This window comes from Sphingomonas sp. A2-49, assembly GCF_025548555.1.
Taxonomy (GTDB): Bacteria; Pseudomonadota; Alphaproteobacteria; order Sphingomonadales; family Sphingomonadaceae; genus Sphingomonas.
Genome location: NZ_JAJLPA010000007.1, coordinates 1 through 57051, shown reverse-complemented (window position 1 = coordinate 57051; position 57051 = coordinate 1). Strand labels below are relative to the sequence as shown.

The following is a 57051-nucleotide window of genomic DNA, read 5'->3' as shown; positions in this document are numbered from 1 at the left end:
GACGATGTCGAGGATGCTGCGCAGCGCCGCCTTCGCCTGTACCGGATAGGCGGTGTCGTGGATCTCGTTGCCCGCGCTCCACAGCACGATGGCGGGATGGTTGCGATCGCGGCGTACCATGTCGAGCGTGTCGCGCTGGTGCCAGTCACCGAAGAACAGGTGATAGTCCTCGGGCGTCTTGCCGACGTTCCACTGGTCGAACAGTTCGTCCATCACCAGCAGGCCGAGCTGGTCCGCGAGATCGAGGAATTCTGGGCTGGGGACATTGTGCGCGGTGCGGATCGCATTGACCCCCTGCGCCTTCAGCGTCGTCAGCCGCTGGCGCCAGATGTCGAGCGGTACCGCCGCCCCGACCGCGCCGCCGTCATGGTGCAGGGCGACGCCCTTCAGCTTGAAATTGCGACCGTTGAGCCAGAAGCCGGTGGCCGGATCGAACCGCGCCTCGCGGATGCCGAAGGGGACGACATCGTCGTCCAGCACTGCGCCGTCGCCGCCCAGGATACGGATCGTCGCCCGGTACAATGCGGGATCGGCGATGTCCCAGCGGCGGGGATGCGGCAGCGCGATCTCGCCCTGCACGGTCATGGTCCGGTCCGCGGCCACCGTCGCGACCGGCAGCATGGTCTGCGCCACCTGTCGGCCGTCGGGGGCGGTCAGCACCACCTCGACCGTCACCTGCCCCGCCGCCGGCCCGGCATTGCGGACGTCGGTGGCGATCGCGAGCGTGGCGCGGTCGGCATCGAGCCGTGCGGTGCGGACATAGGCGCCGCCCTGCGGGATGTGGATATCGCCCGTTTCGATCAACCGGGCGCGGCGATAGATGCCCGCACCCGTATACCAGCGCGACGACGGCGCGGCGGAGGGGTCGCTGCGCACCGCGATCACGTTGCGGCCGCCCGCGACGAGATAGCGCGTGACGTCGTAGCGCTGGCCGACATAGCCCATCGGCCGGTACCCGACGTGGTGGCCGTTCACCCAGACGCCGCTGCGTTCCATGATGCCGTCGAACTCGACGAAATAGCGTCGGCCCGGGCGCGGCGTCACGTCGAGCGTCCGCCGATACCAGGCGACGCCGCTCGGCAGGAAGCCGTTCTCGCCGCCTGCCTTCGCATCGGCGGCGAAGGGTCCGGCGATCGCCCAGTCGTGCGGCACCGACACGATGCGCCACGCGCCGTCGTCGAGCGCGGCGGTCTCGGCGCCCGCGGGGTCGCCCTTGACGAAGCGCCAGCCGTCCGCCAGCGCGGTGACGGATCGCGGCGCCGCCCATACCCCGCCCGCCGGGCACAGGACGAGCAGCGCCGCCGTCGCGGCGGCGCCCGGCCGGCACCGCCATCGCCGCACGCTCCTGACGGCCTGGTCGTCGCGATGGCGCATGCGAACCCCTTTCGATCGATCGGCGGGCAATCAGAAGCGCAGATTGGCGCCGAAGGTCACGGTGCGCCCGATCCGCGTCTGGAACAGCGTGTCCTGACGGACGCTGTCGACGTACAGCCGGTTCTGCTCGTCGGTCAGGTTGGTCGCCTCGACGATCAGCTTCACCGCGTCGGTCACGTTGATCGATGCGGAGGCGTCGACGAACAGCGTGCTGTCGTTGCCCTGAAGGTCGCTGCCCGGCGACGCCGGGATACCGCGGATGAACCGGCTGCGATAATTGGCGGTGCCGCGCAGGCTGAACGTCTTGTCCTCGTAATAGAGCGTCCCCGACGCGGTATTCGGCGACAGGCCGACCAGATCGGCGGTCGTCGTGACGGTCGGCACGCCGTTGACGCTCGCCAGCACGTAATTGATCCGCGAGGTGACGTGCGTGTAGTTCGCCAGCGCGCCGAAATTGGCGAGGAAACCGGGCAGGAAGGTGAACGGCACCTGCGCGTTGACCTCGATCCCCTTCAGCGGTCCGCCCGGCGTGTTGATCGGCTGCGCGATGGTGAACAGCTCGCCCGGCTGCGTGTTGGACCCGATCAGCAGTTCGTTCGGCAGGCCCAGGCTGTCGAACGGCAGCAGGCTGTTGACGTTCTGCACGTAGGACTTGATGTCCTTGTAGAAGAACGCCGCCGACAGCAGTGCGCCGGGACGGAAATACCATTCGATCGCCGCGTCGAACGTATTGGCGCGGATCGGATCGAGCTGCGGGTTCTGGATGCTGCCCGAGCGGGTGACCGGATTGACGCCGCTGGTCGGCGTCAGCACGCCGAGTTCGGGCCGCGCGAGCACCTTGGCGCCCGAGAAGCGGAACAGCAGGTTTTCGATCGGCTCGACCACCACGTTGGCGGACGGCAGCCAGTCGTCGTAGGATTTGTACGCGGTCGCATAGCGCCCGGTCAGCCCGGTCGGCGATCCCGCCTGCGACACCGAAATGAACCCGGACGAGAACTGGTCTGTCTTGACGTAGCGCACGCCCGCGTCGCCGCGCACGCCGACGCCGCCCAGGCGATCGCCAAGGTCGAACGCGGCCATCGCATAGCCCGACGACACCTCCTCCAGCACGCGGCTCGACTGCGCGCCGCACTCGACGCCGCAATAGCGGGTCGCATCGAGGCCGAACGTCTGGATCAGCTTGGCGGGATCGAGCGACGCCCAGCTCGCCGGGGCGCCGTTGCCCCACAATTGGTCGACACCGGCGATCTGGCGCGTGATGCTGGCGAGGCTGGTGCCCGCGGGAAGCGCCCGCACGACGAGGTCGGCGCTGTAGGGGATCAGGTTGCGGATCGTGAAGTCGCTGCGCCGGTACTGGCCGCCCGCCTTCAGGGTCAGGATGTCCGCGGCCTTCCAGCTGAAGTTCAGCTCGCCGGTCAGCCCCCGGTTGGTGTTGGTCGAGGGTCGCGCCTGGAAGCTGTAACCGCCGAGCACGGTGCCGTCGGACCGGCCGGGCGCATAGTTGAACTTGGTCGGATCGGACACGTCGAAGCCGAAACCGAGGATCGGGGTGTCCCCGCCCTTGCGATAGTCGACCGAGAAATTGGACGTGTCGATCGCGTCCATGAAATACTGGAAGCGCTGCTTGCCGAACGACTTGGCCTCGTTGAGCCCGATCAGCGCGCTGAAGCTCAGCCGGTCGTCGAAGTCGTGCTTGATGTTCAGATTGGCCTGTTTGAAGGTCGAGGTGAAATCGTCGACCAGCCCTTCGGACCGCACGTCGACGCCATCGAACAGGCCGTACACCAGACTGCCTTGCGGCGAGAGCTGGATGTCCTTCACAGACGTGACCGGCTGGCCGTTGTTCGCCGCCGACCGGGCGAACGATACCGCCGCGATGTAATTGTCCCGGCGGACGACGTGGAAGCGCGAATAGAGCAGGTCGAGCGAGATGTCGGTGGCGTCGTCGGGCTTGTATTGCAGCGTCAGCGTGCCGCCGAGGCGCTTCTGGTCCTGCTGCGAATTGAGGTAGCGCGGCAGTCGCGGGAAGAACGCGCCGCTGCCCGGCGTGTTGGGCAGGTCCGTCCGCCGCGCGTTGTAGATCGTGTTGAACGCGGCCGCGGTGCTGGTCCGCGGCACGCCGGGATAGCAATTGGCCGCGTCGGCGCCCTTGCTGCCCACCGCCGGCGTCGCCGGGGTGAAGCCGATCGGCGAACAGAACAGGCCGTTGGTGTTGGCGGACAGGATGTCCACCGCGGAATAGCCGACCTCGCGGATGTCGCGCTGCTGGTAGGCGACGGAGGCGAGGATGCCGAAATCGCCGAACTTCGTCGAAACCAGCGCGGACAGGCGCGGGTTCACCTTTTTCGACAGCTCGTTGTAGACGCCGCGCGCGGTCGCGGTGAGCGTGAAGTCCTTGCGGCTGTCGAACGGCTTGGGGGCGTTGAGGTCGACCGTCGCGCCGAGCGAGCCGTCCTCGACATCGGCGGACGGCGTCTTGCGCACCGCGAGCGCGGAAAAGATCTCGGTCGGGAAGACGTTGAAATCGAAGCTGCGGCCGTTGTTGCCGCCGCCGTAGATGTCCGAGCTGCCGGTCTGGGCCGTGCCCTCCATCCCGTTGATGCGCACGCGCGTGAACGCGGCACCGAGCCCGCGGACGGAGATGTTGCGTCCTTCGCCGCCGTCGCCGCGCGCCAGCGCGACGCCGGGCACGCGCTGCATCGATTCGGCGAGGTTGCTGTCGGGAAACTTGCCGATGTCCTCTGCGACGATGCTGTCGATCGCAGCGGTTTCGCGGCGCTTGGCGTTGATCGCGCTGCTCAGCGACGCCCGGAAGCCGGTGACGACGATGTCCGGCGCGGCCTGTTCGTCCGCGGCGACATTGGTCGCGGAACTGTCGGCCGGCACCTGGGGCGCTTCCGCGGTCGCGGGCACAGGTGGGCCCGGCCGGGTCTGTGCGCCGGCGACGCCGCCCGCCGCGATCGACGTCGCGATCGCCAGCGCCATGACGCTGGAACACGAGAAAAACGCGTGACCTTTCATAATCATCCCCTCTTCGCCCCTGGAGCGGTTCGCCCGTCGCCTTTGGCTGACGAACGCACCTTGGCGACTAGGTTCCGGGGTGACAAGCGAAATGTTGCAACGCGATTCCACATATTGGAATATGCCGGACGATGTCTTGCCGATCGTGCGCGCGGGCGTCCATTACCCGCGCATCCACCGCAGGGCGTCAGCCGGGCGCGTGGAACCCGGTCACGTTTTCGGTGGTGAACGGCGTGCCCGTCACCGTCGCGACCCTGACGCGGTCGAGACGAACGTCGCGGACGGGCATGTCCCGCTCGGCGGCGATCCGACAGACGAACTTCGCCCTGTCGACCGTGACGTCGCTGACGCGCAGGCCCTCGATCGCGGTCAGCCGGCGGACGTAGGTCGGCAGCAGCGTCCGCCACTGGTACAGTACGTCGGTTTCCACCGCGAGCACCCCGCCGGCGATCGTCGTCGCGGTGACGTTGGTCATGTGGATGTTGCGGACGTATCCGCCGCGGCGTTCGTTCGTCTTGACGAACAACAGGTTGTTGATCGGCACGGCGTGATCGTCGGCGCCCTTGCCGTCGCCCACGAAATGGCAATCGTCGACCCATATGTTCTCGATGCCGGCGGACAGTTCGCTGCCCACCGCCATCAGCTGATGGCCGTTGACTATCCGGCAGTTGCGCACGACGACGTTCCGGCACGGCCGCGCGAGCCGCCACCCGTCCATGTCGCGGCCCGACTTGACCGATATCGCATCGTCGCCCTGATCGAACCGGCAATCCTCGATCAACACGTTCTCGCACATTTCCGGATCGACGCCGTCGTTGTTGTGACCATGCGCGCGCACCTTGACCCGGCGGATCGTGACGTCCCGGCACAGCAGCGGATGGATCGTCCAGAACGGGCTGCCCTCGATCGCGATGTCCTCGATCAGCACGTTGCGGCAGCGGTTGAACTGGATCAGCTGCGGGCGCAGATTGTTTGCGCCGACCGCCATCTGTCGCCGCGCGACCGGCATGCCGCGATACGCCATCATGTACAGGGCGATCAGCGCATCCATGTGCGGTTTGGGCCGTGCGGACCAGATCGCCCAGCGGTCGAGCACCGGCTCCAGCCGCCCTTCGCCGGTGATCGCGACGTTCTCGCAATCGAACGCATAGATCAGCGGCGAATAGTTGAAGCATTCCACGCCTTCCCACGACGTCTGCACCGCCGGCAGATAGTCCTGCGGATCGTCGGAGAATCGCAGCGTCGCTCCCTTGTCGAGGTGCAGCGCGACGTTGCTGCGCAGATGGATGCTGCCCGTCGGCCAGACGCCCGCCGGAACTATCACGATGCCCGAACCCGCCGCATTGGCCGCGGCGATCGCCCGCGCGATGGCGGCGCCCGTCCGGGCCTTGTCGTCCTGCGCCGCGCCGAAGTCGGTGATGAGGAAACGGCGGCTCGCGCGAAAATCCGGAACACCGATCTCCGGCATGGCGAACGGCGCGGCCACCGCGATCCGCCGCAGCGGCATGGCGGGCGCGCGGGCCATGGCGCCCCGCGCCAGCAGCGGCAGCACGCAGGCACCGTGGACGAACGCACGACGATCGACCGTCATATCCTGCACTCCGTGTTCTGAATCATGGCTCTATCCGCGCGCCATGTCGGATGGGTCGCGACGCTCACCGGCCGCAGCCTCGCCGCTGCAACCGGATCATGGCCTCCGCGATCCGCGCGCCCAGCCTGCGCTGCGCGCCGGTGTCGAGGTGCAGGTCGTCGGGATTGCGTGTCAGCCCGCCGGCCGACACCATGGCGACGCAGGGCAGGGCTACGGACGCCTGCCGGTCCTGAACCATCGTCCAATAGGGATAGCGATCCGCGTTGATCGTCGGCCGGTCCGCGATCCGGACGAAGACCACCGGCAGGCGCGGCGCGGCGAGATCCTGGCGGAGCGCCGCAACCAGCGCGGCGAAACGGTCGGACCAGAGGTCGGCGGTCGGCGCCTGCGCATCGCTTTCGCCCTGATACCAGAGCAGCCCGGCAAGCCGCCCCCGCGCTTCGCGCGTCCGCCGGAGGCAGGATCCGTAGAGCGTGTCCGGCGCCGCGTCGGCGTGCCATGCCGCGATCGCGCTGCCGCCCTTCGCGCACGGCACCAGCGCGACCGGACGCCCCCGCCCCCGCAGCATCCGCCTGGCGAAGGGCAGCCCGGGTCCGACCGCGGCCTGCCGGTCGGCCGACACGGCATCGATCTGGTCGGCGGCATCGTCGAGGGGGTCGAGCGCGTCGCGCCAGCGCGCGTCGTTGCCATACAGGCGGATGCGCGGATCTGCGACCCGCTCCGCCGGCGTCAGCGCCGCCAGCGCGCCGCGACCCGACATGTTCGATTGTCCGGCAAGCACGTAGACGTCGAACGGTGCGGCCCGCTCGGGTCGCACGGCCGCGGCCGAGCCCGCGAGCGCGAATGCGGCGAGGACCGCGGCCGCGCCCTTCACCTTGGCCCCTCCGGCACGGGGCCGTGAAAGTCCGCTTCGACGATCGCCAGCCGCCAGCCCGCGGGAACCGCGTCCGCACCGGTGTCGCCGGCCTGCCGGGCGTTGCCGACCTCGACGATCTTGCCGAACGCGTCGCGATCCACGGTCGGCGCGGTCTGCGCGATCCGTACGGTGCGGCCCCGGGCGGCGGGGAAGTCGACGACGGCATAGCCGAGCTGGCGGTCCGTCTCGCCCTTCCACACCTCGCGACCGTCCATGGTGATCCGGATCGGATAGGCGCGCGAACGCCAGCCGACCAGTTTCAGTTCGATCGCGGTCAGCGTCACCGGCGCGTCGAAACGATATTCGATCCATGCGGTGCCGGGCCTGCCGTCGCTCGACCAGCGCGACAGTTCGTCGTCGTCGATCGTCTTGGCCGCATCCTGCGGGTTCGCGCCCGCGGTCACGCCGCTCGGCACGACGGTGGTGCGGGTGACGCGATAGGAGGGGCCGGACGGCGTCGGGCCGCGCGTGAGCAGGCCCGACTGCGCGGCATCGGCGAAGGCGCGCGACAGGCCGCCCTGCACATCGGGTGCCGCGCGCGTCGGAATCGTCAGCGTCGCCGGCCGCAATCCCGCCGCGGTCGCGGTGATGCGCACGGTGCCCGGTGCCGTCCCGGCGCGCAGCAGGACGCGGTTGATCCCCGCCTCGACCGGCAAAACCTTCGACAGGATGTAATTGTCCTCGCCGCGCGCGGTACCGGCGGTGGGCGTCGTGCCGGGGATCGCCTCCGCCTGCACGGGTACCGCCGCACGCGGCCTGCCCGAGCTGTCGCCCTGCGCGATGCCGCCGCGCCATTCGGCGGGGCCGGCGAGCGTGAAGGCCACCGTGTCGTTCGCGGTCGGCACCCGCCGCCCCTCGGCATCGACGACCTCGACGTCGACCAGCGCCAGGTCGGCACCGTCCATCACGAACCCGCGCGGTCCCGTGTGCGGCACCAGCCGCAGCGCAGCCGGCGCGCCGGTCGTCGCGACGGCATGGTCGGATCGGCGGCCGTCCGCGCCGGTCGCGACGGCGCGCAGCGTGCCGGGCTGCCAGCGCACGCCCGGCCAGGTGAACAGGAAGCCGCTCGACCTCCTCCCCTGCCCCAGCGAGCGGCCGTTGAGGAACAGCTCGACCCGCTCGCCGTTCGAGACGACGCCGATGTCCTTGCTTGCGCCGGCGCGGTAGTTCCAGTGGCCGATGATGTGAGTCGCGGGCGTTTCCGCATCGACCCAGCCGGTCCACATCACCCGATGCGCGTAGAAGCCTTCCTTCGGCAGCCGCACCGCATCGACCTCGCCGGAACGGCGATAGTTGTTGTCGCCGCGATAATGGGTGTTGCTGTCGGACCAGATGATGTTGACGCCGCCCGCGCTCACCCTCCTCCCGGTGCCGGGACGGATGCGGTAAAAGTCCCACCAGCGGCGCACGTCCTCCTGCGCCTGGCTGTCCTGGTTGCGGTTATAGTCGGGCGCATCCGCGTGGAACGGCGGGGTCAGCGCGTCCTGATACAGGCGCGCCGCCTCGTCGCGACTGTATTCCATCGCCCACATCGGGATGCGCGCGCTCTTGTTGATGTACAGCATCTCGCCGCCATATTCGGCGGTCCGGCTGTCGAGCATCTCGCGCGATCCGATCGCCCGCCCGCCGTGGGGATCGCAGGCGTCGCGGATCGCCTTCATCTCCGCCATATGGGCTTCGCTGATGCTTTCGTTGCCGCTTTCGTAGAACAGGATCGAGGGGTTGTTGCGGTTGTAGACGATCGCGTCGCGCATCTGCTCCTTGCGCTGGTCCCACCGGCGCCCCTCGACATCGTGTTCCGCGTCGCCGGCGGGCATCGCCTGCGGCAGGCCGACCCGGTCGGCGGATTCGATGTCCTGCTTCGACGGGGTGATATGCATCCAGCGGACCAGGTTGGCGCCGCTCTCCACCATCAGCGCGTTCGAGAAATCGCTGATCCACGGCGGGATCGACACGCCGACCGCGGGCCATTCGTTCGAGGTCCGCTGGGCGTAGCCGTGCACCTGCATCACCCGTCCGTTGAGCCGGATCATGCCGTCGCCGAACTGCGTGGCGCGAAAGCCGGTGCGCGTGTCGACGGCATCGATCACCTGCCCCCGTTCGACCAGGCTGGTCGTCACGCGGTACAGATAGCCGTAGCCCCAGCTCCAGAAATGAAGGTCGCCGATCCGCCCCGCCGCCGCGAGCGTCCGCGTTCCGCCCGGGGCCAGCGTGACGACGCCGCCGTCCAGCCGGCCGACGACGCGATCGTCGCGGTCGCGCACGTCGACCCGATACGACAGCGTGCGCGGGCGCGCCTCCTCGTTGCGGACCTGGGTCTCGGCGTGGATCGTCGCCGATCGGCCGGCAAGGTCGAAGGCATCCGCCCAGACATATTGCCCGGTCGTCCCCAGATCGGACATCAGCGGCAGCGTCTGATACGTCCGCGGCGCCAGGTGCAGCTTCACGTTGCGCGTGATGCCGCCGTAATTGACGTTGAAGTTGCGGTCGTTCCACTGGAAGCCGCTGCCGGAGCGGCGTTCCTTGTAGCGCCAGTCGTTGTCGACCCGCACCGCGATCGTGTTCTCGCCCGGCCGCAGCGCGCGCGATATGTCCGCGCCGAACGCCATCGCGCCGCGTTCCGACAGCACGACGGACCGGCCGTTGACCCACACCTCGGCCGCCTGGCGCACGCCCTCGAATTCCAGGAAGGCCTTGCCCCCCTGCGCGCCGCGGGGCAGCGCGACGCGCTTGCGGTACCAGGTGATCCCGGTCGACAGGTCCTTGATATCGCGGGCGAAGGCCTCTTTCTCGTTGAACGCGTTGGGCAAGGTGACGACGCGCCACGCGCGGTCGTCGAAGCCCGGCCGTTCCGCCCCCTGCACGTCCCCGGTCGCCATCCGCCATGCCGGATTAAGGTTGAAGGTCGCGCGCGCCGACGCGACCACGGTGGAGGCATCATGCGCGCCCACCGGGGCGCTCGGCAGGATGCCGGCGACGGCTGCCACCACGACGGCAACCCATCGGTTGCAGGCCGGCATTCTCCATCGCGAGGCGAGGATGCGACGCGGATCGCCGGCCCGGATATATCCCTCCATCACCCGTCCCATATATTATTTCGTTGCCCCACAATGTGCTGACGACACGATTGTGGCAAGCCGAAATGCGCCATGGCCCATAGGCGGGGATGACGCAGGGCTGGCATGACGGATGCCGTTCCGGCACGCCCCGTTGCCCGACCACGCCGTCGAGGGGAGCGCGTCGGCTGCGGCCGGTTGCGTCGCAGCAGCATCGCGCTATGAGATGTTGCAACGTGTCATACACCGGATGTCTTTCCGCGCTTCGGAGCCGCAATGCCCTCACCAACCGTCCTCCCGTGCCGGCGCATCGCCGGATTGGCATGGCCGATCGTCCTCGGCCTGACACCCGCCAGCGCCGGGGCGCAGGCGTCACCCGATCGCGAGGACGGGGGCGACATCGTGGTGCTCGGCACGCGCGACACGGTCGATAGAACGCTGTCGTCGGATCGCGTGACGGAGCGCATGTCGCAATCGAGCCGGTCGCTGGAGCGGACGATCCTGGACGCGGCGGGTGCCCATCGGCTGAGCGATGTGCTGGAACTGGTCAGCGGCTTCAGCCAGCAGAACAATCGCGGCGGCGTGATCGACAATTTCGCGGTGCGCGGCTTTCTCGGCACGCCGGACGGGGGCGCGGAATATTATGTGAACGGGTTCATGGCCAATCGCGGCATGGCGCCGCCGCGCGATCCCGCCACGACGGAACGGATCGAGGTGCTGAAAGGACCGGCGGGGGCGCTATTCGGCGAGATCGATCCGGGCGGGCGGGTCAATATCGTCACCAAGGCGCCGCGCTTCGCGCCGGCGGCGAACGCCACGATCGGCTATGGGACGTTCGGCACGCGGCGCGTGGACCTGGATGCGACCGGACCGCTGGCCCGGACGCTGGCGGCGCGGATCGTCGTCGCGGGCGAGGACAGCGACGGATGGCGGGACACCGTGAGCGTGCGGCGGCGGATCGTAGCGCCGTCGCTGAGCTGGCGGCCGGGCGACGGGTTCGCGATCACCTACAGCGCGGAATTCAGCCGGTTCGACACGCCGTTCGACCGCGGCGTGCCCGCGATCGACGGGAATGCCAACGCCCTGCCGCGCTCGAACTATTACGGCGAACCGTCGAACGGGGTGACCCGATCGCGGAACGACCAGCATCAGGTCACCGGCTTCGCGCGCCTCGGCCGCGGCTGGACGCTGAACGGGGGCGTCGTCTGGCGGACGGGAACGCTGAAGGGCCTGTCCGCCGATTCGGCGCGGATCGTCGGCCGGACGCTGTGGCGGCAGCGGCGAGCGCGGGATTTCGGTGTCGACGGCCTCGCCGCGCGATTGGAGCTTTCGGGACGCATCGGCCGGCACTGCGTCAGCGCCGGTTTGAAGGGCTATCGCTTCCTGTATGGCGAACGCTGGCAGCGCATCAATCCGTCGGAGGCGCGGCCCTATGCCATCGACCTGTACGATCCGGTGCACGGGGCCGTCGCCGCGCCGCTCCGGCCGTTCACCAATAACGACGAGCGGCGTCGGGCGGGCATGCTCTACGTCCAGGACATGTGGGCGCCGACCGACCGGCTGACGCTGGTCGGCGGCGCCCGGATCGCGCCCTATCGCCAGCGGATCGTCAACAACACCACGGGCCGCGCCGGTCGCAACGCGGGCGCACCGGCCGATGTCCGCATGGGCGCGACCTACCGGGCGACGGACGCGATCGCGGTGCACGCCAATTGGGGCGAGACGTTCGCCCTCAACACCGGGACGGATCGCAATGGCGCCGGCTTCGGCCCCGAAACGGGCCACGGCCACGAGGTCGGCATCGCCGTCCGCTCGTCCGGCATCGACGTCGCCGCGACGTGGTTCGCCATCGGCAAGCGAAACATCCTCACGACGGATCCGGTCGATCCGAACTATCTGGCACCGGTCGGCAGCCTCGTCAGCCGCGGGATCGAGCTCGACGCCTCGGCCCGGCTCGATGGCCGGTGGCAGATCGTCGCGAACTATGCGCGGATCCACGCCCGCGCCGACGACGCCGCCTTCCCGACCGCCGCCGTGCTCAACGTGCCGAAGCATGCGGGCACGGCGTTGCTGGTCCACCGCATTCCGACGCGGCACGGCGACTGGCAGGTGAGCGGCGGGGTGGCCCATGTCGGCGACCGCGCCGGATCGCTCACCGCCCGCCCGGTCCTGTTGCCCGCCTATACGAAGGTGAAGGCCGCGCTCGAGGCACCGTTGGCGAACGGCCTGCGCTTCCGCCTCGAGGCCGACAATCTGTTCGATCGACGCTATGCCGCGAGTTCCTACAGCGCGCTGTGGATCTATCCCGGCGCGCCGCGGCTGGTCCGCGCGTCCATCAGGCTGGAGCGTTAGGAGGCATAGCCTGCACTATTGTCCGCCAGCACGATCTCCGGCCGCGCCGATCGCCTGCCCCATCGCGCGCGATGGCCCGCTTCACCTGCGCCGAAGGACGCAACCCTCGTCGCGAGACCGGCGGGTCAGGATATCTGCATGGTAAGCGACTGGGCGACGACCGCCGCCTGCGTCCGGTTGCGCACGTTGAGCTTGCGCATCAGCGCGGTCATGTGGACCTTCACGGTGGCTTCGGCGATCCCGAGGTCGAACGCGATCTGCTTGTTGAGCAGGCCCGAATGCACGCCGCGGAGCACCTTGATCTGGGTCGGCGTCAGATGGGGGCCGCCCTCGCCGTCGGATCCCGCCGCGGTCGCGTCGCGAGACGGCCGACAGGCGTCATGTCCGGTACCATTCACGATCATCCTCCCTTGCTTCTGACGTCGCGAGCGTGGCGGCAATCATCCGCCGCATCCCGACCGGAACAGCGCGTCCACGTGCCGCTTGTGCGGATCCGGTTGGACAGGTTTGGATATGGGCCGCGATTTTGCGGACAGGCAAGTCAATTCGGTTGTCAGATCGAAAAAATCTGTCGTACAGATATGGTCGATTACCGACAGGCGAAGCCGCCGCCGGATCGATGGAGGGGGCGGATGGAAACGCGGACGGAGCGTCGCGACCGGAGCGGGCGATCCGCGCGATGATCGGACCCGACGCCCGGCTGGTCATCGCGGCGCTGACCGGCATTCTTCTTGCCGTCGTCATGATCGTGCGCGGCCGGCTCCACCCCTTCATCGGCCTGTTGTGCGGGGCGTTCACCGTCGGCCTGCTCGCCGGGCTGCCGCTGCCCGAGGTCGCCAAGGCGGTCCAGAAGGGTGTCGGCGACATCGTCGGCGGCACGGGACTGGTCGTCGCGCTCGGCCTGTCGCTGGGCGCCATGCTGCACCTGTCGGGCGGGGCGGTGTCGCTCGCCAGGAGCGCATTGCGGCTGACCGGTGCGCGCGCCGCCCCCTGGGCGACGCTGGGCATCGCGATCGTCGTCGGATTGCCGCTGTTCTTCGAAACGGGCCTCGTGCTGCTGTTGCCGATCGTCGTCGCGGCGGCGGACGAACTGGCCGGCCGGGACGGCGTCGATCGCGACGCGGCGAAGCTGCGCCTCATCATGCCCGCGCTGGCGGGGCTGGGCGTCGTGCACGCGCTGGTGCCGCCGCATCCCGGCCCGCTGCTGGCGGTCGAGGCGCTCGGCGCCAACCTCGGCCTGACCATGGTCTACGGCATCGCGATCGCCATCCCCACCGCGATCGTCGCCGGGCCGCTGCTGGCGATGGTCGTGGCGAGGGGGGTCCGGCTGGAGCCGCCGGTGGCGAGCGGGCCCGCGATCGACGTCGCGCCGCCGCCGCGCCTCCTGTCGCTGCTGATCGTGCTGATGCCCGTGCTGCTGATCGCCACCGGCGAAATCGGCCAGATGGTCCCGGGACAGAAGGGCGCCGGGTGGCTCGTCGCCGCGGCGAACCCCGTCGTCGCGCTGCTGCTGACCAACCTCCTCGCGCTCCCCATGCTGTTCGGGCGCCGGCTGCGCGACGTCGCGATCCAGGATGCGGTGTGGCGCGAGACGATGGGCGCGGCCGGCGCGATCCTGCTGGCGATCGGCGCGGGCGGCGCGCTGAAGCAGGTGCTCGTCACCGCGGGCCTGTCGGACCTGCTCGCGCGGACTGTGCTGATGTATGCGATCTCGCCGTTGCTGCTCGGCTGGCTCGTCGCGGTTGCGATCCGCCTTGCCGCCGGATCGGCGACGGTCGCCACGATCACTGCGGTCGGGATCATGCCCGGCGTGGTCGCCGGCTCGGGCGCATCGCCCGAACTCGTCGTGCTGGCGATCGGCGCGGGGTCGGTGTTCTTCAGCCACGTCAACGATCCCGGCTTCTGGCTGGTCAAGAGCTATGTCGGCACCAGTACCGCGGACACGTTCCGGACCTGGTCGATGCTCGAAACGACGATATCGGTGGTCGGCCTCGCGCTGGTGATGGTGGCGAGCCATGTCGTCTGATCCCGCCGGCGGCCATCCGCCCCTGCCCGAGATCCGGCTCGCGGACCGCGCCTATACCGCGATCGTCCAGATCATCACGAAGGACGGGCTGGCGGTCGGCGACCGGCTGCCCGCCGAGGCGCACCTCGCCGCGACCTTCGGCATGTCGCGCACGATCGTGCGCGAGGCGCTGGCGCGGCTGGCGTCCGACGGCATCACCCAGGCGCGTCGCGGCGCGGGGTCCTACGTCAAGCGACGCCCGTCCGAACGGCTGGGCACGCACATGCCGATGGACGCGCTCGCGACGACGCTCGGCACGTACGAGGTCCGCTTCGTGCTGGAGGCGCAGGCGGCGCGCCTCGCCGCGCAACGCCGCTCGCACCTCCAGCTCGACGGGATCGAGCGCGCGCTCGAGGCGCTGCGCACCGCGCTGCTGTCCAGCGCCGCCGCGCACGAAGAGGACTGGTTGCTCCATCGCGCGATCGCCGACGCGACCGGCAACGCGGCCTTCCTGTCCGTGTTCGATCACCTGGAGGACGAGGTGATGCGCATCCTGCGCGCCGGCGTCGACATCTCGCGCTCGCGCCCGCCGGAAGCGATCAAGGCGATGATGGACGAACACGACGCCATCGTCGATGCGATCCGTGCGCAGGATGCCGACGGCGCGGCGCTGGCGATGCACTGGCACCTGTCGCAGGGGCGCAGGCGGTTGATGCCGTGACCGACGACCGGTTACGCGCCCGCCGGCGCCGCCATCCAGGCGAGCACGTCGGCACACAGCGCCTCGGGCGTTCGGGCGGCATCGAGGACCAGCGCGCATTCGTCCGCGCCCGGCCGTTAGAGCGTCGCCATCTGGCTGCCGAGCAGGCTCACCGGCATGTAATGGCCGGTGCGGCCGGCGAGGCGCCGGGCGAGCTCGTCGCGACCGGTGTCGAGCAGCACGAACGCCAGCGGGCAAAACGATGCGGCCCGCAGCCTCCGGCGGTAGCTGCGCTTGAGCGCGGAACAGGCGGCGACCGCCATGCCGTCCGCCGCCGCGGCGGCCCCGATCGCGTGTCCGAGCCGGTCGAGCCAGGGCCAGCGATCCGCATCGTCGAGCGGCCGCCCCGCCTGCATCTTGGCGACGTTGGCGGCGCCGTGGAACGCGTCGCCTTCCAGCATCGGGCAGCCGAGGTGCGTTGCGAGACGGGCGGCGAGCGTCGACTTGCCGCTGCCGCTGACACCCATGACGACGATGGCACGGGGCACGCGACCCCGTCGATCTGCCTGCACCGTCCGTCCCCGCCCCGTCCGCCGGCCCCATCGCCGCGGCATGTCGCGCCGCCATCGCCGATTCCCGCGCCTTTTGCCATTACGACCTTTGTCGCGGTCGCAGGCGCCGGCGCCGGCGCCTATCCCCCCTCGTGGAACGCCGCTCGGGCCCCATCGGCAAAGGACCACCCGTCATGACCGTCACGCCCGCGGCACCGTCGCACAGCGGCGCCCGCCCCGCCGACCCGCTGCTCGACCCGGGCGGCAGGCATGACGCGCAGGGAAGGTTCGTCGAACTGGTCCGCATGGTCGTCGAGGTCGACACGGTGATCGATCGCGACCCCACGCTGTCGCCGCGGACCAACACCATGCTGGACGGGAACCCGGCGCTGTACGCCACGCCGGGACGCCGCTACCGCGCGGGGATCCGTGCCCGCTTTCAGGACCATCGCCCCGGTCGGATGGCGTTTCGCAAGGGAAGGACGTCGTCATGGACATCGATCGCCGGGATCTGATCCTCTCCGCCGCGGCCCTGACATTGGGGTCGGGCGCGCGCGCGGCGGGCGGGCCCGACCGGCGGCTGGGCTATGCGATCGTGGGGCTCGGCACCTACGGCCTCGACGTCATCATCCCCCAGTTCGCCAATTGCCGGCACAGTCGCCTCGCGGCGGTCGTCAGCGGCAGCCCCGACAAGGCGCAGCGGGTCGCGGCGGCGCACGGCCTGCCCGCGCGTTCGATCTATTCCTACGCCGATTTCGACCGCATCCGCGACAATCCCGACGTCGACATCGTCTATGTCTGCCTGCCCAATTCGATGCACGCCGACTACACGATCCGGGCCGCCAGGGCCGGCAAGCACGTGATGTGCGAAAAGCCGATGGCGGTGTCGGTCGCCGAGTGCGAGGCGATGATCGCCGCCTGCAAGAAGGCCGGGCGCAAGCTGATGATCGGCTATCGCTGCCATTTCGAACCGTTCAACCTGGAAGCGATGCGCCTCGCCCGATCGGGCGCCGCCGGGACGATCCGCTACGTGCGCACCGAGCATGGCTTCGTCCAGCGCGATCCGGCGAAATGGCGGCTCAAGCGTGCGCTGGCGGGCGGTGGCTCGCTGATGGACATGGGCGTCTACAGCTTGCAGGCCGCGCGCTACATGACCGGGGAGGAACCGGTCGCGGTCACCGCGCGCGAATCCACCGACCGCCGCGATCCCCGCTTCGCGGAGGTCGAGGACATGATCGAATGGACGCTCGAATTCCCCTCGGGCGCGATCGCGGGCTGCCAGTCGATGTACAGCGCGAACCAGAACCACGTCCTGCTGATGGGCGACAAGGGCCGGATCGAGCTCGAGCCGGCGACCCGCTACGACGGCAACCGGATGTGGCTCGGCCGCGACGGCCGCGAAACCGTGGTGACGCCGCCGCCGGGCCCCGGCAGCACGCAGTTCGCCGGGCAGCTCGACCATCTGGCCGAGTGCGTGCGCACCGGCCGCGAACCGATCGTGTCGGGCGAGGAGGGCCTGCGTGACATGCGGATCGTCGCGGCGATCTATCGCTCCGCCCGCGAAGGCCGCACCATCCGCCTCGACGGCCGCGCATGAGCCGCCTTCGCGCGATGCTGGGCCTCGCCATCGTGGCACTGGCGGCGGCGCCGGCGGCGGGCCGGCCGGCCGACCCCACCGGCTTCGCGTCCGCCGCCGACGTGCGCGCGGCCGTCGCGGCGATGGCGAAGGCGATGAAGCCCGGTCAGGGCTTCGCCTGGCAATCATTGGTCCGCGACGGCGCGCGGGTCGCGGCGCTCGAATATTGGAAGGCCCCGGGGCGCCCCGCCGTCCATCCGGACCAGGCCGAATATGTCGTCGTCATTGCCGGCGCCGGCACGCTGGTGTCCGGGGGCACGCTCGACGCCCCGGCCGTCGTCAACCCCGACCTGACCGAGGGCGACCGCATCGTCGGCGGCACGACGCGCCCGCTCGCGCCGGGCGACGTCGTCCTGATCCCCGCGGGCGTCCCGCACTGGTTCGGCATCACCGCCGACCGCCTCGTCCTGCTGGGTACCAAGCTGCCGGGCGGGCGGGACTGATGGTGACGGCCACGATCGCCGTGCCGATGCAGGTCCCGGGCGACCGATTGCGGCGGGCCGGGTGACCGCCGCGATGCCCGCTGCGATCGGCGTCGGCCTGATCGGCTACGGTCTCGGCGGGCGGGCGTTCCACGCGCCCTACGTCGCGGCGACGCCGGGCCTGTCGCTGCGCGCCGTCGTCTCGCGCGACCCGGCCAAGGTCCATGCCGACCATCCCGGGATGCGGGTGGTGCCGACCGTCGAGGCGCTGCTCGCCGATCCGGACATCGATCTCGTGATCGTCTCCAGCCCCGACGCGCTCCATGCCGCGCATGCCCATGCGGCGATGGCGGCGGGCAAGCACGTCCTCGTCGACAAGCCGTTCGCGACCTCGCTCGACGACGCGCGCGCGCTCGTAGCGGCGAGCGAACGCAGCGGGCGGCTGCTCACCGTCTTCCACAACCGCCGCTGGGACGCCGACTTCCGCACGCTCCGGGCGCTGCTCGCCGACGGGCGGCTGGGCGATGTCGTCACCTGCGAAAGCCGCTTCGACCGGTGGCGACCGGTCGCCGCCGCGACGTGGAAAGAGGCGCGGCCGGGCGGCGTGTGGCTCGACCTCGGCCCGCATCTCGTCGACCAGGCGCTGCTGCTGTTCGGTAACCCGCTCGCGATCCATGCCGACATCGCGACGCTGCGGCAGGGCGCGCCGGCGCCCGATTACGTCCGGGCGACGCTGCGTTACCCGGACAAGCGGGTGACGCTTCACGCGAGCAAGCTCGTCGCGGACCACGGGCTGCGGTTCGCCGTCCACGGCACGCGCGGCAGCTGGATCAAGCACGGCATCGACCCGCAGGAGGCGGCGACGGTGGCCGGGCATCCGCCCGGTGGGGACGACTGGGGCGAGGATCGGCTGGACGGCCTGTTCACCCCCGGCGACGACGCCGCGGCGGCGATCCGCGTGCCCAACCGACGGGGCGATTACCGGCTGTTCTGGTCCGCCCTCGTCGCCGCGATCCGCGGAACGGGTGCCAATCCCGTGCCGCCGGACGAGGCGCTGGCGGTGATGCAGGTGCTCGACGCCGGATTGCGCAGCGCCGCGAGCCGGTGCGAGGTTCCGCTGTGACGAGGGCGGGGCGGCGGGCGCATGGATGACGGCGTGCGCCCGCGGCCGTTCGCGCTGTCCGCGGCGATGGTGGCGGGCACCGTGACCGCGGGACTCGCGCTGCGCCTGGTCCCGATCGGGCTTCCCGGCCCGGTCGTGAAGCATGGCGGATCGATCCTGTGGGCGCTGATGGTCTATGCGATCGCCTCGATGATCCGTCCGCGATGGCCCCCGCGCGGCAGCGCCATGCTCGCACTCGTCATCGCCTGGAGCATCGAATGCGCGCAGCTGTATCATGACCCCGTCCTCGACGCGGTGCGCCGGTCGCAGATCGGCGCGCTGTTGCTGGGCAGGGTGTTTTCCGGCTGGGACCTCCTCGCCTATGCCGCCGCCATCATGGGGGGCGCCGCCATCGATGCGCGCATCCGGCCGGCATAACGACACGGGCGCGGCGTCGCATGCCCGGTTAAGGGTCGACCGGACGCCGCCTGATCCTGCAAGGGGGTGTATGGCCCGTTGCGAGATATCCGATGTCCGATGACCTGAAGGTCCTGTTCCAGCACCTGCTCCCCAAGCAGCGGCTGACCACGTTCGCCGGCCGGATCGCCCGCGCGCGGGGCGGCGCCGTCACGACGCGGCTGATCCGCTGGTTCGTCGGACGATATGGCGTCGACATGAGCGAGGCCGCGGATCCCGACATCGCGCATTATGCAAGCTTCAACGATTTCTTCACCCGTCCGCTCAGGGCCGGCGTGCGCCCGCTGGCGACCGCGGATTTCGTCTGCCCGGTCGACGGCGCGATCAGCCAGCTCGGGGCGATCGACGACCATCACATCGTGCAGGCGAAGGGGCATCGCTTCACCACGACCGATCTGCTCGGCGGCGATGCGGCGCTGGCGGCCCGGTTCCGCCACGGCAGCTTCGCCAACCTGTACCTGTCGCCCAGGGACTATCACCGCCTGCACATGCCCTGCGACGGCACGCTGACCCGCATGATCCACGTGCCGGGCCAGCTGTTCTCCGTGAACCCCGTCACCGCGCGCGGCGTGCCGAACCTGTTCGCGCGGAACGAGCGTGTGGTGTGCGTCTTCGAATCCGCCACGCACGGCGTGTTCGTCATGGTGCTCGTCGGCGCCACCATCGTGGGCAGCATGGCGACCGTATGGCACGGCGTGGTCAATGCGCGGCGCACCGGCACGCCGTTCGAATGGACCTATGCCGATGGCCACGTCGCCATCGCGAAGGGCGAGGAAATGGGCCGGTTCCTGCTCGGATCGACCGTCGTCATGCTGTTCGAACCGCATAGAATCGCGTTCGACCCGGACTGGGCGCCCGGCCGCACCGTGCGGCTGGGGGAGCGGATGGGCGATCGCGCGGCGTAAAGCGACGATGCCGCCGGCGCGGCCGGCAGGAGGGCGAGGCGCGCGATCACAGCGCGCGGAACCGGAAGTCGCGGAAGCGCGCCGCGCCCGCACCCGCCGAATAGAGGCCGGGGCGCAGCATCAGGAAGCCGCCACGGACATTGTGGTGATAGCCCGACACCTCCATGCCGCGGTCGAAGCGCTGCCAAGTCCGGCCGCCATCGCCCGAGGTGTGGATCGCGACGATATGGCGCGTGTTGGCGATGCGGATCGTCATCCGCCGGCCGTGCGGGTTGGCGGGACGGCCACGCTCGATGCCATATTGGTGCGTGACGAAGCGCTGCTCGTCGAAGCCGAGGCCGCAATACAGCTTGTCGTCGTAGAACAGGACGAGGCCCGCGGTGCCGCCCGGCGCGATCTCGATATCGCACTGGAACGCATAGGCCTGGTCGCCGGCGATCAGCAGCAGCGGCGATGAATCGACCGGCGCGGTACCGCTCGCGCGCAGCACCAGCGCGCCGCGATCGATGCGGATGCGGTCGCGTTCGGCGGGGCCGGGGCGGAAGAAATTCCACTTCGCGCCGAGCGCCAGCGGACGAGCGAAATCGTCGGACAGCGGCTGGCCGTGCGCCCCGCCCTGCCCGCCGCGCGGCTTGGGCAGCGGCTTCGACAGGTCGCCGCCGGTCATCCGGAACCAGCCGTCCGCGGTCCAGCGGACCGGATCGAGCAGCACCTGTCGCCCCAGCGTCCAGAAACCGTTCTCATAGCCGTGGTAGACCGACCACCAGCTGCCGTCCGGCGCCTCGACCAGGCTGGCGTGGCCGCGCGACCACCATTTCTCGTCGGTGGACACGGTGCGGACGATCGGGTTGCCGGGATCGTTGACCCACGGCCCGTGGATCGACCGCGACCGCGCGACGATCACCATATGCCCGGTCGGCGGGCCGGCGGTGCCGCCGACCGCGGTCATCATGTAGAACCATCCACCGTGGCGATGGATCTTGGGGCCTTCGGGGCTGAACCCCTCGACGTCCCAGTCGTCGGGGTAGCGCCACGGATCGTAGACATGCTCCACCTTGCCGACCGTCGACAGGCCGTCGTCGGACAGGCGGACGCGATCGCCGCCCGACAGGAACAGCCAGCGCGACCCGTCCTCGCCGACCGCGTGGCAGGGATCGATATGGCTGTGCAGGCCAAGGCTGACCGGGTCGGACCACGGCCCGTCGATGGAGTCGGCATGGATGACGTAGATGTCGTTGCGGGGGCTCGCCTTCACCGGGATGTACAGGAAATAGCGGCCACCGTGCCTTTCGAGGCTGACCGCCCAGACCGATCCGATGTTGCGGGTGAGCGCCGCCGTCCGCGGCCGCCAGTTGACGAGGTCGCGGCTGTGCCAGATCGTCAGCCCCGGATAGCTGTCGAAGCTGGAAAAGGTCATGTAATAATCCTGCCCGTCCTTCAGGATGGCGGGATCGGGCCGGTCGCCGCCGATCAGCGGGTTGAGGAACCGCCCGTCGCCGAGGTCGGCGATCCGCTGTCCCTCGAACCCGCGCCGCCAGCCCGGGGGGTTGGTCCCGGCGGCGCGCGTCGCGGCAGGGGCCGGGCCGGCGACGGCGGTGACGCCGCCGGCCAGCGCAGCGAGGGAAAGGGCATCGCGCCTGTTGAAATCGGTCACGCGGACTCCTGGATCGGGGACGGGCTGGGCACGGTGTACGACGACATGGTCGCGCGTGTCGAAGCCGTTGCAGACCATGGCGGAATTTTCGGCGGGCGTGACCGGCGCGCCATGCCCCCCGCCCATGGATCGGGCGCAAGATGGTTCAAAGCCCGTATTGAGGACATCGTCCGACGATGCGACCTGCGCCGTGTGGAAGGACGCGATCCCCCCCCCTGGGGCGACCCTTTCATTTCAGGCTGTCGCGGAACGTCCGTTCCGCCCTGAACGCCGTCGACATCAAGGAACAGACATGACCGATACGACACATGACATCGTCGATACCGCCGTCGCCGCAGGCTCGTTCACGACGCTGGTCGCCGCCGTCACCGCAGCGGGCCTAGTCGATACGCTGAAGAGCGACGGACCGTTTACCGTCTTCGCGCCGTCCGACGATGCCTTCGCCGCGCTGCCCGCCGGCACGGTCGAGGATCTGGTGAAGCCCGAGAACAAGGAAAAGCTGACCGCGATCCTGCTGCTGCACGTCGTGCCGGGCAAGGTGATGGCAGCCGATGTCGCCGGCCAGCAGCTCGACCCGGCCACCGCCGGCGGCGAGACGGTGCATGTCGATGGCACCGACGGCGTCAAGGTCGATGGCGCCACGGTCGTCACCGCGGACATCGCGTGCACGAACGGTGTGATCCACGTCATCGATACCGTGCTGCTGCCCAAGGGCTGATCCCCGGCGCCGGCGATCCCGGGCGGCGACGCCCCGGATCGCCGGCGCCGCCATGCGCGGTCCGACCCGGAGCTTGCAGAAAGGCCCCCGTCACCATGAGGATCGGCATCGTCGGGGCGGGGATCGCCGGACTGTCCTGCGCCGACCGCCTGCACGCGGCCGGGCACACGGTCCGCGTGTTCGACAAGGGGCGCGGCCTCGGCGGGCGCATGGCGACACGTCGCATCGCCTCGTCCGCCGGCGCCGTCGCATTCGATCATGGCGCACAATATTTCACGGCGCGCGATCCGCGCTTCGCCGCCGTCGTCGCCGGCTGGCACGCGGCCGGGTTCGTCGCTCCCTGGCCGGCGGCAGGGCCGGACGCCTGGACGGGCACGCCGGGCATGAGCGCGGTGGTGAAGGCCCTGTCCGCACAGCTCGACGTGCAATTTGACCGTCGGATCGACGCGCTTCGTGGCGGCGACGGGTCATGGCGACTCGATCCCGTGTGCGAGGACGCGTTCGATGCGGTGATCGTCGCCACTCCGGCCGAGCAGGCGGCGCCGTTGCTGATGGCGCACGACGCCGCGATGGCCACTATCGCGCAGCGCTGTCCGTCCGCACCCTGCTGGACCGCCATGGCGGCGTTCGGCGAACGGATCGCCATCGCCGACGACATCCTGCGCGATACCGGAATCATCGGCTGGGCGGCGCGCGACAGCGCCAAGCCGGATCGTGGCGGCATCGAGGCGTGGGTCATACAGGCCGACGCGGACTGGTCGCGCGACCATCTGGAGGACGACGAGGCCGCCGTGGTGGATGCGCTGCTCGCGGCGCTGGCCATGGCGGCGAAGCGACCGCTGCCGACGCCGGTCGTGCGGATCGGCCACCGCTGGCGCTATGCGCGCGTCAGGGCGTCGGGCGACGGCGCGCTCTGGAACGATGCCGCGGGGATCGGCGCGGCCGGCGACTGGTTGCTGGCGCCGAGGGTCGAAAGCGCGTGGCTGTCCGGCCAATTGCTGGCCGAGCGGATCGGCCCGCCCGGCCGCTAGCGCCGATCGACGGCGCTAGGCGGGCATCCCCGCCACGATGCGCGGATCGATGGCATAGTCGCGCGCGATTTCGCGCGCGGTCATCTTCGCCGACATCATCACCGATGGCGTGCCGCCGCCCGGCTGCGTGCCCTGGCCGACCAGATACAGGTTGGTGATATCCTCGCTGCGGTTGTGCGGCCGGAAGAACGCGGTCTGCGTCAGCCGCGGCTCGACGCCGAAGCCGTTGCCGGCATAGGCGCCCAGCGTCCCCTCGAAATAATCCGGCGTGACGAAGCTGCGATAGACCAGTCGCTCGCGCAGGTCCGGGATGTAGCCGCGCTCGTCGAGGAAGCCGAGCACCGTCTGCGCGAACCCCTCGCCCACCGCGTCCCAGTCGATATCGCCCAACGTGTTGGGCACCGGGATCAGCGTATAGGCGGCGTGATGGCCGGGCGGCGCGAGGCTCGGGTCGGTCAGCGTCGGAATGTGCAGATATTGCGAGAAGTCCTCGGCAAGGATCTTGCGTTCGAAGATGTCGGTCAGCAGCGCTTCGTATCGCGGCCCGAGAATGATGTTGTGATGCCGCAGATCGGGATCGCCATCGCGCGCCGTATAGCCGAAATAGATGACCATCAGCGACATGCTCTGCTTGCGGAATTTGACGACGGCGTCGCGGTTGATCCGGCGGTGCGCCCGGTCGATCAGCTTGAGATAGGTGGTCGCGTAATCGGCGTTGGACACGACGAGATCGGCCTTCAGCGCCTCGCCCGACGCCAGCGTCACGCCGGTGGCGACGCGCTTGCGGCCGCGCTTTTCGACATCGATCCGCGCGACCGGCGCGCGCAGTCGCACCGTGCCGCCCAGTTCCTCGAACTTGACGGCCAGCGCGCGCACCAGCGCGCCGGTACCGCCCATCGCATAATGCACGCCCCAGGTCTTTTCGACGAAGTGGATCATCGCATAGATCGCCGGCACCTTCAGCGGATTGCCGCCGATCAGCAGCGGCTCGAAGCTGAACACCTGCCGCATCTTGTCGCTCTTGAAGAATGTGCCGACCAGCGAGAACAGCGGCTGGACCGCACCCAGCTTCAAAAGGTCGGGCACGACCTTCAGCATCGCGCCAAGGCTGCCGAAATAGGTATAGCCGAGTTCGAGGAAGCCGCGCTGGAAGATCGCACGCGCCGCCTCGTGGAAGCGGTCGTAGCCATCGAGGTCCTCGGGCGCGAGCCGCGCGATCTGAGCGCGGACGTTCACCGGATCGGCGTCATAGTCGAAGAAGCTGCCATCGTCGAAATAGATGCGGTAGAAGGGCAGCACCGGCACGATGTCGACGTACCGGCTGGTATTGGGTCCGCCGCTGATCCCGGATCGGACCGGCCCTCCGCCGGCGAGCACGTCGGGCGGGAAATCGGGCGCGGTCAGCATCGCCGCATCGCGCTCGAGCGCGAACAGCTCCTCGATGAAATGCGGCACGGTCAGCACCGTCGGTCCCATGTCGAAGGTGAACCCCTGCGCGCGCCGGACATAGGCGCGGCCGCCGACGTCATCGAGCTGTTCGACGATGCGCGTGTCGAAGCCGAGGCTCTGGAGGCGGATCGCGCAGGCGATGCCGCCGATGCCGGAGCCGATCACGATGGCGCTGGGACGGGTCATGGGGTGGGCATGCTCTTTCGAAAGGACGGGTCGGGACTCAATCGCCGTTCCAGACCGCGCGACAGCAACAGATGCGGCACCGCGACGGAGGCGAGCAGCTGGAACGCCTGGGCCGTGGCGGACGGTCCGAGGCCGGAGGGTACAATCGTGCGAACGACCCACCAGCCGAATATGGCGAGGCCCGACAGCATCGCGCCGGTGCCGAGCCACCGCGCCGCCGTCATGTCGCGCAACGCGGCACGGGTCCGGGCGAGGTGCCGCGGCGAATGCAGGAAGACGAAGAACAGCGCGAAGCCCGCCACCGGCGGCAGGATCAGCAGCAACGCGAAGCACAGGGTCATCGCGCTCGCCCAGCTGCGCCCGCCGTCGCGCCAGGCGGCGGCGATTCCGACCGCCGTCACCAGCAGCGCGACGGGCGCGACCGCGGTGACCACCTGCGCGATCACCGCAGCGCGCGAATCGCTCATCGCGACGAACAGCGCCGCCACCTCCGCAGGGTGGCCGATCGTCGCCGCCGCGATCACCGCCGTGCCGGCCGCGACGCGCAGCAGCGGCTCGTCCAGCATCTGCCAGTCCTCGCCGAAATGCACCGCGGCGACCACCAGGAACAGCGCCAGCGCCACCAGCGGCAGGGTCAGCCAGAGCGTCACCATCAGCAGCGCCACCGCGACATAGCCGCCCACCGCGAGCCGGACGCCGAATCGCCCGAGCGCGCCGGACCGCCGCAACAGCGCGATGTCATAGGCGCCGTGCGGCAGCCCGCCACCGATGAAGACGAGCGTCGCGGCGGCCACCGCCGCCGGCTGCCCGAGCGGCACGCCGGCGAGGGTCGCCACGACCAGCGCCGCCGCCGCGATCCAATAGGCCACACCGACGCGATCGCCGCGCCCCGGGGGGGCACGGCGACGCGCTGTCGTCCGGTGGCGGGCCAGCGCCGTCATCGGGTCAGGCGGCGTAGCCCGTGCGTCCGTCCGATTCCGCCTCCGACTTGCGGACCGCGATCAGGAAGATAAGGATGCCGAGGCCGGCCTTGGCGACGATGTCCGCGATCGTGTAGCCGACCTGGATCGTCGTGGTCGCCGTGCCGCCGGTAAGGCCGGCATAGGGCGCCATGTAGACGATCGGGTAGAACCCCCAGGAGGCGAAGGTCAGCAGGCGCGCCTTGCGCACCAGGTCCTGCGCACCCGCGGGCTGCTGCTTGATCGACGCACCGAGGCCGCTGAACAGCTCCCACACGATGTACAGGAACGGGATCGACGACAGCGTGCCCCAGATCGCCCGCGTCGGCATGTCGGCCGCGATCTCGCCGGGATAGCCGAGCACGATCATCAGCGCCGCGGCCGTGCCGAGGCGGATGGCCTTGGACGACGTTTCCTCGCGCGACAGCCGCATCACCAGCACCAGTTCGATCAGCAGCAGCGGCACCGTCAGCAGCCAGTCGACGTAGCGATACGCGTCGTTGAAGGCGTAACCCGTCGCGGTGACGATGCCGTCCTTGAAGGAATAGGCCGCGTTCCAGCTCTCGAAGATGCGGAAATAGTGATAGGCGGCGATGCCGGTGACCAGCCCCGAGACGACGAGCGCGGTCCGATAGGCGGGCGCGACCTGCGCCCGGCTGAGCCAGAGAAAGGCGGTGGCGGCGGCCATCGCCGCGAACGTGAAGGAAAACGCGTTGTAGACCAGCGAGAATTGAAAGGGGGTGACGATGTCCATGGCAGTCTCCGTCGCATTGGACCACGGCACGGATGCGCCGGGCAGTGTCGATCCGGGATGCCGGCCAACCCGATGTGACGGACCTGTCGCTCCCGACGATGTCGCCACGAAAGCACCAGATGGGCGAAACTGGCCTGACCGCACGCCGAATGGCTAGAGGCGTACGGTGTTGCCTCCGTGACGACGACGCCTGCCTAGACCCGGCCGTGCGGTCCGCCGATACGGACTTTGTGCCGTATCCCTACAGGCCGGCCTCGACGGCGAGACGGATGAGGTCCGCCGTGGTGTGCAGGTCGAGCCGGGTCATCAGGATGGCGCGGTGCATCTTGACCGTCTTTTCCGCCAGATCGAGTTCCGCCGCGATCTGTTTGTTGAGCAGGCCGTTCGCGACGAGCTTGAGCACCTGCCCCTGCCGCGGCGACAGCGCCTTCACCATTTCCGCCGCACGGATGCGGCGCATGCTCGACGGCGTCGCGGCAGTGGCGTCGATCTCGATCTGCGATCCCAGGAAATAGAGCAACGCGTCGTTTTCGTCGTAGATCGGCGCGACCAGCACGGCGTTCCGGAACGGCTGGCCGTTGCGCTTGTAGTTCAGGATCTCGACCAGCACCGGACGATGTTCGCGCACGCCGCGCCGGATCTCCTCGGTCAGCCACGGTTCGGTCGCCGGGCCGGACAGGAAGCGGCAGTTGCGTCCCACGACGTCGGCGACCGGATAGCCGGTCAGCTCGCAGAACGCCGCGTTGCAGGCGACGATGGGATTGTCGGGCAGCCGCGGGTCGCTGATGACGGAGGGGATCGGACTGTCGGCGACCAGCCGCAGGTGGCGGTCCCGCGTCGCAAGGGATTCGGCCTGTTGCGCCATGTCAGCTGAGCGTCCGATGCATGGCGTCCTGCATACCGGTGGCGGGACGATGTGGCACCCGAATTGTTCGCGCGGCACCGCGCTCGCAGACGGTGCGGAGGCCCCCGGCGTCAGGCGGGCCGGTTGGCGAGCACGGCGGCGAGCAGGCCGGGAAAACGGCGATCGAAATCATCGCGTCGCAGCGTGTTTATCATCTCGCGCCCGGCCTGCGTCGTCTCGATCAGCCCCGCCGCGCGCAGCAGCTTCAGGTGGTTGGACAACGTGCTCTTGGGGATCGAATCGCACGGCGCCGCATCGCTGCAGCTCAGCCGCTCGGTCGCGACCAGGCGCGCCACCATGCCCAATCGGTTGGGATCGGCCAGCGCATGCAGCGCCAGATCGAGCGGAACGTCCTCCAGCCGGGGATGGGTGAAGCGGGGCATGCGAGGGACATAGGAACCCGGGCCAAACTTTAATAGTTCGGGTTTATTGAACCTTTGAACGCCCGCCCCATCTTTCGCGGTGCCGACGGCGCACACCGACGTGATCGCGGGCAGGAAATTCGGAGAATGCATATGTCACTGGCACGCAAGACGGCGCTCGTCACCGGGGGATCGCGCGGCATCGGGGCGGCGATCGCCCGCAGGCTGGCGGCCGAGGGTGCGACCGTCGCGATCACCTATGCCGGCAACACGGCCGCCGCGGACGCCACCGTGGCGGCGATCGGGGACGCGGGCGGCACCGCCTTCGCCTTCCAGGCCGATGCCGCCGATCCGGCATCGCAGCGCGCGGGCGTCGAGCAGGCCGCCGCCGCACTGGGCGGGATCGACATCCTCGTCCACAATGCCGGCGTGGCCGAATTCTCCACGGTTGCCGAGGATACCGACGACACCTTCGATCGCCAGTTCGGCGTCAACGTGAAGGGCCTGCACGTCGGCACGCGCGCGGCGCTGCCGCACCTGCGCGATGGCGGGCGGATCATCCTGATCGGCAGCATTTCGGGCGAGCTCGCCTTCCCCGCGACCGCGGTCTACAGCGCGACCAAGGCGGCGGTGGCAGCCCTGGCGCGCGGCTGGGCAAAGGATCTCGCCCCGCGCCGCATCCTGGTCAATACGGTGCAGCCCGGCCCGATCGACACCGACATGAACCCCGCCGATGGCGCATTCGCGCAGCAGATGATCGGGGCCATCCCGCTCGGCCGCTACGGCACCGCCGACGAGGTCGCGGGTGCGGTGGCGTTCCTCGCCGGACCGGATGCGAGCTATGTCACGGGCGCGACGCTCAACGTCGACGGCGGCGCCGCCGCCTGATCCGGCGCCACCGGCCCCCCTGCGCCGTGGCGCGGGGGGCCGGCGACCCGCTCAGCGCGCGTCTTGGACGAAGCGCGCCACGTCGCGCAGCACCGGCGCCCGGTTGCGGAACGGCCGCGCGATCGCCAGCAGGAGGCCGACGTGGCCGGTCTTCGGATAGGATCGCAGTTCGACCGCGACACCGCCGCTGCGCAACCGCGCGCGCAATGCCTCACTGTTGCGCGGGCGGACCGTCACGTCGTCCGCGCCGACGAGCAGCAGCGCGGGCGGGTCGCCGGCACCGGCCCAGGTGACCGGCTGGGTTTCGTCCGGCCGCGGCCATGCCCCGAAGGCGGCGCGGCTGGCGTCGACGTCGAAGGGCGCGAAGTCATACGGCCCCGCCAGCCCGACGAACCCCTTCACCGCCCGCCTGTCCTGCTTCAGCCAGCGGTCGTCCACCGCCAGCATCGCCGCGATATAGGCGCCCGCGGAATGCCCCATCAGGACGATCCGCGCGGGGTCGCCGCCGAAGTCCGCGGCATGCGCCTCCGCCCAGCGTACCGCCGCCGCGCCGTCCTCGACGAAGCCGGGATAGCGGACCTCGGGCACGAGCCGATAGTCCGGTATGACGACGACGAACCCCTGCGCCGCCAGCGCCCGCCCGACGAAGGCGTAGCCGGACCGCGCGCCGCTGTTCCAGCTGCCCCCGTAGAAGAACACGACGACCGGCCGGCGGCCGACGGCATGCGGGCGCGGCGCATAGACGTCGAGCGTCTGTCGCGCCGCATCGCCATAGGCGATCCCCGATGCGACCTTCGTCGTCCCGCGGTCCTTCGGCACCAGCGTATCGAACACGCCGAGCGGCGAGCAGCCCGCGACGAGCAGCCCGGCGAGGAGCGCGAGGCGCGTGCGGATGGCCTTCGGCATGCTGTCGACACTCCCCGTGATCTGCCCGTCATGGGATCGCCGCTTTTCCCGTGCCGTCAAGCCGGCCGCAGCCGTAAACCGTTTCCAAAAGGCGGGGGCGACGCCGCCGACGCCGCCCCCGCCGGTCAGCGGAAGCGGCCGCTGAGCGAGACGCCGATGACCCGCGGTTCGTTGAAGACGGCGGCCATGTAGTTTTCGATGACGCCCTTCAGGTTCTTTTCGTTGGTGATGTTGCGGGCGAACGCGGCGACCTCATAGGCGTCGTCCGGGCTGGTGTAGCCGATCTTCAGGCCGCCTTCGAAATTGCCGTCGGCGTAGAATTCGCGCGTCCTGTAGAGCACGAAGTTGGTATAGCCCTGCACGTTCCAGTCGGTCGCGGCGAACACCTTGCCGCCGTTGGCGAGCGGCACGTCGTAGCGCGCGGTGGCGTCGAGGTTCCAGCGCGGCGCGTTGGGCAGCGGATTGCCGTCGATCTGCGCGAACAGCCCGCCGCGGATCGTCGGATCCTGCACGGCGCAGACCACGACGCCATTGAGCGCGCAGACCTGCGCATAGACGCGCTTGTCCTCGATCTTCGACGACAATGCGCTGGCGCCCAGCGTCAGCGTCAGGTTGCGCATCGGGCGGAATTCGCTGTCGATCTCCACGCCCCACGCCCGCGCCCTGTCGGCGTTGAACAGCACGCCATTGCCGTTGACGTCGTTGCCGTTCAGCTGGATGTCCTTCACCGTATAGGTGAACAGCGACGAATTGAGGCGCAGGCGCCCGTCGAGGAAGATCCCCTTGGCACCGACCTCGTACGACGTGATCGTCTCGCTGTTCGCGGTGGTGAAGGGCGAGTTGAAGACCGCCGAACGCCCCTGGATCGTCGGCCCGCGGAACCCGCGCGCGACGCGGGCATAGACGCTGTTCGACGGATCGATCGTGTACAGCGCCGACACGTCCCAGCTCGGTTCCTTACCTTCGAGCCGCACCGCGGTGGGCGCGGTGGGATTGAGCCGGCGGAACTGGTCGACCGTGCCGCCGACGTCGAGCACCGGCTTTACCAAGGTGGTGCGCTTGACGTCCTGCGTGTAGCGCGCGCCGCCGGTGATCGAGAGGTCCGGCGTCACCTTGAAGCTCGCCTGGCCGAACGCCGCCCAGCTGGTGTTGATGTCGCGCAGCCGCACCCAGTTGTTCGGGTTGCGCGCCGCCGTCGTCAGGAAGAACGACCGCTGGTAGAATTCGGTCGTGTCGTTCTGGCGGAAGTAGAAACCGCCGACCTGCCACGTGAAGCGCTGGTCCGCCTGCGAGGCGAGGCGCACTTCCTGCGTATACTGGCCGAGCGCGCGGATGTTGCCCTGGCTCTGGCCGAAGCCGTTGGCGACGCCGTTGACCGGATAATTGGCGCCCGCGCCGCCGTCGGTGTCGCCGCGGCTGTAGCCGGAGGTCGTCTCGTACGCGCTGATCGACGTCAGCGTGACCGGGCCGAAGTCGTAGGCGGCGTTCACCGACGTGCCGTAGGTGTCGTAATCCTGCGGGTTGTCGTTGCCCTCGTCCAGCGCGATGGCATCGCGCGGTTCGGCCGCGACCGAATTCGATCCCTTCTTCAGCGCGGCGCGATGGAAGATCGTCGACGTGCCGTGATAGCCGCGGGCATGGCCCGAGACGTTGACGCTGAACGCCTCGGTCGGGGTCAGCAGCACCTGAAGGCGCACGTCGCGTTCGTCGAAGCCGCCCATCGCATGCTTGCGCGGCGTGCGGGTGCCGTCCTGGCTGGTGCCGGCGAAGCGGTTGTCGATCCAGTCGTCGCGATGCTGGATCAGGCCCGACAGGCGCACGGCGACCTTGTCCTGCACCAGCGGCCCGCCGACGCCGGCATCGTAGGTGAAGGTGCCGAGTTCGCCGGCCGATGCGGACATGCGACCCTGCCAGACCTGGCTCGGGCGGATCGTGTCGAATTTGATGATGCCGGCCGTGGTGTTGCGCCCGAACAGCGACCCCTGCGGTCCGCGCAGCACCTCCACCTGGTTGACGTCGTAGACCGGGTTGGACTTCAGGACGACATGCTCGAGCACGACGTCGTCCTGGATGATCGAGACCGGCTGGCTGGCGCCCAGGTAGAAATCGACGTTGCCCAGACCGCGGATATAGAAGCGCGGGAAGATGCGACCGGTGGTCGATTCGATGTAGAGCCCCGGGACGCGGCCCGACAGCGCCAGGATATCCTCGCCACCCGACTGGAAGGCGCGCAGGTCGCTCCCGCCGACCACCGCGACCGACAGCGGCACGCGCTGGAGATTCTCCGACCGGCGTTCCGCGGTCACGACGATGTCGCCGAGGTCGCCACCGGCGTCCTGCGCTGCGGCGGCAGCCGGCGGCGCGTCGGTCGCGGGCGTGGCGGTCTGCGCCAATGCGGGTGCGGCGAGGCCGGCGGCACCGAGCAGCAGCATGGTCTTCAACGATCGAGCGGTGGTCACGATATTCCCCTTTGATGACGCGCATGGGGAACGGCCGCCACGATCGCGTGCGCCGGATCACGGAACACGCCCTCTGTCGCCTGCAAGGTCCGCCCCCCCGGGCGAGGGAAGCGTTAGGCGCGGATTGTGTCGGGTTTGTGAACGGCGCCCGATCGCGGTCGCGTCAGGACGGATGCCAGGAGCAGCCCCGCCGCGAGCTGCACGACGCCATAGCCCCGGCGACGCCCGGGCCGACCGGCGAACGGACGTACCAGCACGTCCACCGCCGCGACGTCCGATCGCCAGAGCTCGACATGCCGCGTCGGTTGCAGGATCCCGAGTAGGCCGTCGCCGATCATGAACACGGCGGCCATTTCCGCCGATCTGCGGATGCCGAGCGGTAAGGCGTTCGGGTCGGTGATGTCGGTCATCGTGCGTCTCCTGCCCCGGCCCAACGCACGGCGGGCGCGACGGGCGCAGCGCTACGCCGGCCGGCCGCGCGCCGAGGCGACATAGCCGGCGACGATGTCGGCGAGCACGGTAAGCGGCACGTTGCCGCCATCGACCACGGCCTCGTCGAAATCGCGCAGGTCGTAGCGGGCTCCCAGCATCGCCTGCGCACGGCCGCGCTGCGCGACGATTTCGGCCCGGCCGACCTCATAGCCGCAGGCCTGTCCCGGCCAGGCGCAATAGCGATCGACCTCGCTTTCGGCATTGCTGCGCGGCAGGCCGGTCGCGGCGACGAATTCGGCGAGCGCCCGGTCGCGCGACCATCCCATCGCATGGATGCCGGTGTCGACGACCAGCCGCACGGCACGCCACGCCAGCCCCATCAGATAGCCCAGCCGTCCCGCCGGATCGCCCTCGTACAGCCCCAGCTCGTCCGCCAGCTGTTCGGCATAGAGCGCCCAGCCCTCCGAATAGGCGTTGAACGCCAGGATCGAGCGGATCAGCGGCAGCCGCTGCGCATATTCGCCCTGCCAGACGTGACCGGGAATGCCCTCGTGATAGACCAGATCGGGTATCGTCACGCGATTGTGGATCGACGGATCGCCCAGATTGACCCACACCTTGCCGGGCACCCGGCCATCGATCGTGCCGGGGCCGCCATAGGCGGCGGGCGCGCCCGGCTCCTGCGCGGGCGGCATGCGCCGGATTTCCAGATTGCCCTTTGCCAGCCGGCGGAATGCGCGCGGCAGGCGTGGCCGGATCGCGTCGATCCGCCCCTGCATATAGGCGACGATCCGGCGCCGGCCCTCGTCGCCGTCGGGAAAGCCGATGCCGGGGCGGCGCTGGTAGGCGATGGCGCGTTCGGCGACGGTCCCTTGCGTCAGCCCCGCGCGGCGCAGGATCACGTCCATCTGCGCCTGCAGATCGACCAGCCGCTCGCGCCCCGTCGCGTGCAGGTCGGCGGCGCTGCGCCGCGTCGTGGTGCCCGCGCGCAGGCCCCATGCATACCATTCGGGCCCGTCCGGACGGACGTTCATACCGGGGGCGTCGGTGGCCACCGCCCGCTGCGCGCGGAGTTCCGCGAGCTGGCGGTCCAGCGCGGGAACGATGGTGGCCCGCACGATCCGGGCGGCGTGCGCCGGCCAGTCGCCCGGGATCGCGCCCCCCTTGCGGGCGAGCGGGCCGACCAGCGGACCATCGACATTCGCCGCCTCGGCAAGGGTACGCGTCATCCCCGCGATGGTCTTGTCGAGCAGGAAGGACGGCGGCACGACACCGTGGCTGCGCGCCTGGCCGATACGGATCGTCTCGCCGTCGAGCTGCGCCGGCATGGCGGAAAGGCGCGCGAGATAGGCCTCCGCATCGCCCTTGTCGCGCAGCGGCTGGTCGCCGTCGAGCATCTGGGGCACGTCGAGCCACGACCCGACGTTCTGGACGACGGCATAGGGCGTGTTGCGCCAGTCGCCGATCGTGGCGACGCCGTACGGCAACGCCATCCCCTCCAGCGCCGTGCGGAACGCGCTTTCCACCACCGCGATGCTGGTCGCCGTGGACGGATCGAGGCCGCCGCGCGGAAGCGTCGCCAGATCCGCCAACGCCGCGGTCAGCAGGTCGCGCCGCGCCGCGACCCCCGCGGGAGAGCGATCCTCCAGCCGTCGCCGCAGATCGGCGTGGACGCCGACGTCGACTCCGAGCGACGTGGCGCGCTCCGGACCGGCGGCGAGCAGCTGCCACGCCAGCCGGTCGAGCAGCACCGCCGCGCCGCCCGCGGGTGCCGCCGTGGCGGCGCCGGCGGACAGGGTGGCCGCGGACAGGCCGATCAGGGTGTCGCGGCGCGAAAGGAGGCTCGTCATGCCCGGATGATGCGCGTGCGCACCCGCCGGGTCAAACCGCACGGCCCGGGCGGCGACCGTGCGGACCGCGCCCGACGTCGCGATATCGGTTTGCGAACGTTTGGCGCCTATGGTCGTATGCCAAGGCTTCGATTGGGGAAATTCGGCATGCACACGGTTCTGGTCGTCGAGGACGATCCCACCGTCCTGATGTTTCTGGAGGACGGGCTGGAGGAGCAGGGCTTTGCCGTGGTCAGCGCGCGCAGCAGCGGCGAGGCGCTCAACATCCTGGGTGCCGGCATGTACCCGATCGACGTGCTCGTCGCCGACATCCGGCTCGGCGACGGGATCGACGGATGGGAGATCGCCCGATGCGCCCGCGAAAGCGTCCCCGGCCTCCCCATCGTCTATATCACGGGCGACAGCATCCTGTCGTTCGCCGGCGAGGGCGTCGCCGACAGCGTGATCCTGCAAAAGCCGTTCAGCCGGCTGGAGCTGTCGGACGCGATCCGTTCGCTGCTGTGAGCCGCGCCGCGCCGACGCCGGCTAGCCCTGCCACGACGCCAGCGGTTCGGGGCCCTCGCGCGGCGGCTGGACGGGATAGCGTTCGATCAGCCGGTCCAGCACCGCGGCGCCGAGCGGTCGGCTGAACCGCACGCCCGCCTGACGCTCGCGCGACCAGACGATCGTGGCACTCAACGGCGACAGATCGGGGATCGTGACGAGCAGCGCCGCGCCCGGCGCGAACCGGCACCGGACATCCAGGCGGCAACCCATGCGCGACACGTTGCTGACCGTCGCACGCAGCGGCTTCATGGCCGAACTGCTGAGCCTCACCGGGATGGCCACGGGACGACGCGGCGCCTGCCGGAATGCGGCGTCGGGTAACGGCTCGATAAACGCCAAGCACTTGTTACGCATCGCAGGCCACCTCGCACACCCGCAGGCGACGGCCCCGCGATGTGTCTCGGCATCTTCAAATGCGCGATCGCCGGCGATGGTTGCGGCGAAAAGAACCTCACCGGCCCCTTCACCATCTTTGCCGGTGCCACCCGTCCTGTGCGAGCCGGCGCGGCAACGCCGTCACGTCACGTCGCCAGCCATCCGGATGTGATCTCGCCCCGATGCCCCTCCGGCGCCAGGACGGCGCGCAGGGCTTCCAGCAGGGGCGGCAGCGCCTGGGTGAAGGCATAGGGCGGGTTGACGATGAAAAGGCCGGCGCCGTTGTAGATACCGGGTTGCTCGGCATCGTACAGCCAATGCTCCACCGTCAGGACCTTCGGGATGCCGAGCCTGCGCAACTGGTCCTTCCACCGCATGTGCACGGCCCGCTCTTTCAGCGGATACCAGATCACCGTTACGCCATGCGCCCATTTGCGGTGGGCGGCGGCAAGCGTGGCGGTGATCCGGGCGCGTTCGTCAGGCTGTTCGTAGGGCGGGTCGACGACCACGACGCCGCGGGCGGTGCGGGTCGGCAGCATCGCCAGCCACAGCTCGTAGGCGTCCCGTTCATGCACGGCCGCCGATGTGCCGCGCATCACCCCGCGCAGCGTAAGGACGTCCTCGGGATGCTTCTCGTTGAGGATCAGGTGATCCTGCGGGCGCAAAAGCTGCGCCAGCACCCGCGGCGAACCGGGGTAGAGCTGCGGATCGGCCCCGCTATTCACCGCCCCTACGGCGGCACGATAGTCGTCCAGCAAGGGATCCGCGTCGGCAAGGACCCGCAGCACGCCCTGCGCCGCCTCGCCGGTGCGTTGGGCGTCCCCGCCGCCAAGGTCGTACAGCCCACAGCCGGCATGCGTATCGATCAGGGTCAACGCGCCCGGTTTCTGCTGCAACGCCCGCACGAGGGCGATCAGCAGACTGTGCTTCACGACATCGGCGCTGTTGCCGGCATGAAAGGAATGGCGATAATTCATTGCGACCCGGAAATCCTGAAGCCTGGCTGTATACGTCCCGCGCGGCGCCGCGGCACACCGATCGGAATTCGATGGTGCAGGTATAAAGTCGGGCGGAGGCTTGCAACGCCGGCCCACGCGACGCCGCGAGCCCGAACCGGCAAATCGGGGCCGAAAGGCGGAGAGCCCCCCAGGGCGCCCCGCTTCCTGCGTCCGGGCCGCTTTCCTGCCGACACGGCCAGCCTCCGCCGTTTCGTTCCCGTTCAGGCGAGGCGGGATACCGGTGACGGGTTACGTTGCCTGCGGCGTTCCGGCGATGGCCGGGCCGCCCGACGATGGAGGTAATGGATGCTGGCCTTCGCCCTCGCCCTTGCAATATCCGGCCCGCTCGACCGCTGCCTCGATACCGGCGAGGCGGCGCGCGGCGTGACGTCGGCGATGTCGGCGTGCTTCGTGGCGGACTACAGGCGTGCCGACGACCGGTTGAACGCGACCTATCGGACGACGATGAACCGGTTGCCTGCCCCCCGTCGGGCCGCGCTGCGGCAGTCGCAACGCGCCTGGATCGGGACGCGCGACGCGGCGTGCCCGCTGCAACAGGGCGACGGCGTCGGCACGATCGAGATGTCGAACCACCCCGCCTGTCTGGCGAAACGGACGAGGCAGCGTATCGTCTGGCTGACGCATTTTCGGTGAGCGGCGGCCGTGCGGCCTGGCCGGGTGCATGCCTGCCCGTCCCATTTTTGGAGCATAATCCATGTCGATCGTCGGGCTTGTCGCCGTCAGCCTCGCCGTCGCTTCTTCGTTCGTGCCCGATGCGCGCGCCGAAGCCCCCCTGCCTTGCCTCGCCGGCCAGCTTTCGCTGTCCGTCAATGCCAAGGCCGGTCCGTTCTCCGGCATGCGGACGTCCGGTACGGAGGTGTCGATCCGCAACCGCGGCGCCGACTGCACGCTGCCGGCGCTGCCGCACGTCGCGTTCCTCGACGCCCGGGGGCGCGTGCTTGCCGCCGTGCGGGCCGCGCCGGTCGGGATGCATCCCGGTCCGGCCATGATCCCGGTGCGGGTGGGCGGCGGACACCGCGCGGCGACCGATCTCGGCTGGGTCGGCGGTTCGGCGTCCGGCAGGGACAGGTCGCTGCGGATCGCCTATGTCCAGGTGACGATCGGCAAAGCCCGCCTCCGCGCACGCCTTGCCGGCGTCATCGACACGCGGCCGGGCACGGTGGCGACGTTCAGCCAGACACCCCTGCGCGCGATGGAGGGATTGGCAGCGGGGTGATCGCGACCTGTCGTCCGCCGCGCCGGTTCCGCGACCCGCGGCTGCCCGGCCGCCCCGAACGAGCGGCCGAAGGCGATCGGGATCGCAGGCGTCAGTTGCCTTCGGCGTCGACCGTGATGACCATCGGCTTGCCGCGGGATAACGGCTCCCATCCTGCCGACAGCGCGGCACGCACGCACCGCGAGATGGTCGCATCGTCCAGCTGGAGGCGACCGGCCGGCATGCCCTTCAACAGGCGCTTGGACGGCGGGAATTCCAGCCAAGCGACGCGTTTGGCGTCCCGCTGGAGGAGCGCGATCGTCATGCCCTTCCAGCCCTCGTCATCGGACAGGTGCGGCTCGCGCTGGAGATTCCAGTCATAGGTTACGCCATCGACATCGACGGCGCCCGCCGTGCTTCGGGTTTTCGACATGGGACCGATGCTAGCACGGCATCGCGGCCAAGGTACACGGGCCGACGTGCCGGTCGAGACGCAGCCGATGTCGGCGCGGGTCGCTGCCGGGGCCGCAGCGTCGTCCGTGGTCGCCCCCCCGGGGGAGAGGCGGCGGCGCACGCGATCGAAATGGCGTCGGCCGCAAGCCTTGGGTATAGCGCCGGCATGCCATGTCTTTCGCACGCTTCGTCCCGCCTCATCCTCGCCGCGATCCTGCCGATGCTCGCCGCCCCCGTGCCGGCGCATGCGGTGGCGGCGCGCCGGCAAAAGCCCCGCGTCGCGACGCCGGCGCCGGTCAGGCCGGACAATAGCATCATCGCCTTGCCGCTGACCCCGGTGGTGCCGGCCGGCCAACGCCGGTGCGAGGCGAGTGCACCGACCGGCCTGGGATCGACGACCCTGCGACCGGGCACCGGGGCGAAGCCGGGCGCGGGCGACGTCGTGCTGGTCAATTATATCGGCTATCTCGCGGCGACGGGTGCGGTGTTCGATCAGGGCATGCGATCGCCGTTACCGGTCAACGGCGTCATTCCGGGATTTTCGCAAGGATTACAGACGATGGCCCGGTCCGGCGTCACCCGCTTCTGCATTCCCGCCGCGCTCGGATATGGCGCGCAGGCATCGGGACCGATCCCCGCCAATAGCGATCTCGTGTTCCAGGTCGAACTGCTCGATTTCAAGACGGCGGCCGAGGTGGAAACGATGAACAACACACCGGCCGGCGAGCCCGCGGCGCCGGCCAAGGTGCCGCCGCAGCCTTGACGGCGGCGAGGCCGCAACGACGGATACTGGCCGGTCGATCGTACCGCTTATGCAATACCGCGTCCGACGGCACCGGCCGATGCGAACAAAGGCGCCGCGCCAGTCCTTCAGCGGTAGCGGAGGTGCCGCGACGGGGCAAAGTGGCGGAGCTGTAAGTTTAAGGCGGACGCGTCTCTCTTGTAGCATATCAATTTTTACAATGATGCTTAGCTACCGAGGGCCTGCCACACTGGCCAGTACGGCGGATCGTCGCTCCTTAAAATTCGATCTATTGAGGCAGCACTCCGGGCTAAAGCGGTTGCCGATGGTGACGTATGCGTGAACAAACTTGTGTAGCGTCTTCATCTGCCTGACCTTCAGCTTCGCTCGCTCTCTTGTTCGGATTGGCAAACTGCTTTCCACCCGCAGTGCATCAGCACCATTAGCCGGATCAGCTCTGGCGACGAGTTGAAGTACCGGAACGCCGATGCGGGTTTGCGCGTTCGACCCGTCCCGCCGCCCTTCCCTACGCCAGCACCAACAGATGCATTAGTTTGAAGGAATAAGCGCAAGCATCACGCAATTCCCGTTAGCAAAACTGGTTCGATAAATTCTTTATCGCACGCGCTGCCGCGACCTCGCGTTCGGCCTGGAGGAAACCATAACCGGGAACGATCTCGCCCGAACGATCAACGATCTCGCTCCAATTTGCGATGGTCTGCTCGCCGGCATCGATGGCATCACCGATGTACCGGCCCTGCGTCAGCGTCACGTTCGCGGTGGCGATATGGCCAGCGCCAGCGCACACGATCGCCCGCGTCGGCGCCTCGTCTGCGACCAAGGCGAGCAACGCGGGAGAAACCCGCTCCGGCGCCAGCATCGTCAGGCTTTCCGCGTCGAGCACGCCCTCGGTCATCTGCGTCGCAGCGGTTGGGGCGAGGCAGTTGACGCGGATGTCGTACTTCTCGCCCTCGATGGCCAGCGTCTGCATCAGGCCGACCAGCGCCATCTTGGCGGCCCCGTAATTCGCCTGGCCGAAATTGCCGTAGAGTCCTGACGACGATGTGGTCATCACGATCCGGCCGAAGCGTTGCGCCCGCATCGGCTCCCAAACCGCCTTGATGCAGATCGCCGCGCCGATCAGATGGACGTCGACGACGGCGCGGAAATCGGCGATCGTCATCTTGGCAAAGCTCTTGTCGCGCAAAATGCCGGCATTGTTGATAAGGATGTCGACACGACCCCACGCGTCGATCACCGCTTCGGCCATCGCGCCGACCGCGGCCTCGTCGGTCACCGACGCAGGGATCGCCATGGCCGTGCCACCACCGGCTTCGATCTCGGCGACCACGCGATCGGCGGCCGCGGCGGATACGTCATTCACCGCGACGCTGACGCCATGGCGCGCAAGATAGAGCGCATGCGCCCTGCCCAGGCCGCCGCCGGCGCCGGTGATAATCGCGGTCCTGCCGTCCAACGCCATGCTCGCTCTCCTGCTTTCGTTCCGACTCCCGTATCGCGAGGAGGGTTCGCAAAATCAAGATGTTCATTCATACGTGAGTGTGGATTGACTCACACCCCGGCGTGTCGCATCCTCGACCCCATAGCCACGATACAGTGGGAGAGGTGATGACGGCCCTTAACAGCGTGGCGGCGCCCGACCCGCTTGGTAGCGCACATCCGCGGCAGCAACGATCGCGGCATCCCGGCATCGTGCTGGCAATGCTGACCTTCGTCTACGTGCTCAACTTCCTCGATCGCCAACTGCTCGGCATTCTCGCCAAACCGATCCAGGATACGCTGCACATCACCGATGGCCAGCTGGGGCTGATCGGCGGACTATATTTCGCGATGTTCTATTGCTTCATCGCGATCCCGGTCAGCTGGTTGGCTGATCGCACCAGCCGGGTCGGCGTGCTGACCCTCGCCTGTGCGATCTGGAGCGCGGCGACGATCGCCTGTGGGATGGCGCGTACCTATCCGCAATTGGTCGCCGCGCGCATGGTGGTCGGGTTCGGCGAGGCTGGCGGCGTGCCGCCGTCCTATGCGCTCATCACCGATACCTTCGCCCCGGGGCGGCGCGGCGTAGCCTTCGGCATCTATAATTTGGGACCACCGATCGGTGCGGCGCTGGGGATCGCGCTCGGCGCCTCGATCGCGACGCTGTTCGACTGGCGCGATGCATTCGTCGCGATCGGGGCGGTCGGCATCGTCGCCGCCATCGCGCTGCCGCTGGTGGTGCCGGAGCCGGTGCGCGGCGCCGCCGATCCGGGTGCCGCGACGATCGTCGACAAGGCGCCGTTCTGGGCGACACTGCGCGCGTTTTTCGCCAATCCGGTGATGACGCTGGCCGCGTTCGGCAGCGGCGCGACCCAGTTCGTCACCTACGGCCTTGGCAATTTCGCCGTACTCTTCCTGATCCGAGAGAAGAACATGACGCTGCCGGAGATCGCGATCTGGTACGCGCTGGCGATTGTGGTCGGCATGGGCGGCGGCATGATCGCATCGGGGCGGATCATCGATCGCTTCAGCCGTGGATCGCGCCGGGTCTTCGCGATCGCGCCCGCGGTGTCGCTGACCGTATCGATGCCGTTCTATATCGCCTTCGTCTGGGCACCGACCTGGCCGCTGGCGCTTGCGTTGCTCACGGTGGTGATGTTTTTCAATTATTTCTACCTCTCCTGCTCGGTCACGCTAGTGCAGGAGGAGGCCGCGCCTAACCAGCGCGTGCTCGCCGGCGCGCTGCTGCTGTTGGTGATGAACTTCATCGGCCTCGGTCTTGGCCCGACCTGGGTCGGGGCGGCCAGCGATCATTTTGCGGCGGGCGGCGCGGCCAATCCGCTGCAGTCGGCGCTCTACACGCTCACGCCTTTCTACGTCATCGCGATCGGCCTGTTTCTGTGGCTGGCGCGCGCGCTGCACCGTCAGGAGTCGAGGATATGAAGATCATGCTGACCGCGCTGGCGCTGGCCAACGCCGTACCCGTGCTCGCGCGAGGAGCAGCCGTGGTGGGCCCCATCGTCGCCGCCCCCGCCGGCACGGTCAGCGGCACGAAGGATGGCACGCTGCGGGTGTTCAAGGGCATCCCTTATGCAAAGCCGCCGGTCGGCGACCTGCGCTGGAAGGCGCCGGTGTTACAGCCGCGATGGACCGGCACGCGCGCGGCCACCGATTTCGGCCCGGCCTGCATGCAGCCGCAGGCACCCAATGCCACGGTCTATTCCGGGGTACCAATGCCGGTCAGCGAAGACTGTCTGACGCTCAACATCTGGACTCCCGCCAATGCGAAGAACGCACCGGTCATGGTCTGGATACACGGCGGCGCGCTGAACACCGGTTCCAGCCGCGAAGCGATGTACGACGGTCGCAACCTGGCGGCGCACGGCATCATCGTCGTCTCGATCAACTATCGGCTGGGCGTGCTCGGCTGGCTCGCACATCCGTGGCTGAGCGGCGAGGCACAGGGCGTGTCGGGTAACTACGGGCTGCGCGACCAGATCGCCGCGCTGACATGGGTGAGGGAAAACATCGCGGCGTTCGGCGGCGATAAGCGCAACGTCACCATCGCGGGCGAATCCGCCGGCGGGCTGAGCGCGCTGTACCTGATGACGTCGCCCGCGGCGCGCGGCCTGTTTTCGAAGGTGATCGCGCAGAGTTCGTACATGATCTCGATGCCAGAATTGCGAAAGCCCGTGTTCGGGATGCTCGCATGGGAAAACGGCGGCGGGTTGCTGACCGGCGCGCTGAAGACGCCGGATCTCGCAAGCCTGCGGGCATTGGACGCACAGACTCTAACCGATACCGCGGCGAAGCTGGGTTTCGTCCCTTTCGGCGTGGTCGACGGCGCGCTGCTGCCGCGGCAGATGGTCGATGCCTTCGATCAGGGCAGACAGGCCCCCGTGCCAGTGCTCGCCGGCTTCAATGAGGGCGAGATCCGCTCGCTGCGCATGTTGGCGCCGAAATCGCCAAAGGATGCCGCCGTGTACGAAGCGGCGATCAGGGCCAAGTACGGCGACCTGTCCGATGCGTTCCTGGGACAGTATCCGGCGGCGACCTATCCGGAGAGCATCCTCGCTGCGACGCGCGACGCCCTGTACGGCTGGACGGCGGAAAGGCTGGTCCACAAGCAGGCTGCACTGGGCAAGCCTTCCTATCTCTACCTTTTCGATCACGGCTATCCGGCAATGGACGCGGCCGACCTGCATGCCTTCCACGCCAGCGAGCTCCCTTATGTATTTGGCACCTTGACCGCGACACCGCCGCGCTGGCCTAAAATTCCCACGGCGGCCGGAGAACGCGCGCTGTCCGATGCGATGCTGGACTATTGGGCGAGCTTCGTCCGCGACGGCCGCCCGATCGCGAAAGCCGCGGCGCCCTGGCCGGCCTATGATGCGAAACGCGGCTACATGCATTTCGCCGCGATGCCGGAGACGCGGCGCGACCTGCTGCCCGGCATGTTCGCGCTCAACGAAAAGGTGATGTGTCGCCGGCGGGCGACGGGCACCATCGGGTGGAACTGGAACGTCGGGCTCGCTGCACCCGAAATGCCCCCGCCCGTCGCGGGATGCGAGTGAGGGTGCGCCGCCGTCATCCCGAACGTGTCCCGGGATGACGGGGGTACCGTCGCGCGCTGATGCGCGGCGTTGAACCGACCAGCTCGATCCGGAAGGGCTATTCCCCCCGTGCCTCGCAGGTCGCGATAAACCCCGCCGCCATGAAGCGCGCCATCCGCGCCTTGATCGCCGCAAAATCCTCCGACCGGCACAGGCCGCCTGACAATTTGTCGATCCGGCCGGTCCGCCCCAGCGACAGCATCAGTCCGCCTGTCACGAAGTGATATCCCCAGAACAGATCTCTTTCGGCACAGCCGGGCAGCGCCTGTTTAAGGATTGCGATCAACCGCAGCACGACCGCGTCGAAATGGGTGTCCATCAGGTCAGCGCCCCATTCGGCGGTGTTGCTCATCTGCGCGCCGAGCATGCCGAAGTTGCGCCAGCCGATGTCACCGTTGCCGTAGAGATCGAGATCGGCGTCGAGATAGGCGTGGAGTGCGCCCTCGACCGTCGGCTTGCCCGCCGCCTCGCGTTCGTAGGCATCCAGCGTCGCCAGCCGGCGCTCGATCGTCACTGGCGCGCGGCGGGCGATGACCGCGTCGAACAGCTCCTTCTTGTCCTTGAAGTAATAGTGCAGCAGCGACTGGTGGACGCCCACCTGCTGCGCCACCTCCTTCAGCGTCACGCCATACAGCCCGCGCTGGGCGAACAGGGATTCGGCGGCGTCGAAGATCTGTTCCATCGTCGCCGCGCGCTGATCGGCCTTCTTGGTCGGGCGGCGTTTCGATCGGGTGGATACATCGGTCATGGCGGTTCCACCCATGGCCTCAGCCATGGTCGGCCCGCAAGCGCATCTTGTCGATCTTGCCGGTCAGGGCTAGCGGCATCGTGGGCACGCGGACGATGGCATCCGGCATCCACCAGCTGGCGATCCGCCCGCGAAGCGCCCCAAGCAGCGCCTCGTCCGTCAGCACCGCACCCTGCCGCTCCTCGATGACGAGCACCGGGCGTTCGCCCCAGCGGGGATGGGCGCGACCGACCACGGCGACCAGCGCCACCTCCGGCAGGGCACCGACGATCGCCTCGATCTCGCCGGGGTTGATCCATTCGCCACCCGATTTGATCAGGTCCTTGGCGCGGCCGGTGATCGACAGGTTGCCGGACGCGTCGATCCGCGCGAGGTCGCCGGTGTCGAACCAGCCGTCGGCATCGGTCGCGACGGCATCCTGCCCGAAATAGCGCTCGACCGCGCTCGCCCCCTTGACCCACAGCCGGCCCTCGCTGCCGCGCTGGTCGGGCAGCGGCTCGCCGGCATCGTCGGTCAGGCGCAGGTCGACGCCCATCGGCGGACGGCCCGACAGATGGGAGGCACGGATGGTGGCATTGGCCGGCGTCACAGTGCCGACGGGCGACAATTCGGTCATCCCCCAGCTCGTCTGGATGGTGACGCCGAGGCGTGCTTCCAGCCGGTCCATCAGCGCTTGCGGGACTGACGACCCGCCCAGCAGGATGCGGTTGAGCGACGACACGTCGCCTCCCGTCTTTTCAAGATGGTCGACCAGGCCAAGCCACACGGTGGCGACCCCCGCTGCAACGGTCACACCCTCTTCGTTGATGAGCCGCGCCAGGCTGGCTCCGTCCTGGTTGCGGCCCGGCAGCACCAGCTTTGCTCCCGCTGCCGGGCCTGCGAAGGCAAAGCCCCAGCCGTTGGCGTGAAACATCGGCACCGCGACCAACACCGCGTCATGCGCGGTAATGCCGACGACGTCAGCGGCAAGCAGGTGCGTCGTATGCAGGTAATTCGATCGATGCGTATAGGTCACCCCCTTCGGCGCGCCGCTGGTGCCGGAGGTAAAGCACAGTCCGGCGGGAGCGGTCTCGTCGAAACCACCCCATGGCATCGGCGCGCCATGCCGGTCGAGCAGGTCTTCCATCCGCCAGACGCGCGCACGATCGGTGACCGGCGTGGGGTGCGCGCCGCCGGGTTCGTCGAACAGCACGACGTGCGCGATCGACGGGCAGCGTTGCAGCAGGTCCTCGATCAGCGACGCAAGACCGGGGCTCACCGCCAGCACGCGATTACCCGCCTGATGGATCATCGCCGCCAGATGCGCTGGCGCGAGGCGAGGATTGAGCGTGTGACACACGATTCCCGTCCCCATCGCGCCATACCAGCATTCCATGTGCGCCTGACTGTTCCACGCCAATGTTGCGAGGTTGTCGCCGGCCTGCAGACCCAGTGCGGCAAACGCGCCAGAAAGCCGATTGGCGCGGGTACGGAGCGCGGCATAGCCAATCCGTTCGCTGCTGCCGTCGCCGCCGGTCACGACTTCGGTCGCGCCGTGCCATCTGGCCGCATGGTCGATGAACTTGTCGAGCGTCAGCGCATAGGGCTGCATCGATCCGGGGGTCATGACGGGTCTTTCAAAGGTGCGCCGGAAACGGGGCAGCGTGCCGGGCGCGATCGTGAAACATCGCGCCCGGCACGCATCAGAACTTAGTGCTGACGCGGATGCCGTACTGGCGCGGCGCAGCGGCCAGCCGACGGATGCCGTTCAGCGACCCGATGTAATGTTGGTCGGTGAGGTTGGTGCTGAACCCGGCGATCGACCAGGTTCCATTGTCGAGCGTCAATTGCGCGTTCACGATGTTGCGCGCCTTCAGGTAATCGCCTAGCGCCGCCGCCTGGAACAGCGTCCCCCACACCGCCGAGATTTGCGCATAGTCAAGCCGCGGCGTCAGCGTGAGGCCTTCCGCCACGGGGATGGCATATTGAGCGCCTGCGCTCAGCGTGAATAGCGGCGCATAGGGTTGGCGACGCCCGCCCAGATTGATGCAACCCGCCGCGGTCGCTGGACCGTTGACCGCATCGCAGACCCCGGTCGTGCCCTTGCGCGGATCGCGCGCGAAGAATTCGCCCAGTTCGGACTTCGATACCGAGGTAGAGAAATCGACCAGAAAATTGCCGAACGACCCTTGTGCCGAGGCTTCCAGACCATAAAGCTTGGTCGGGCGCGGCACATTGAACAGCGACGTGAAATTTGGCGTCGCGGGATCGACGATCAGCACCTGGAACTTGCGGTAAACGTTGTAATAGCCGCCTAGCTGGGTGCGCAGGTGGCCGTTCAGCAATGTGCCCTTCCACCCCAGCTCATAATCGGTGACCTTCTCGGGCAGGAAGCCGCGCGGCGTCGTGCCGAACAGATTGGCGCCGTTGAGCCCCCCCGCCTTGGTCCCCGTCGCGACGAAGGCGTACAGGAAATGATCGGCGTTGATCGTCCAGTTCAACGCCAGCTTGGCATCGACGTTGTCATTGGCGTTGAAATCGTGCTGGACCAGCGTCGTCTTGAACGTCGGCAGCGCCCCGAGGAACAACTCGATCGGATAGTTGACGTCGTTGCGCGACGTAGTGCGCGACCAGCGCGCGCCCAGCGTCATTTGCAGCCCATCGGTCAGCTTGTAGCCGATCTGGCCGAACGCCGCGGTGGCGGTGTGCGGGTTCGTGCCCTCGATCCGCAGCGAGCGGACGACCCCCGCCGGTGATAGCGAGACATAGCCGTTGCCGACCGGGAATTCGTATTTGTCGTATTGATAGAAGCCGCCGAGCAGCCAAGTGAACCGCCCGGTATCGGGCGAGATGATGTTCACCTCCTGAGACCAGATATGCTCGTTGGCGAAATCCTGGAACGTGTTGTTGGCCGTGGCGGTGCCGTCCGCGTCGATCGTTTCCTGCAACGTACCCTTCTGGAACGCGCTGATCGACCGTATGATAAGGCCGCTGTCGAACGTATAGCTGAGGTTGGCCGAGATACGCCCGAACTCGTCCTGCCCGGACAAATAGGTGTTGCTGCCGACGGTGAACGGATCGCTGGTGTTCAGCGTCGGCGCATTGGCGCTGCCGAAATAGGCGGGGCTGTTCGGATAACCGCCGACGTTGATCTTGTTATAGTCCCCCTTCACCAGCAGGCGCAGATGGCTGTCGGGCTGCCAGAGCAGGCTGGCGCGGCCGCTGATCGAATTGAGGTTGCCGGGATTGCCCGTCCACGGTCCCGTAACGGTGAAAAAGGTGTCGCGCTTTTCCAGATTGGTGGCGACGCGGATCGCCAGCGTGTCGCCAAGCGGCAGGTTGATCGCTCCCTGCGCCTTCAGCTGGTTGAAATTGCCGTATTGCGCGGTCGCGAAGCCCTTGACCGTGTCGAGCGTCGGGTTGGTTTCGGTGATGAACACCGCACCGCCGGTCGCATTTCCGCCCGCGAACGTGCCCTGCGGCCCGCGCAGCACCTCGACCGACTGGATGTCGTAATAGGGCTCACTTTGGAAATAGCCCGGGAACACCGGCACGCCGTCGCGATAGGTCACGACGCCGACGCCGACCGAGCTCGAGATTTCCGACTTGCCGATGCCGCGGATGTTGAAGCTGTTCGCCTGCCCCGACGTGTTGACCGTGAGCGACGGCGTCGAGAACTGGAGCTGTTCGACGGTATTCACGCTCTTGCGAATCAAATCCTCGCCGGTCAGCACCGACGCGGCGACGCCGGTGCGCTGCAGGCTGGTAGAGCGGCGTTCTGCGGTGACGACGATGTCGGTGCCAGTATCCGTATCGCCTGGGATCGAATTGGGATCGGCCGCGTCGACCGGGTTCTGAGACGCCTGCGGCGTCTTCTGGGAAGCAGTGGCGGGCGATTCGGCCGGGCCGACCTGGGCATAGGTGGCGCCTGAGGTCATCACGGCGATCACTGACGCCGACAGCAGGAACATGCGCATTAATCGTCCTCTCTGAATGTCGCGCTCTGCGGCGCGTCAGAGCCTTGAGTGACACCGAGCCCGCCAATCTGTCAACTTTCATTATTGGTCTAGTGAACGTGGAATTTTGTGTTAGCGTGTAGCTATGGTCGGGCCCACCCGACGGGCACGAGAGGACGATGCTTAATGCACCCCGCATGACCTGTGCAGCAGCGCGCCGTTTGCGCGTTGGCGGGGTGGCGCTTATTTCAGTTTCATTGATCGGCTGTTCCGAGCGTCCTAAGCCACAGGACGATCGGCGCGTCGCCGTCTTGCCGGGCAACGTCTCCCCCGCCCCGACCCCCGTGATCCGCACCGGCGCAGACCTCTCGCCGACAGCGACGTCGTCAACGCCGCCACGCGTCGTGATGCGCAAGACATTCACCGATCCGCCGCTGCCGCCCGAACTACGCGAGGACGGCGGCCTGACGCCGCTGCCGCCGCGCCCGACGGCGGTAAAAATGGCGACCGTCATGCCCAGCCGCTTCGATGCGGCACCAGCCGATACCAAAGGAGAGGACCGACCATGACTAACCGTCTAATACGTCTGTGGAGCGCCGCTTTGGCATTCGTCGTCGCCATGGGATTCGGCAGCGTCGCGAGCGCGGCACCGTGCGCGACCAATTGCCTGACGCCCGGCGACTATACGATCGTCGCGATGATCGGCGGCCTGCCGCGCAACGATCTGGTCCATGTCCCCGCCAGCTATGCCGGCGACACGGCAGTGCCGCTGCTGCTCGACCTTCACGGATTCACCGACACCGCCAACAACGAACGGCAATATTCGGGACAGCTGCAGGAATCGGACAAGCGCGGCTTCATCGCGGTCTGGCCGCAGGGGATCGCGGTCAGCTGGAACGCCTACGGCTGCTGCGCCGTCGCCGATGCGACGCGGATCGACGACGTGGGTTTTTTGCGCTTGGTGATCGCGACGATGAAGGGCCGCGCCAACATCGACGACACCCGCGTCTTCGTCACCGGCCTGTCTAACGGCGGCGCGATGGCGCAGCGGATGGCGTGCGAGGCGGCCGACGTCGTCCGCGCAGTCGCCTCGGTATCCTTCCCGCTCAACGCACCCGACTGCCGCCCCGCCAAGCCCATCGGCGTGACCGAGATCGCCGGAACCGCCGACAAGACGATCGCCTATCACGGATCATCCACCCCGCCGCTTCCCGACACCGTCGCCGGCGTGCCGCTAGGCGTGCAGGGCGCGAAGGCCAGCCTTGCCGCCTGGAAGCGGATCGACGGATGCAGCGATGCGCTGACCCGCACGCAGCTGCCCACGGGATCCCGCGCGGGAGAATATTTCACCTGCAACGGGGGCGTGAAGATCGGGCTGGTGACGAAAGCGGACGGCCCGCACGTCCTTTACTCGGGCTATGTCGGGCTGGGCTACACCGGCGCCTACACCGCCCCAATCGACATCGCCGCCTACATCTGGGAGCATGTGTTCAACCTGTGAGCGAACGCGATAACGGGAGAGGGAGAGCGATGACGATCAAGGGGATGACCCGCGCCGCGGCGCTGGCAGCGACGCTACTGGCCGACACCGCCACCGCGCAGCAGATGCGGGTGACGATCGACACTGGTACGGTGCGGGGGACGAAAGCTGGCGAGACGCTCGTCTTCAAGGGCATCCCCTATGCCGCGCCGCCGGTCGGGCCGCTACGCTGGCGGCCGCCGGCGAAACCCGCGCCGTGGCAGGGCAGCCGCGACGTCACGCACTTTGGCGCGGCTTGTCCGCAGGGACCCGAGCATAAGGAACCCTGGGCGCAGGTCGGGCCCCAGAGCGAGGATTGCCTGTTCCTCAACGTCTGGCGGCCGGCGCGGGCGGGCAGATACCCGGTCATGGTCTTCATCCATGGCGGCGGCTTCACCTATGGCGCCGCGGGCGTGTCGCTGTACAATGGTGCCGGCCTTGCCAGCCGCGGCGCGGTAATCGTCACGATCAACTATCGCCTCGGCCGCCTCGGCTTCTTCGCGCATCCGGCGCTGACCCGGGAGGACCCGGACGGCCGCCTCGGCAATTACGCGATCATGGACCAGATCGCGGCGCTCGAATGGGTGAAGCGCAACGCCTCGGCGTTCGATGGCGACGCCAGCAACGTCACCGTCTTGGGAGAGTCGGCGGGTGCGGGCAGCGTCCAAATCCTGATGGATTCGCCTACTGCAAAGGGCCTTTTCCACAAGGCCATCTCCCAATCGGGGGCGGGCGGCAGCGCGCTGTTCCCGATCCGCGGCGTCGCGCTCAATGCGGAGGCGGTCGGGCAGAAGTGGGCGGCGAGCATCGGCCTGCCCAACGCCACTGCCGACCAATTGCCTGGCGCGCCGCTCTCCGAGGTGGTGAGAAACGGCCGCGCCATGCCGTTCATCGACGGCAAGGTCGTCGTCCACAGCCCCGGCGAGCCCTTCTACCGTGCTACCGAGGCGTCGGTGCCGCTCATCATTGGCGGCAATTCGAACGAATCGAGCCTTGGCGGGATGACCGAGGCGGCGGCGAAGGGCTTGCTTGGCAGCGATTTCCAACCATTGCTCGACGGCTATGTCGCGATGACCGGCAAGCCCGCTGCTACCGCGGCGATCGACCTCGCGGAGGATGCGGGCTTCGTCCTCCCCTCGTTCGCGCTCGCAGACCAGCATGCGACGGCGCGGCACGCGGCGTTCGTCTATTACTTCGATCAGGTGCCGATCGACCAGCGCGCCACCGCGGCGGGCACGGATCATGGCGGCGAGCTGGAATATGTCTTTGGCACCAAACCGGTCGAGCACCGCTGGGACGCGCAGGATAGGGCGGTGTCGAAGATGATGGGCGATTACTGGGTCCGCTTCGCCCGCACCGGCGATCCCAACGGCGATGGCAGCCCACGTTGGCCGCAGGTAAGGACGCTGCCTACCGCATATCTATTTGTCAGCACGAAGACCGAGGCCGCGCGCCTGTCACCGGTGCGCGAGCAGACGAAGGCGGCGGCGATGGCGGACGCGCGTCGCAAATGGGCGGCGATGCCGCGCCCATGAGCATCGCCCTCACTCTCAGCCTATAATAGGCGTCGAAACGGGACCCTACCTATACCGCCTCAACGCTCTCAGTTTGAACGCGAGATGTCCGCTAGAAGGGGTACTGAACGGCGCCGACAGGGACCCCCTCAAATCTAGATCTGGTACTCCAAACAATTAGTTGCGCTGCCGGACAGTGGGGTCCCGTTTCAACGCCTATCTACCCGCGTGACGGACGTTGCCGGGAAACATTGCCCAGAAGACCCATATCCGGTCATTCAAAGGTTGCAGAGCCGCGCACTAACCTCGGTCATCCGTTCAGCTTGTGGTGCGACGATCAGATCGACGCCGTGTCTCACGCGCTCGCCCGTGCTTGTCTCGAGCTGATGCCATCCGGGCCCTGCGTGCGTTAGCTCACGACGGTCAACCGCGAGCGAACGATGGGCGGCAGGAGCACGTCGATCGGATCGGGTATGACAAGCCGACGAGCCATGATCGGTGCACCTACTTGATGCCTTGCTTCTTCGGGCGCGGGTCAGTCGATCTGCGTCCTTTTTTCTTTTCAACAGCAATGTACTCAGAAGTGCGGAGGTTTATCCGGTCGTACAGTTCGAGAAGCTTGTTTACCTCGTCGATCACGGCTTCGTACTCAGCTCGCCATCGGGCACTCGCATCAGCAGTGGCGACACCATAGCGCCCGTCATGAATGGACCAGCCTTCATCCAGTAGCCAGATAGCGTCTTGCGCGCGAGAGCGCTGACGCCTCAGGTGAAAGACCCACTGCTCGATAATGTCCGCAGGGACTAGTCTCTCGATCTCACCCATTGTCTATTGATATCGGGTCACTCTGTCGGGCGCTACCCCGGGCAGCGGAGGCGTTTAATTCACCTACTCGAAAGCTCGAAGTGACGAGCGCCGAGCAGCTACCGCCGCGTTAACCCCCATTGTCGGGGAACCCTCAACAGCGGTCAGCCATATTGGCAAAATGGACATCGACGAATTACGGACCGAGGCACTCGCCTGCCTGCATGCCGCCGCGCACCGGTGCGATGTGGTCGACGCCGCCGTGATGAAGCGCCGTGCCTCCGAGCTCATCGAGGCAGCCAACCTCTACGATTGTGGAGCGGCCGTAATCACAGGCGATCAACCGGGTGTCCGCGCCACGTAGATCGCCACCGTCAATTCTCGCCGCGCAATCGGTCATCACACCCCAGTCTATAACCCCGGTGCCACGCCGCGTGTTCTAAAGATCCGGCGAAATAGGGGCATTCGGCACCGTCGACCTGCCCGTAAGCTTGGCCGTGCGCTCGTCCATCAACGTGCGCTTGAGCGACCGTAACCGGCGACTGAAGGTATGGGGATGCGCCCGCGTCGTCGGTCGGCATGAAAAGCTTTCGACAAAGCGGCAGCTTTCTATCGACTGTCGGTCAGCACAATGCTCGGAGTCGGCATGCTGATAATTCGGGTTAGCGGACATCCCTGCCCGGTTCAATGCGCCTACCCCAGCGCCACCCTTCACCGCGAGCAGCGGACCGACCTGGGCATCTGCTTAGACGGGGCAAAGGCAGTAGTCCCTAACGAGACATCGGCGCGGCGCGCCGTCGATCGGCCCAGGCTGGGGGCAGCGCGCCAACAACACAATCATCTCACCTCGCCCGCCAGATCGCTCACCGACTTTTGGGGCCGTTTTAACCTGTGTCCCGGAACTGACGCATTGTCAGATCGCTGTGACGGCAGCGCTGAAGGCGAAAATCATGATTACGAATGAGTTACGAGCCGCGATCGATGACGCGCGCCTAAAAATGTCTCGATTGGAAGAAGGCGGGGAGAAAACGAGGCTACAGGCCTACTTGACGAGGCTGGAACATCGAATGGCAATGCGAGAATACGACCGAGTATCTTAACAAGGTTTTTACCATAGGGCAGTGCCCTAGGCGTGAAGCCTCGGCGTGACGAGGGGGTGCTGTAAAAGCAACTGCACTGGACGTAACGAGGGCGAGTTTCTGCTTCGCCAGCCTGCATCGGGCAGGAAAACGGCGTTACACCCTGAAAAGCTGGACGCTTCGCAGCACTGACAGCCATCACGAGATACGTCGAGCGGCTTAATAAGACTTTGGCTCGCTTTCGGCGCCAACCGGTACGTTAGGTTTGACAGTGCCCTTTGCCTTATTCCCAAGCCGTCATCCTGAAATTCCGCCGGCAACTTTTGCCGACGGATCGGCTGATGGCGCATAGCCCCCTGCCGGCAAGGCTCGGGTGATAGCCGGCCGGTCGATCCGGAGCAGGATAGCCCTAGTAGATTCGATCGTTCAGGCTGCAGCCGGAAGGACCGGATCCGAGGATCGCCCCCTCTCTTGGCGCCGACGACCCGCTTCGGCGCCAATCCGCCGCGCGTCGTTTCCATTTAGTGCCCCAGAGGCAACGCCACCCGATTCCGACCCGCCCGCTTCGCCTTATAGAGCAGCCGGTCGGCCGCCTCGATCGCAGCATCGGATTGAACGCCACCTAGCAGGGCCGCTCCCATCGAAATGGTCAAGGTGCCGAGAGGCTCTGCCGAATCGCGCAGGCGGAAGGTGCGAGCCTCGAGATCGGCACGCGTCCGGTCAAGCAACACGCCGGCGTCCACCATGTTCAGCCCGTCGGCGATGATCACGAACTCCTCGCCACCCCACGCGCGACGGTGTGAACGCCAACACTTTCCGCCAACGATGACGCCACCCCCTTCAAGACCCGATCGCCCACCGCGTGACCAAACCGATCGTTGATCGATTTGAAGTGGTCCACATCGCAAACCGCGACCACGCCGACTGCCGAACGGCGGACAGCGAGCTCGTGAAGCGCTCCGCGTCGGTTGAGCAGCCCCGTGAGCGCGTCGCGTTGGGCATCGTCGCGGGACGTCTCAACCTGCTCCCTCAGTTCCTCAATCCGCCTCGAAGCAGAGCGCAGCTCGGCTTCGATGCTCCGGGTGCGCTCGACCATGCCGCGCACGATCGTCTCGATCGGCACTGCACCATCAATCAAGTCAACGAGGCCGGCCGACAGGTCGTCGCCGAACGTCGAGGAGTGGCTTGCGGCATCCCCCGCCAGCGCCGCTAGCTCCAGCATCTGATGGCGCAGCGCTGCATGGTCAGGGTCATTCAAGTCCGGCGCACCGTCCTTCGCGAGGCGCCGTTCCACGGTGAGAATGCGATCGAAGTCGCTCTGCGTCAGCGCCCTTCCCTCCATCGCGATGGCATGGATAGCCATCGCCACCATGCCCCTCCCGTCTGCGACGTAGCGCGCGGCGACAGCGAAGTTGCCGACGCTGTGCTCCAGCCTGTTCACGTCGAGCAGCCGCAACGCTTCATACCCCGGCCCTGAGGGGGCACGCACGTCGACCGGCGCAGCCGGTTGCAGCGCGAGGTTGCGAGCAAACATCTCAAATTCCTGCTGGACACCGTCAGAGGAGTCGGAAGTAGGTCATAAAGGTAAAGGAGATCGCCAAAGCCACCGCAGCATCTGCTTCCAAGCTGGTCGAGCTATCGCCTGTGATGAACGACCTTGCGAGCCTTACGTCAACGAAGCGTCAATCCGTCCGCGATAGGAACGTGGCAAGGGGATCATCCATGCCGATCAGTGACTTCGCGCGCGCCGCGGGCGTGCACCGTCTCATCGAGCGGGCAGCCGCCGAACTGAAGACGACGCCGGAGGAGCTAATGCTGCGGATGGTCATCTGCGCGACCGACGCCGGCGATGGTGACGGGGAACCGCCCGCCACACCTGGCGAACCGCTCATGCGCCGCGATCCGGCCGATTCCCCGTCGCCGATATCGGGTTAACGGGCCGTGCCGGTCAGCGACGGCACACACGCCGTCGCTATCATCAGATCGGCCTGGCCACGTACGCTCGGATACGCCTCCTACCTTCGTCAGTTCTGCACGCTCACGGGATTCAACCCGATCGGAGTCATGCAATGGTCGAAGGCGACGAAGCGGCGCGATGCGCCGCCAAGGCAGAGGTGCACCTGTCGCGCGCAGCCAAGTCCGCCAGCCTCCCTGCCCGGGTGGCAAACCTGAACCTGGCGTCGATCTTCGCCGCCCAGGCCGAACGCCTGCGCCACGTCGCAACCATGGATCAACGACGGTCCGACCCTCCACAGGATGATCCGGCTTAATAGCGGTTTTCCGGGAACGATTTCGCATCTGTTTCGAATTGGAGCAGCCGGGACGATACGGTCGTCGGACCAGATTAATCCCTTGTTAACACGGCATTCGACGAGCGTTACCTCTCCTGCAGCCTGCCGATCGAGGCGGCTCGTCAAGCAAGCGCGTAACAGGAGTTCGAACATGAAGAAGACCATTCTGGCGACGATGGCGGCGGTCGCTGCATTCGCGGCAGCACCCTCGGCGTCGGCGACGACGTTCCCAGTCGGCAGCCCCAACTTCACCGGGTCGCCAGGTCCAAACGGCACCTTCTCGGCCGATTTCGGCAACTCGGGCATCGCAGCCGGCGACTTCTCGGACAGCTTCACCTTCACGCTTCCCGCCAATGGCCTCGGCAGCGGGACGGTTTCGACGAGCGCCTCCATCTTCGGCAGCCCGAACGACACTGACTTCACGTCGGTCACGATCAACAACGTGGCGGCCACGCTGACCAAGCTTGAGGGAGGCCTCTTCGAAGTCGCCTTCGCCGGCGGCGTCCCGATCACGGGGGGCAGCCTCAACACCCTGACCGTCACCGGCGTATCGCGCGGCAGCGGCGCCTACGGCGGCCAGCTGAGCTTCATCCCGTCTGCGGTCCCGGAGCCGGCCGCCTGGGCGATGATGATCCTCGGCATGGGCGCGGTCGGCTTCGCCATGCGCCGCTCGAACAAGAAGTTCGACGCCAAGATCAAGCGGATGACCGCCGCCGCGTGACCCCGACGGGCCGTCCGACCTGCCGATGACTGGCGGGGGATCGGACTAGGCCATCGGCCAAGCAGGAAGCCGCCGTCCGAGAAGTCGGGCGGCGGCTCCCTCATTTCAGCGCCGGTCGTATCCTGCCTTGGTGCTGGCGCACCAGCGACACCCCTTTTCCGCCGAAGATCTTGGTTAATCAAAACTTGGTGTTTCGGGACGCCTCGTATATGCCGACCTTGCTGCGACGCAGCACGGAACGACAAAGGGATTCCATCATGAATAAGACGATCGTCACGACGCTGGCGGCGGTTGCCGCGTTCGCAGTCGCACCCTCGGCCATGGCCACCACCTTCCCCGTCGGAAGCCCAAATTTCACGGCGTCGCCGGGACCCAACGGCACCTTCTCGGCGAACTTCGGGAATTCGGGCATCGCCGCTGGCGCCTTCACCGACCTGTTCACGTTCACGCTCCCGACCAGCGGTCTGGGCAGCGGCACCGTCACAACCAGCGCCTCCTTCGCGAACAGCCCCAACGACCTCGACTTCACGTCGGTCTTTGTCAACGGCACGCTCGCGGGCCTCACCAAGCTGAGCAACGGCCTCTTCGAGGTCGCGTTCACAAGCAGCGTGCCGATCATCGGCGGTCAGCTGAACACCATCACGGTGAACGGCTTCTCGCGCGGCGGCGGCGCCTACGGCGGCCAGCTGAGCTTCATCCCGTCGGCGACCGCGGTACCCGAGCCCGCCGCATGGGCGATGATGATCCTCGGCATGGGCGTCGTCGGCTTCGCGATGCGTCGCCGTCGCAGAAACGTCACGACGACCGTCACGTTCGCCTAAGTCACCGACTTCCAGG

53 protein-coding genes (1 of these 53 only partly in view) are annotated in these 57051 nt (G+C 68.1%); 25 read left to right on the top strand and 28 right to left on the bottom strand.

The genetic code is table 11. The features are described 5' to 3' along the window. The 5 genes from LPN01_RS08535 to LPN01_RS08515 form a co-directional block, all read right to left on the bottom strand. Positions 1 to 1374, bottom strand: the 5' portion of a protein-coding gene (locus tag LPN01_RS08535) for a glycoside hydrolase family 2 TIM barrel-domain containing protein (protein WP_262827953.1). Its footprint begins 1074 nt before the window's first position; the window shows 1374 of its 2448 coding nt (coding positions 1-1374); it begins with the start codon at positions 1372 to 1374; the stop codon falls past the left edge of the window. A 30-nt stretch (positions 1375 to 1404) separates the two neighbouring features. Next, the gene (locus LPN01_RS08530; RefSeq protein WP_262827952.1) at positions 1405 to 4395 is read right to left on the bottom strand and encodes a TonB-dependent receptor; all 2991 of its coding nucleotides are present in this window, start codon (positions 4393 to 4395) and stop codon (positions 1405 to 1407) included. A gap of 187 nt (positions 4396 to 4582) precedes the next feature. Beyond that, positions 4583 to 5986, bottom strand: a complete 1404-nt coding sequence (locus LPN01_RS08525; protein ID WP_262827951.1) for a glycoside hydrolase family 28 protein — start codon at positions 5984 to 5986, stop codon at positions 4583 to 4585. Between the two features lie 64 nt (positions 5987 to 6050). Then, on the bottom strand, positions 6051 to 6860 hold the full coding sequence (locus LPN01_RS08520) for a sialate O-acetylesterase (RefSeq protein WP_262827950.1): 810 nt from the start codon (positions 6858 to 6860) through the stop codon (positions 6051 to 6053). Further along, on the bottom strand, positions 6857 to 9892 hold the full coding sequence (locus LPN01_RS08515) for a sugar-binding domain-containing protein (protein WP_262827949.1): 3036 nt from the start codon (positions 9890 to 9892) through the stop codon (positions 6857 to 6859). Before LPN01_RS08515 ends, LPN01_RS08520 begins: the two co-directional genes overlap by 4 nt. A 384-nt stretch (positions 9893 to 10276) precedes the next feature. Here LPN01_RS08515 and LPN01_RS08510 point away from each other — a divergent pair, with 384 nt between their 5' ends. Continuing rightward, complete coding sequence (locus tag LPN01_RS08510) at positions 10277 to 12310, top strand: TonB-dependent siderophore receptor (RefSeq protein ID WP_262827948.1); 2034 nt, start codon at positions 10277 to 10279, stop codon at positions 12308 to 12310. Positions 12311 to 12435: 125 nt separating this feature from the next. Here the strand turns inward: LPN01_RS08510 and LPN01_RS08505 are convergent, their stop codons facing one another. After that, positions 12436 to 12714: a helix-turn-helix domain-containing protein gene (locus tag LPN01_RS08505; protein ID WP_262827947.1), complete on the bottom strand. Its 279-nt coding sequence runs from the start codon at positions 12712 to 12714 to the stop codon at positions 12436 to 12438. Between the two features lie 275 nt (positions 12715 to 12989). Here LPN01_RS08505 and LPN01_RS08500 point away from each other — a divergent pair, with 275 nt between their 5' ends. Then, positions 12990 to 14336, top strand: coding sequence for a GntP family permease (locus tag LPN01_RS08500; RefSeq protein ID WP_262827946.1), 1347 nt, complete (start codon positions 12990 to 12992; stop codon positions 14334 to 14336). Positions 14337 to 14358: 22 nt separating this feature from the next. Beyond that, on the top strand, positions 14359 to 15036 hold the full coding sequence (locus tag LPN01_RS08495) for a FadR/GntR family transcriptional regulator (RefSeq protein ID WP_262828022.1): 678 nt from the start codon (positions 14359 to 14361) through the stop codon (positions 15034 to 15036). A gap of 116 nt (positions 15037 to 15152) precedes the next feature. On the opposite strand, the gene LPN01_RS08490 is transcribed toward LPN01_RS08495, so the two are convergent. Beyond that, a complete protein-coding gene (locus LPN01_RS08490; RefSeq protein WP_316747210.1) occupies positions 15153 to 15563 on the bottom strand; it encodes a gluconokinase, GntK/IdnK-type in 411 nt (136 codons plus the stop codon). A 197-nt stretch (positions 15564 to 15760) separates the two neighbouring features. Here LPN01_RS08490 and LPN01_RS08485 point away from each other — a divergent pair, with 197 nt between their 5' ends. The 6 genes from LPN01_RS08485 (at position 15761) to asd (ending at position 20108) form a co-directional block, all read left to right on the top strand. Beyond that, entirely contained in the window at positions 15761 to 16081 is a 321-nt protein-coding gene (locus LPN01_RS08485) for a hypothetical protein (protein ID WP_262827945.1), read from the top strand. Further along, complete coding sequence (locus LPN01_RS08480; RefSeq protein WP_262827944.1) at positions 16057 to 17163, top strand: Gfo/Idh/MocA family protein; 1107 nt, start codon at positions 16057 to 16059, stop codon at positions 17161 to 17163. Before LPN01_RS08485 ends, LPN01_RS08480 begins: the two co-directional genes overlap by 25 nt. Then, positions 17160 to 17645: a cupin domain-containing protein gene (locus LPN01_RS08475; protein ID WP_262827943.1), complete on the top strand. Its 486-nt coding sequence runs from the start codon at positions 17160 to 17162 to the stop codon at positions 17643 to 17645. The genes LPN01_RS08480 and LPN01_RS08475 overlap by 4 nt, the downstream gene beginning before the upstream one ends. Positions 17646 to 17706: 61 nt before the next feature. Further along, positions 17707 to 18747 (top strand): oxidoreductase, encoded by a 1041-nt coding sequence (locus LPN01_RS08470; RefSeq protein WP_316747206.1) that lies wholly within the window; start codon positions 17707 to 17709, stop codon positions 18745 to 18747. A gap of 33 nt (positions 18748 to 18780) precedes the next feature. After that, on the top strand, positions 18781 to 19164 hold the full coding sequence (locus tag LPN01_RS08465) for a DUF2809 domain-containing protein (protein ID WP_262827942.1): 384 nt from the start codon (positions 18781 to 18783) through the stop codon (positions 19162 to 19164). A gap of 92 nt (positions 19165 to 19256) precedes the next feature. Next, positions 19257 to 20108, top strand: coding sequence for an archaetidylserine decarboxylase (asd, locus tag LPN01_RS08460; protein ID WP_262827941.1), 852 nt, complete (start codon positions 19257 to 19259; stop codon positions 20106 to 20108). 46 nt (positions 20109 to 20154) lie between these two features. Here the strand turns inward: asd and LPN01_RS08455 are convergent, their stop codons facing one another. Then, positions 20155 to 21762 carry a family 43 glycosylhydrolase gene (locus LPN01_RS08455; protein ID WP_262828020.1) on the bottom strand — a complete coding sequence of 536 codons (1608 nt, stop codon included), beginning with the start codon at positions 21760 to 21762 and terminating at the stop codon, positions 20155 to 20157. A 292-nt stretch (positions 21763 to 22054) separates the two neighbouring features. Between LPN01_RS08455 and LPN01_RS08450 the strand changes: the two genes are divergently transcribed. Beyond that, a complete protein-coding gene (locus LPN01_RS08450) occupies positions 22055 to 22480 on the top strand; it encodes a fasciclin domain-containing protein (RefSeq protein ID WP_262827940.1) in 426 nt (141 codons plus the stop codon). 95 nt (positions 22481 to 22575) lie between these two features. Next, the gene (locus tag LPN01_RS08445; protein WP_262827939.1) at positions 22576 to 23511 is read left to right on the top strand and encodes an NAD(P)/FAD-dependent oxidoreductase; all 936 of its coding nucleotides are present in this window, start codon (positions 22576 to 22578) and stop codon (positions 23509 to 23511) included. A 15-nt stretch (positions 23512 to 23526) separates the two neighbouring features. Here LPN01_RS08445 and crtI read toward each other — a convergent pair whose 3' ends face one another. The 5 genes from crtI to LPN01_RS08420 form a co-directional block, all read right to left on the bottom strand. Next, positions 23527 to 25146 carry a phytoene desaturase family protein gene (gene crtI / locus LPN01_RS08440; protein ID WP_262827938.1) on the bottom strand — a complete coding sequence of 540 codons (1620 nt, stop codon included), beginning with the start codon at positions 25144 to 25146 and terminating at the stop codon, positions 23527 to 23529. Next, on the bottom strand, positions 25143 to 26015 hold the full coding sequence (locus tag LPN01_RS08435) for a Brp/Blh family beta-carotene 15,15'-dioxygenase (RefSeq protein WP_262827937.1): 873 nt from the start codon (positions 26013 to 26015) through the stop codon (positions 25143 to 25145). The genes crtI and LPN01_RS08435 overlap by 4 nt, the downstream gene beginning before the upstream one ends. A 76-nt stretch (positions 26016 to 26091) precedes the next feature. Further along, the gene (locus LPN01_RS08430) at positions 26092 to 26859 is read right to left on the bottom strand and encodes a bacteriorhodopsin-like (protein WP_262827936.1); all 768 of its coding nucleotides are present in this window, start codon (positions 26857 to 26859) and stop codon (positions 26092 to 26094) included. 241 nt (positions 26860 to 27100) lie between these two features. Next, positions 27101 to 27724, bottom strand: a complete 624-nt coding sequence (locus LPN01_RS08425; protein WP_262827935.1) for a LuxR C-terminal-related transcriptional regulator — start codon at positions 27722 to 27724, stop codon at positions 27101 to 27103. Between the two features lie 110 nt (positions 27725 to 27834). Beyond that, positions 27835 to 28146 (bottom strand): ArsR/SmtB family transcription factor, encoded by a 312-nt coding sequence (locus tag LPN01_RS08420; RefSeq protein WP_262827934.1) that lies wholly within the window; start codon positions 28144 to 28146, stop codon positions 27835 to 27837. A gap of 132 nt (positions 28147 to 28278) precedes the next feature. Here LPN01_RS08420 and LPN01_RS08415 point away from each other — a divergent pair, with 132 nt between their 5' ends. Next, positions 28279 to 29013 (top strand): SDR family oxidoreductase, encoded by a 735-nt coding sequence (locus LPN01_RS08415; protein ID WP_262828019.1) that lies wholly within the window; start codon positions 28279 to 28281, stop codon positions 29011 to 29013. A 51-nt stretch (positions 29014 to 29064) separates the two neighbouring features. Here LPN01_RS08415 and LPN01_RS08410 read toward each other — a convergent pair whose 3' ends face one another. From LPN01_RS08410 to LPN01_RS08395, 4 genes are all read right to left on the bottom strand, one after another. Beyond that, positions 29065 to 29919: an alpha/beta hydrolase gene (locus LPN01_RS08410; protein ID WP_262827933.1), complete on the bottom strand. Its 855-nt coding sequence runs from the start codon at positions 29917 to 29919 to the stop codon at positions 29065 to 29067. Between the two features lie 125 nt (positions 29920 to 30044). After that, positions 30045 to 32351 (bottom strand): TonB-dependent receptor, encoded by a 2307-nt coding sequence (locus tag LPN01_RS08405; RefSeq protein WP_262828018.1) that lies wholly within the window; start codon positions 32349 to 32351, stop codon positions 30045 to 30047. A 140-nt stretch (positions 32352 to 32491) separates the two neighbouring features. Beyond that, a complete protein-coding gene (locus LPN01_RS08400) occupies positions 32492 to 32788 on the bottom strand; it encodes a hypothetical protein (RefSeq protein WP_262827932.1) in 297 nt (98 codons plus the stop codon). 51 nt (positions 32789 to 32839) lie between these two features. Continuing rightward, complete coding sequence (locus LPN01_RS08395) at positions 32840 to 34660, bottom strand: DUF885 domain-containing protein (protein ID WP_262827931.1); 1821 nt, start codon at positions 34658 to 34660, stop codon at positions 32840 to 32842. Between the two features lie 147 nt (positions 34661 to 34807). Between LPN01_RS08395 and LPN01_RS08390 the strand changes: the two genes are divergently transcribed. Beyond that, the gene (locus LPN01_RS08390; protein ID WP_262827930.1) at positions 34808 to 35164 is read left to right on the top strand and encodes a response regulator; all 357 of its coding nucleotides are present in this window, start codon (positions 34808 to 34810) and stop codon (positions 35162 to 35164) included. A gap of 21 nt (positions 35165 to 35185) precedes the next feature. Here LPN01_RS08390 and LPN01_RS08385 read toward each other — a convergent pair whose 3' ends face one another. Further along, positions 35186 to 35560, bottom strand: a complete 375-nt coding sequence (locus LPN01_RS08385) for a PilZ domain-containing protein (RefSeq protein WP_262827929.1) — start codon at positions 35558 to 35560, stop codon at positions 35186 to 35188. A gap of 167 nt (positions 35561 to 35727) precedes the next feature. Next, a complete protein-coding gene (locus tag LPN01_RS08380; RefSeq protein ID WP_262827928.1) occupies positions 35728 to 36558 on the bottom strand; it encodes a 23S rRNA (adenine(2030)-N(6))-methyltransferase RlmJ in 831 nt (276 codons plus the stop codon). 327 nt (positions 36559 to 36885) lie between these two features. Here LPN01_RS08380 and LPN01_RS08375 point away from each other — a divergent pair, with 327 nt between their 5' ends. Together LPN01_RS08375 and LPN01_RS08370 are read left to right on the top strand one after the other, a co-directional pair. Further along, on the top strand, positions 36886 to 37233 hold the full coding sequence (locus tag LPN01_RS08375) for a lysozyme inhibitor LprI family protein (protein WP_262827927.1): 348 nt from the start codon (positions 36886 to 36888) through the stop codon (positions 37231 to 37233). Between the two features lie 61 nt (positions 37234 to 37294). After that, on the top strand, positions 37295 to 37816 hold the full coding sequence (locus LPN01_RS08370; RefSeq protein WP_262827926.1) for a DUF4232 domain-containing protein: 522 nt from the start codon (positions 37295 to 37297) through the stop codon (positions 37814 to 37816). Between the two features lie 91 nt (positions 37817 to 37907). Here LPN01_RS08370 and LPN01_RS08365 read toward each other — a convergent pair whose 3' ends face one another. Next, the gene (locus tag LPN01_RS08365; RefSeq protein WP_262827925.1) at positions 37908 to 38228 is read right to left on the bottom strand and encodes a hypothetical protein; all 321 of its coding nucleotides are present in this window, start codon (positions 38226 to 38228) and stop codon (positions 37908 to 37910) included. A gap of 186 nt (positions 38229 to 38414) precedes the next feature. Between LPN01_RS08365 and LPN01_RS08360 the strand changes: the two genes are divergently transcribed. After that, entirely contained in the window at positions 38415 to 39011 is a 597-nt protein-coding gene (locus LPN01_RS08360) for an FKBP-type peptidyl-prolyl cis-trans isomerase (protein ID WP_262827924.1), read from the top strand. 568 nt (positions 39012 to 39579) lie between these two features. Here LPN01_RS08360 and LPN01_RS08355 read toward each other — a convergent pair. After that, on the bottom strand, positions 39580 to 40473 hold the full coding sequence (locus LPN01_RS08355) for an SDR family NAD(P)-dependent oxidoreductase (RefSeq protein WP_262827923.1): 894 nt from the start codon (positions 40471 to 40473) through the stop codon (positions 39580 to 39582). Between the two features lie 146 nt (positions 40474 to 40619). On the opposite strand from LPN01_RS08355, the gene LPN01_RS08350 reads away from it, so the two are divergent. Both LPN01_RS08350 and LPN01_RS08345 read left to right on the top strand, forming a co-directional pair. Further along, positions 40620 to 41933, top strand: a complete 1314-nt coding sequence (locus LPN01_RS08350; protein ID WP_262827922.1) for a spinster family MFS transporter — start codon at positions 40620 to 40622, stop codon at positions 41931 to 41933. A 5-nt stretch (positions 41934 to 41938) separates the two neighbouring features. Next, entirely contained in the window at positions 41939 to 43564 is a 1626-nt protein-coding gene (locus LPN01_RS08345; RefSeq protein ID WP_316747195.1) for a carboxylesterase/lipase family protein, read from the top strand. Between the two features lie 97 nt (positions 43565 to 43661). On the opposite strand, the gene LPN01_RS08340 is transcribed toward LPN01_RS08345, so the two are convergent. From LPN01_RS08340 to LPN01_RS08330, 3 genes are all read right to left on the bottom strand, one after another. Next, positions 43662 to 44351, bottom strand: a complete 690-nt coding sequence (locus LPN01_RS08340; RefSeq protein WP_262827920.1) for a TetR/AcrR family transcriptional regulator — start codon at positions 44349 to 44351, stop codon at positions 43662 to 43664. A 19-nt stretch (positions 44352 to 44370) separates the two neighbouring features. Further along, positions 44371 to 45957, bottom strand: a complete 1587-nt coding sequence (locus tag LPN01_RS08335; RefSeq protein ID WP_262827919.1) for an AMP-binding protein — start codon at positions 45955 to 45957, stop codon at positions 44371 to 44373. Between the two features lie 76 nt (positions 45958 to 46033). Further along, positions 46034 to 48307, bottom strand: a complete 2274-nt coding sequence (locus LPN01_RS08330) for a TonB-dependent receptor (RefSeq protein ID WP_262827918.1) — start codon at positions 48305 to 48307, stop codon at positions 46034 to 46036. A 176-nt stretch (positions 48308 to 48483) separates the two neighbouring features. Here LPN01_RS08330 and LPN01_RS08325 point away from each other — a divergent pair, with 176 nt between their 5' ends. Genes LPN01_RS08325 through LPN01_RS08315 form a run of 3 tightly spaced genes read left to right on the top strand, consistent with a single transcriptional unit; the run spans position 48484 to position 51340 of the window. Then, a complete protein-coding gene (locus LPN01_RS08325) occupies positions 48484 to 48855 on the top strand; it encodes a hypothetical protein (protein ID WP_262827917.1) in 372 nt (123 codons plus the stop codon). A 32-nt stretch (positions 48856 to 48887) separates the two neighbouring features. Further along, positions 48888 to 49787, top strand: coding sequence for an alpha/beta hydrolase family esterase (locus LPN01_RS08320; RefSeq protein WP_262827916.1), 900 nt, complete (start codon positions 48888 to 48890; stop codon positions 49785 to 49787). Between the two features lie 29 nt (positions 49788 to 49816). Further along, complete coding sequence (locus LPN01_RS08315) at positions 49817 to 51340, top strand: carboxylesterase/lipase family protein (protein WP_262827915.1); 1524 nt, start codon at positions 49817 to 49819, stop codon at positions 51338 to 51340. Positions 51341 to 51823: 483 nt separating this feature from the next. On the opposite strand, the gene LPN01_RS08310 is transcribed toward LPN01_RS08315, so the two are convergent. Continuing rightward, on the bottom strand, positions 51824 to 52144 hold the full coding sequence (locus tag LPN01_RS08310) for a hypothetical protein (protein ID WP_262827914.1): 321 nt from the start codon (positions 52142 to 52144) through the stop codon (positions 51824 to 51826). A gap of 160 nt (positions 52145 to 52304) precedes the next feature. On the opposite strand from LPN01_RS08310, the gene LPN01_RS08305 reads away from it, so the two are divergent. Next, positions 52305 to 52487: a hypothetical protein gene (locus LPN01_RS08305; protein WP_262827913.1), complete on the top strand. Its 183-nt coding sequence runs from the start codon at positions 52305 to 52307 to the stop codon at positions 52485 to 52487. Between the two features lie 1236 nt (positions 52488 to 53723). Here LPN01_RS08305 and LPN01_RS08300 read toward each other — a convergent pair. Both LPN01_RS08300 and LPN01_RS08295 read right to left on the bottom strand, forming a co-directional pair. After that, complete coding sequence (locus LPN01_RS08300) at positions 53724 to 53972, bottom strand: diguanylate cyclase domain-containing protein (protein ID WP_262827912.1); 249 nt, start codon at positions 53970 to 53972, stop codon at positions 53724 to 53726. Beyond that, the gene (locus LPN01_RS08295; RefSeq protein WP_262827911.1) at positions 53969 to 54736 is read right to left on the bottom strand and encodes a GGDEF domain-containing protein; all 768 of its coding nucleotides are present in this window, start codon (positions 54734 to 54736) and stop codon (positions 53969 to 53971) included. The genes LPN01_RS08300 and LPN01_RS08295 overlap by 4 nt, the downstream gene beginning before the upstream one ends. Before the next feature lie 188 nt (positions 54737 to 54924). On the opposite strand from LPN01_RS08295, the gene LPN01_RS08290 reads away from it, so the two are divergent. Further along, a complete protein-coding gene (locus LPN01_RS08290; RefSeq protein ID WP_262827910.1) occupies positions 54925 to 55137 on the top strand; it encodes a hypothetical protein in 213 nt (70 codons plus the stop codon). 89 nt (positions 55138 to 55226) lie between these two features. On the opposite strand, the gene LPN01_RS08285 is transcribed toward LPN01_RS08290, so the two are convergent. Continuing rightward, positions 55227 to 55646, bottom strand: a complete 420-nt coding sequence (locus LPN01_RS08285; RefSeq protein ID WP_262827909.1) for a hypothetical protein — start codon at positions 55644 to 55646, stop codon at positions 55227 to 55229. Here LPN01_RS08285 and LPN01_RS08280 point away from each other — a divergent pair. Next, positions 55645 to 56214, top strand: a complete 570-nt coding sequence (locus LPN01_RS08280; protein ID WP_262827908.1) for an FxDxF family PEP-CTERM protein — start codon at positions 55645 to 55647, stop codon at positions 56212 to 56214. The genes LPN01_RS08285 and LPN01_RS08280 overlap by 2 nt on opposite strands. Before the next feature lie 209 nt (positions 56215 to 56423). Beyond that, positions 56424 to 57035, top strand: coding sequence for an FxDxF family PEP-CTERM protein (locus LPN01_RS08275; protein ID WP_262827907.1), 612 nt, complete (start codon positions 56424 to 56426; stop codon positions 57033 to 57035). The last annotated feature ends 16 nt before the right edge of the window (positions 57036 to 57051 follow it).

Coding starts and splice junctions, on each gene's coding strand:
- LPN01_RS08330 (WP_262827918.1), bottom strand. CDS start 48,307: ATGCGCATGTTCCTGCTGTCGGCGTCAGTGATCGCCGTGATGACCTCA.
- LPN01_RS08405 (WP_262828018.1), bottom strand. CDS start 32,351: ATGCTGCTGCTCGGTGCCGCCGGCCTCGCCGCACCCGCATTGGCGCAG.
- LPN01_RS08375 (WP_262827927.1), top strand. CDS start 36,886: ATGCTGGCCTTCGCCCTCGCCCTTGCAATATCCGGCCCGCTCGACCGC.
- LPN01_RS08290 (WP_262827910.1), top strand. CDS start 54,925: ATGCCGATCAGTGACTTCGCGCGCGCCGCGGGCGTGCACCGTCTCATC.
- LPN01_RS08315 (WP_262827915.1), top strand. CDS start 49,817: ATGACGATCAAGGGGATGACCCGCGCCGCGGCGCTGGCAGCGACGCTA.
- LPN01_RS08505 (WP_262827947.1), bottom strand. CDS start 12,714: ATGATCGTGAATGGTACCGGACATGACGCCTGTCGGCCGTCTCGCGAC.
- LPN01_RS08285 (WP_262827909.1), bottom strand. CDS start 55,646: ATGTTCGAACTCCTGTTACGCGCTTGCTTGACGAGCCGCCTCGATCGG.
- LPN01_RS08420 (WP_262827934.1), bottom strand. CDS start 28,146: ATGCCCCGCTTCACCCATCCCCGGCTGGAGGACGTTCCGCTCGATCTG.
- LPN01_RS08485 (WP_262827945.1), top strand. CDS start 15,761: ATGACCGTCACGCCCGCGGCACCGTCGCACAGCGGCGCCCGCCCCGCC.
- LPN01_RS08450 (WP_262827940.1), top strand. CDS start 22,055: ATGACCGATACGACACATGACATCGTCGATACCGCCGTCGCCGCAGGC.
- LPN01_RS08355 (WP_262827923.1), bottom strand. CDS start 40,473: ATGGCGTTGGACGGCAGGACCGCGATTATCACCGGCGCCGGCGGCGGC.
- LPN01_RS08310 (WP_262827914.1), bottom strand. CDS start 52,144: ATGGGTGAGATCGAGAGACTAGTCCCTGCGGACATTATCGAGCAGTGG.
- LPN01_RS08410 (WP_262827933.1), bottom strand. CDS start 29,919: ATGCCGAAGGCCATCCGCACGCGCCTCGCGCTCCTCGCCGGGCTGCTC.
- LPN01_RS08385 (WP_262827929.1), bottom strand. CDS start 35,560: ATGCGTAACAAGTGCTTGGCGTTTATCGAGCCGTTACCCGACGCCGCA.
- LPN01_RS08430 (WP_262827936.1), bottom strand. CDS start 26,859: ATGGACATCGTCACCCCCTTTCAATTCTCGCTGGTCTACAACGCGTTT.
- LPN01_RS08395 (WP_262827931.1), bottom strand. CDS start 34,660: ATGACGAGCCTCCTTTCGCGCCGCGACACCCTGATCGGCCTGTCCGCG.
- LPN01_RS08295 (WP_262827911.1), bottom strand. CDS start 54,736: ATGTTTGCTCGCAACCTCGCGCTGCAACCGGCTGCGCCGGTCGACGTG.
- LPN01_RS08425 (WP_262827935.1), bottom strand. CDS start 27,724: ATGGCGCAACAGGCCGAATCCCTTGCGACGCGGGACCGCCACCTGCGG.
- LPN01_RS08525 (WP_262827951.1), bottom strand. CDS start 5,986: ATGACGGTCGATCGTCGTGCGTTCGTCCACGGTGCCTGCGTGCTGCCG.
- LPN01_RS08365 (WP_262827925.1), bottom strand. CDS start 38,228: ATGTCGAAAACCCGAAGCACGGCGGGCGCCGTCGATGTCGATGGCGTA.
- LPN01_RS08500 (WP_262827946.1), top strand. CDS start 12,990: ATGATCGGACCCGACGCCCGGCTGGTCATCGCGGCGCTGACCGGCATT.
- LPN01_RS08335 (WP_262827919.1), bottom strand. CDS start 45,957: ATGACCCCCGGATCGATGCAGCCCTATGCGCTGACGCTCGACAAGTTC.
- LPN01_RS08480 (WP_262827944.1), top strand. CDS start 16,057: ATGGACATCGATCGCCGGGATCTGATCCTCTCCGCCGCGGCCCTGACA.
- LPN01_RS08370 (WP_262827926.1), top strand. CDS start 37,295: ATGTCGATCGTCGGGCTTGTCGCCGTCAGCCTCGCCGTCGCTTCTTCG.
- crtI (WP_262827938.1), bottom strand. CDS start 25,146: ATGACCCGTCCCAGCGCCATCGTGATCGGCTCCGGCATCGGCGGCATC.
- LPN01_RS08340 (WP_262827920.1), bottom strand. CDS start 44,351: ATGACCGATGTATCCACCCGATCGAAACGCCGCCCGACCAAGAAGGCC.
- LPN01_RS08360 (WP_262827924.1), top strand. CDS start 38,415: ATGCCATGTCTTTCGCACGCTTCGTCCCGCCTCATCCTCGCCGCGATC.
- LPN01_RS08445 (WP_262827939.1), top strand. CDS start 22,576: ATGAGGATCGGCATCGTCGGGGCGGGGATCGCCGGACTGTCCTGCGCC.
- LPN01_RS08390 (WP_262827930.1), top strand. CDS start 34,808: ATGCACACGGTTCTGGTCGTCGAGGACGATCCCACCGTCCTGATGTTT.
- LPN01_RS08280 (WP_262827908.1), top strand. CDS start 55,645: ATGAAGAAGACCATTCTGGCGACGATGGCGGCGGTCGCTGCATTCGCG.
- LPN01_RS08345 (WP_316747195.1), top strand. CDS start 41,939: ATGCTGACCGCGCTGGCGCTGGCCAACGCCGTACCCGTGCTCGCGCGA.
- asd (WP_262827941.1), top strand. CDS start 19,257: ATGTCCGATGACCTGAAGGTCCTGTTCCAGCACCTGCTCCCCAAGCAG.
- LPN01_RS08275 (WP_262827907.1), top strand. CDS start 56,424: ATGCCGACCTTGCTGCGACGCAGCACGGAACGACAAAGGGATTCCATC.
- LPN01_RS08400 (WP_262827932.1), bottom strand. CDS start 32,788: ATGACCGACATCACCGACCCGAACGCCTTACCGCTCGGCATCCGCAGA.
- LPN01_RS08380 (WP_262827928.1), bottom strand. CDS start 36,558: ATGAATTATCGCCATTCCTTTCATGCCGGCAACAGCGCCGATGTCGTG.
- LPN01_RS08305 (WP_262827913.1), top strand. CDS start 52,305: ATGGACATCGACGAATTACGGACCGAGGCACTCGCCTGCCTGCATGCC.
- LPN01_RS08325 (WP_262827917.1), top strand. CDS start 48,484: ATGACCTGTGCAGCAGCGCGCCGTTTGCGCGTTGGCGGGGTGGCGCTT.
- LPN01_RS08530 (WP_262827952.1), bottom strand. CDS start 4,395: ATGAAAGGTCACGCGTTTTTCTCGTGTTCCAGCGTCATGGCGCTGGCG.
- LPN01_RS08415 (WP_262828019.1), top strand. CDS start 28,279: ATGTCACTGGCACGCAAGACGGCGCTCGTCACCGGGGGATCGCGCGGC.
- LPN01_RS08475 (WP_262827943.1), top strand. CDS start 17,160: ATGAGCCGCCTTCGCGCGATGCTGGGCCTCGCCATCGTGGCACTGGCG.
- LPN01_RS08350 (WP_262827922.1), top strand. CDS start 40,620: ATGACGGCCCTTAACAGCGTGGCGGCGCCCGACCCGCTTGGTAGCGCA.